At 59.7% G+C, this 52,646-nt stretch carries 51 protein-coding genes, 1 other RNA gene and 2 riboswitches; of the genes, 30 read left to right on the top strand and 22 right to left on the bottom strand.

Annotation, left to right across the window (positions count from 1 at the left end):
* Positions 1-258: 258 nt before the first annotated feature.
* The gene (gene rpsU / locus QZ268_RS12065; RefSeq protein WP_121023675.1) at positions 259-465 is read right to left on the bottom strand and encodes a 30S ribosomal protein S21; all 207 of its coding nucleotides are present in this window, start codon (positions 463-465) and stop codon (positions 259-261) included.
* 151 nt (positions 466-616) lie between these two features.
* Between rpsU and QZ268_RS12060 the strand changes: the two genes are divergently transcribed.
* The gene (locus QZ268_RS12060; protein ID WP_295452820.1) at positions 617-1,315 is read left to right on the top strand and encodes a COQ9 family protein; all 699 of its coding nucleotides are present in this window, start codon (positions 617-619) and stop codon (positions 1,313-1,315) included.
* Between the two features lie 165 nt (positions 1,316-1,480).
* Positions 1,481-2,476: an NAD(P)H-quinone oxidoreductase gene (locus QZ268_RS12055; RefSeq protein ID WP_295452818.1), complete on the top strand. Its 996-nt coding sequence runs from the start codon at positions 1,481-1,483 to the stop codon at positions 2,474-2,476.
* A 130-nt stretch (positions 2,477-2,606) separates the two neighbouring features.
* Here the strand turns inward: QZ268_RS12055 and QZ268_RS12050 are convergent, their stop codons facing one another.
* Complete coding sequence (locus QZ268_RS12050) at positions 2,607-3,254, bottom strand: ribonuclease T2 (RefSeq protein WP_295452815.1); 648 nt, start codon at positions 3,252-3,254, stop codon at positions 2,607-2,609.
* Positions 3,255-3,399: 145 nt separating this feature from the next.
* Between QZ268_RS12050 and QZ268_RS12045 the strand changes: the two genes are divergently transcribed.
* Together QZ268_RS12045 and ltaE are read left to right on the top strand one after the other, a co-directional pair.
* Positions 3,400-4,164, top strand: coding sequence for a DUF1013 domain-containing protein (locus QZ268_RS12045; RefSeq protein ID WP_295452813.1), 765 nt, complete (start codon positions 3,400-3,402; stop codon positions 4,162-4,164).
* Between the two features lie 183 nt (positions 4,165-4,347).
* Complete coding sequence (ltaE, locus tag QZ268_RS12040) at positions 4,348-5,400, top strand: low-specificity L-threonine aldolase (protein WP_295452810.1); 1,053 nt, start codon at positions 4,348-4,350, stop codon at positions 5,398-5,400.
* A gap of 43 nt (positions 5,401-5,443) precedes the next feature.
* On the opposite strand, the gene recR is transcribed toward ltaE, so the two are convergent.
* Positions 5,444-6,043 (bottom strand): recombination mediator RecR, encoded by a 600-nt coding sequence (gene recR, locus QZ268_RS12035; RefSeq protein ID WP_295452807.1) that lies wholly within the window; start codon positions 6,041-6,043, stop codon positions 5,444-5,446.
* Positions 6,044-6,636: 593 nt separating this feature from the next.
* On the opposite strand from recR, the gene QZ268_RS12030 reads away from it, so the two are divergent.
* Positions 6,637-6,843 carry a cold-shock protein gene (locus tag QZ268_RS12030; protein ID WP_009809887.1) on the top strand — a complete coding sequence of 69 codons (207 nt, stop codon included), beginning with the start codon at positions 6,637-6,639 and terminating at the stop codon, positions 6,841-6,843.
* Between the two features lie 154 nt (positions 6,844-6,997).
* On the opposite strand, the gene QZ268_RS12025 is transcribed toward QZ268_RS12030, so the two are convergent.
* Positions 6,998-7,342 (bottom strand): YbaB/EbfC family nucleoid-associated protein, encoded by a 345-nt coding sequence (locus tag QZ268_RS12025; RefSeq protein WP_295452804.1) that lies wholly within the window; start codon positions 7,340-7,342, stop codon positions 6,998-7,000.
* Positions 7,343-7,433: 91 nt separating this feature from the next.
* A complete protein-coding gene (locus QZ268_RS12020; protein ID WP_295452801.1) occupies positions 7,434-8,369 on the bottom strand; it encodes a helix-turn-helix domain-containing protein in 936 nt (311 codons plus the stop codon).
* Positions 8,370-8,449: 80 nt separating this feature from the next.
* On the opposite strand from QZ268_RS12020, the gene QZ268_RS12015 reads away from it, so the two are divergent.
* Positions 8,450-8,998, top strand: a complete 549-nt coding sequence (locus QZ268_RS12015; protein ID WP_295452798.1) for a cysteine hydrolase family protein — start codon at positions 8,450-8,452, stop codon at positions 8,996-8,998.
* A gap of 121 nt (positions 8,999-9,119) precedes the next feature.
* Here the strand turns inward: QZ268_RS12015 and QZ268_RS12010 are convergent, their stop codons facing one another.
* Complete coding sequence (locus tag QZ268_RS12010) at positions 9,120-10,970, bottom strand: DNA polymerase III subunit gamma/tau (RefSeq protein WP_295452796.1); 1,851 nt, start codon at positions 10,968-10,970, stop codon at positions 9,120-9,122.
* Between the two features lie 346 nt (positions 10,971-11,316).
* Here QZ268_RS12010 and QZ268_RS12005 point away from each other — a divergent pair, with 346 nt between their 5' ends.
* Positions 11,317-11,862, top strand: a complete 546-nt coding sequence (locus tag QZ268_RS12005; RefSeq protein WP_295452793.1) for a protein-tyrosine phosphatase family protein — start codon at positions 11,317-11,319, stop codon at positions 11,860-11,862.
* A gap of 42 nt (positions 11,863-11,904) precedes the next feature.
* Here the strand turns inward: QZ268_RS12005 and QZ268_RS12000 are convergent, their stop codons facing one another.
* From QZ268_RS12000 to nudC, 3 genes are all read right to left on the bottom strand, one after another.
* The gene (locus QZ268_RS12000) at positions 11,905-12,330 is read right to left on the bottom strand and encodes a hypothetical protein (RefSeq protein ID WP_295452791.1); all 426 of its coding nucleotides are present in this window, start codon (positions 12,328-12,330) and stop codon (positions 11,905-11,907) included.
* A gap of 105 nt (positions 12,331-12,435) precedes the next feature.
* Positions 12,436-12,667: riboswitch (cobalamin riboswitch) on the bottom strand.
* Positions 12,668-12,837: 170 nt separating this feature from the next.
* Complete coding sequence (locus QZ268_RS11995) at positions 12,838-13,305, bottom strand: SRPBCC family protein (protein ID WP_295452789.1); 468 nt, start codon at positions 13,303-13,305, stop codon at positions 12,838-12,840.
* 67 nt (positions 13,306-13,372) lie between these two features.
* The gene (gene nudC / locus QZ268_RS11990) at positions 13,373-14,359 is read right to left on the bottom strand and encodes an NAD(+) diphosphatase (protein ID WP_295452786.1); all 987 of its coding nucleotides are present in this window, start codon (positions 14,357-14,359) and stop codon (positions 13,373-13,375) included.
* Between the two features lie 327 nt (positions 14,360-14,686).
* Here nudC and QZ268_RS11985 point away from each other — a divergent pair, with 327 nt between their 5' ends.
* Both QZ268_RS11985 and ffs read left to right on the top strand, forming a co-directional pair.
* Positions 14,687-16,567, top strand: coding sequence for a 5'-nucleotidase C-terminal domain-containing protein (locus tag QZ268_RS11985; protein WP_295452783.1), 1,881 nt, complete (start codon positions 14,687-14,689; stop codon positions 16,565-16,567).
* A 156-nt stretch (positions 16,568-16,723) separates the two neighbouring features.
* An RNA gene (ffs, locus tag QZ268_RS11980) (signal recognition particle sRNA small type) lies at positions 16,724-16,822 on the top strand.
* Positions 16,823-16,947: 125 nt separating this feature from the next.
* Here the strand turns inward: ffs and QZ268_RS11975 are convergent.
* The 6 genes from QZ268_RS11975 to QZ268_RS11950 all read right to left on the bottom strand — a co-directional run bounded on the left by QZ268_RS11975 (position 16,948) and on the right by QZ268_RS11950 (position 22,185).
* Positions 16,948-17,961, bottom strand: a complete 1,014-nt coding sequence (locus QZ268_RS11975) for an iron ABC transporter permease (RefSeq protein ID WP_295452780.1) — start codon at positions 17,959-17,961, stop codon at positions 16,948-16,950.
* Between the two features lies 1 nt (position 17,962).
* Positions 17,963-18,910 (bottom strand): ABC transporter substrate-binding protein, encoded by a 948-nt coding sequence (locus QZ268_RS11970; RefSeq protein WP_295452776.1) that lies wholly within the window; start codon positions 18,908-18,910, stop codon positions 17,963-17,965.
* A complete protein-coding gene (locus tag QZ268_RS11965; protein WP_295452774.1) occupies positions 18,907-19,725 on the bottom strand; it encodes an ABC transporter ATP-binding protein in 819 nt (272 codons plus the stop codon). The genes QZ268_RS11970 and QZ268_RS11965 overlap by 4 nt, the downstream gene beginning before the upstream one ends.
* A complete protein-coding gene (locus tag QZ268_RS11960; protein WP_295452772.1) occupies positions 19,722-20,078 on the bottom strand; it encodes a DUF1636 domain-containing protein in 357 nt (118 codons plus the stop codon). Before QZ268_RS11960 ends, QZ268_RS11965 begins: the two co-directional genes overlap by 4 nt.
* Before the next feature lie 101 nt (positions 20,079-20,179).
* Positions 20,180-20,394, bottom strand: a riboswitch (cobalamin riboswitch).
* A gap of 146 nt (positions 20,395-20,540) precedes the next feature.
* Positions 20,541-21,191, bottom strand: a complete 651-nt coding sequence (locus QZ268_RS11955) for a hemolysin III family protein (protein ID WP_295452769.1) — start codon at positions 21,189-21,191, stop codon at positions 20,541-20,543.
* Positions 21,192-21,351: 160 nt separating this feature from the next.
* Positions 21,352-22,185 (bottom strand): prephenate dehydratase, encoded by an 834-nt coding sequence (locus QZ268_RS11950; protein WP_295452767.1) that lies wholly within the window; start codon positions 22,183-22,185, stop codon positions 21,352-21,354.
* A 120-nt stretch (positions 22,186-22,305) separates the two neighbouring features.
* Between QZ268_RS11950 and QZ268_RS11945 the strand changes: the two genes are divergently transcribed.
* The 5 genes from QZ268_RS11945 (at position 22,306) to QZ268_RS11925 (ending at position 28,819) form a co-directional block, all read left to right on the top strand.
* The gene (locus QZ268_RS11945) at positions 22,306-22,812 is read left to right on the top strand and encodes a cytochrome c family protein (protein ID WP_295452764.1); all 507 of its coding nucleotides are present in this window, start codon (positions 22,306-22,308) and stop codon (positions 22,810-22,812) included.
* Between the two features lie 239 nt (positions 22,813-23,051).
* The gene (locus tag QZ268_RS11940; protein ID WP_295452762.1) at positions 23,052-25,034 is read left to right on the top strand and encodes an extracellular solute-binding protein; all 1,983 of its coding nucleotides are present in this window, start codon (positions 23,052-23,054) and stop codon (positions 25,032-25,034) included.
* 9 nt (positions 25,035-25,043) lie between these two features.
* Entirely contained in the window at positions 25,044-26,132 is a 1,089-nt protein-coding gene (locus QZ268_RS11935) for a microcin C ABC transporter permease YejB (RefSeq protein WP_027241634.1), read from the top strand.
* Between the two features lie 3 nt (positions 26,133-26,135).
* Positions 26,136-27,242 carry an ABC transporter permease gene (locus QZ268_RS11930; RefSeq protein ID WP_295452758.1) on the top strand — a complete coding sequence of 369 codons (1,107 nt, stop codon included), beginning with the start codon at positions 26,136-26,138 and terminating at the stop codon, positions 27,240-27,242.
* Positions 27,239-28,819, top strand: a complete 1,581-nt coding sequence (locus QZ268_RS11925) for an ABC transporter ATP-binding protein (protein ID WP_295452755.1) — start codon at positions 27,239-27,241, stop codon at positions 28,817-28,819. Before QZ268_RS11930 ends, QZ268_RS11925 begins: the two co-directional genes overlap by 4 nt.
* 112 nt (positions 28,820-28,931) lie before the next feature.
* Here the strand turns inward: QZ268_RS11925 and QZ268_RS11920 are convergent, their stop codons facing one another.
* On the bottom strand, positions 28,932-30,326 hold the full coding sequence (locus tag QZ268_RS11920) for a radical SAM protein (protein ID WP_295452752.1): 1,395 nt from the start codon (positions 30,324-30,326) through the stop codon (positions 28,932-28,934).
* A 61-nt stretch (positions 30,327-30,387) separates the two neighbouring features.
* Between QZ268_RS11920 and fnrL the strand changes: the two genes are divergently transcribed.
* Positions 30,388-31,128, top strand: coding sequence for a transcriptional regulator FnrL (gene fnrL, locus QZ268_RS11915; protein WP_295452750.1), 741 nt, complete (start codon positions 30,388-30,390; stop codon positions 31,126-31,128).
* Positions 31,129-31,191: 63 nt separating this feature from the next.
* On the opposite strand, the gene QZ268_RS11910 is transcribed toward fnrL, so the two are convergent.
* A complete protein-coding gene (locus tag QZ268_RS11910) occupies positions 31,192-32,085 on the bottom strand; it encodes a LysR family transcriptional regulator (protein ID WP_295452747.1) in 894 nt (297 codons plus the stop codon).
* 129 nt (positions 32,086-32,214) lie between these two features.
* On the opposite strand from QZ268_RS11910, the gene QZ268_RS11905 reads away from it, so the two are divergent.
* Complete coding sequence (locus QZ268_RS11905; RefSeq protein ID WP_295452714.1) at positions 32,215-33,549, top strand: aminotransferase class I/II-fold pyridoxal phosphate-dependent enzyme; 1,335 nt, start codon at positions 32,215-32,217, stop codon at positions 33,547-33,549.
* A gap of 121 nt (positions 33,550-33,670) precedes the next feature.
* Here QZ268_RS11905 and QZ268_RS11900 read toward each other — a convergent pair whose 3' ends face one another.
* Positions 33,671-34,510 carry a universal stress protein gene (locus QZ268_RS11900; protein ID WP_295452711.1) on the bottom strand — a complete coding sequence of 280 codons (840 nt, stop codon included), beginning with the start codon at positions 34,508-34,510 and terminating at the stop codon, positions 33,671-33,673.
* A 208-nt stretch (positions 34,511-34,718) separates the two neighbouring features.
* Here QZ268_RS11900 and ccoN point away from each other — a divergent pair, with 208 nt between their 5' ends.
* Genes ccoN through ccoP form a run of 4 tightly spaced genes read left to right on the top strand, consistent with a single transcriptional unit; the run spans position 34,719 to position 38,163 of the window.
* Positions 34,719-36,329, top strand: coding sequence for a cytochrome-c oxidase, cbb3-type subunit I (gene ccoN, locus QZ268_RS11895; protein WP_295452707.1), 1,611 nt, complete (start codon positions 34,719-34,721; stop codon positions 36,327-36,329).
* A gap of 14 nt (positions 36,330-36,343) precedes the next feature.
* Positions 36,344-37,072 carry a cytochrome-c oxidase, cbb3-type subunit II gene (gene ccoO, locus QZ268_RS11890; RefSeq protein ID WP_295452704.1) on the top strand — a complete coding sequence of 243 codons (729 nt, stop codon included), beginning with the start codon at positions 36,344-36,346 and terminating at the stop codon, positions 37,070-37,072.
* Positions 37,073-37,084: 12 nt separating this feature from the next.
* Positions 37,085-37,297 carry a cbb3-type cytochrome c oxidase subunit 3 gene (locus QZ268_RS11885; RefSeq protein WP_295452701.1) on the top strand — a complete coding sequence of 71 codons (213 nt, stop codon included), beginning with the start codon at positions 37,085-37,087 and terminating at the stop codon, positions 37,295-37,297.
* Positions 37,294-38,163: a cytochrome-c oxidase, cbb3-type subunit III gene (gene ccoP, locus QZ268_RS11880; RefSeq protein ID WP_295452698.1), complete on the top strand. Its 870-nt coding sequence runs from the start codon at positions 37,294-37,296 to the stop codon at positions 38,161-38,163. The genes QZ268_RS11885 and ccoP overlap by 4 nt, the downstream gene beginning before the upstream one ends.
* Positions 38,164-38,605: 442 nt before the next feature.
* On the opposite strand, the gene QZ268_RS11875 is transcribed toward ccoP, so the two are convergent.
* Positions 38,606-38,824 (bottom strand): hypothetical protein, encoded by a 219-nt coding sequence (locus QZ268_RS11875; RefSeq protein WP_295452696.1) that lies wholly within the window; start codon positions 38,822-38,824, stop codon positions 38,606-38,608.
* Positions 38,825-38,924: 100 nt separating this feature from the next.
* Here QZ268_RS11875 and QZ268_RS11870 point away from each other — a divergent pair, with 100 nt between their 5' ends.
* The 7 genes from QZ268_RS11870 (at position 38,925) to QZ268_RS11840 (ending at position 47,349) form a co-directional block, all read left to right on the top strand.
* The gene (locus QZ268_RS11870) at positions 38,925-39,818 is read left to right on the top strand and encodes a LysR family transcriptional regulator (protein ID WP_295452693.1); all 894 of its coding nucleotides are present in this window, start codon (positions 38,925-38,927) and stop codon (positions 39,816-39,818) included.
* 100 nt (positions 39,819-39,918) lie between these two features.
* The gene (ccoG, locus tag QZ268_RS11865) at positions 39,919-41,364 is read left to right on the top strand and encodes a cytochrome c oxidase accessory protein CcoG (RefSeq protein WP_295452691.1); all 1,446 of its coding nucleotides are present in this window, start codon (positions 39,919-39,921) and stop codon (positions 41,362-41,364) included.
* A gap of 2 nt (positions 41,365-41,366) precedes the next feature.
* Positions 41,367-41,831, top strand: a complete 465-nt coding sequence (locus QZ268_RS11860) for a FixH family protein (RefSeq protein ID WP_295452689.1) — start codon at positions 41,367-41,369, stop codon at positions 41,829-41,831.
* Between the two features lie 7 nt (positions 41,832-41,838).
* Positions 41,839-44,022 (top strand): heavy metal translocating P-type ATPase, encoded by a 2,184-nt coding sequence (locus tag QZ268_RS11855; protein WP_295452686.1) that lies wholly within the window; start codon positions 41,839-41,841, stop codon positions 44,020-44,022.
* 32 nt (positions 44,023-44,054) lie between these two features.
* Positions 44,055-44,213 (top strand): cbb3-type cytochrome oxidase assembly protein CcoS, encoded by a 159-nt coding sequence (gene ccoS / locus QZ268_RS11850; protein ID WP_009809750.1) that lies wholly within the window; start codon positions 44,055-44,057, stop codon positions 44,211-44,213.
* A 524-nt stretch (positions 44,214-44,737) separates the two neighbouring features.
* Positions 44,738-45,886, top strand: a complete 1,149-nt coding sequence (locus tag QZ268_RS11845; RefSeq protein WP_295452682.1) for an SH3 domain-containing protein — start codon at positions 44,738-44,740, stop codon at positions 45,884-45,886.
* Positions 45,874-47,349, top strand: a complete 1,476-nt coding sequence (locus tag QZ268_RS11840; protein ID WP_295452680.1) for a hypothetical protein — start codon at positions 45,874-45,876, stop codon at positions 47,347-47,349. The genes QZ268_RS11845 and QZ268_RS11840 overlap by 13 nt, the downstream gene beginning before the upstream one ends.
* Positions 47,350-47,474: 125 nt before the next feature.
* Here the strand turns inward: QZ268_RS11840 and QZ268_RS11835 are convergent, their stop codons facing one another.
* From QZ268_RS11835 to QZ268_RS11825, 3 genes are all read right to left on the bottom strand, one after another.
* A complete protein-coding gene (locus tag QZ268_RS11835) occupies positions 47,475-49,163 on the bottom strand; it encodes a D-alanyl-D-alanine carboxypeptidase family protein (protein WP_295452677.1) in 1,689 nt (562 codons plus the stop codon).
* Between the two features lie 357 nt (positions 49,164-49,520).
* Entirely contained in the window at positions 49,521-49,847 is a 327-nt protein-coding gene (locus QZ268_RS11830; RefSeq protein ID WP_295452675.1) for a hypothetical protein, read from the bottom strand.
* 47 nt (positions 49,848-49,894) lie between these two features.
* Positions 49,895-50,620 (bottom strand): HAD family hydrolase, encoded by a 726-nt coding sequence (locus QZ268_RS11825; RefSeq protein ID WP_295452672.1) that lies wholly within the window; start codon positions 50,618-50,620, stop codon positions 49,895-49,897.
* A 114-nt stretch (positions 50,621-50,734) separates the two neighbouring features.
* Between QZ268_RS11825 and clpS the strand changes: the two genes are divergently transcribed.
* From clpS to QZ268_RS11810, 3 genes are all read left to right on the top strand, one after another.
* Complete coding sequence (clpS, locus tag QZ268_RS11820; protein ID WP_295452669.1) at positions 50,735-51,064, top strand: ATP-dependent Clp protease adapter ClpS; 330 nt, start codon at positions 50,735-50,737, stop codon at positions 51,062-51,064.
* 25 nt (positions 51,065-51,089) lie between these two features.
* Positions 51,090-52,172, top strand: a complete 1,083-nt coding sequence (locus QZ268_RS11815) for a methyltransferase (protein ID WP_295452667.1) — start codon at positions 51,090-51,092, stop codon at positions 52,170-52,172.
* Positions 52,169-52,646: SDR family oxidoreductase (locus tag QZ268_RS11810; protein WP_295452664.1), on the top strand; the 478-nt coding region annotated here is incomplete at its 3' end. The genes QZ268_RS11815 and QZ268_RS11810, both read left to right, overlap by 4 nt.

The raw sequence follows: 52,646 nt of genomic DNA, 5'->3' as shown, positions 1-52,646 counted from the left end.
GCGCGAAGTGGTTAACGGTCTGTCAGTATACGACTCACAGGCAGAGTAGCGAGTTCCTTGGGGGGATGTTTACTAAGTTCTTTAAACTGTGAGTTTTGTGAGTAGGTTATCTTTTTCACCTGCAGTTCAAGTGGCGTGTGTTTGCCACGAAGCCTGCGGCCTCCCCTCTGATTAAGTGGTTCCAGTCGGTGCCAAAAACAAAAAACCCCCGTAGCCTTGGCTGCGGGGGTAATTTATTTAGTGCTTGAAAACTCGGACTTAACCGCCGTTTTCGCGCTGGAGTTTCTTACGAGCCAGCTTGCGGGAACGGCGAATTGCTTCGGCTTTCTCGCGTGCTTTCTTCTCAGACGGCTTTTCGTAATGTTGCTTGAGCTTCATTTCCCGAAAAACGCCTTCACGTTGAAGTTTTTTCTTCAAGGCGCGAAGAGCCTGATCGACGTTGTTGTCGCGAACGCTGACCTGCATGTGGTTTTCACCACCTTTCTAGATAGAGTTGCAAGGATTTGCAGGAAGTGGCCATATAGCAAAGCTCCTGTATGTTGTCTAGTACTGTGATATCAGGGCGCGACTCCCCGGATACCGGGGGCTTCATCACTTTCATTTCGGGAGATCCCCCATGAGCAGCCAGGAAAATCAGACAGACCAGCCGAGCGATCTGATGAGCCAATTGCTGGATGCAGCGCTGCTGCATGTGGTGTTTGATGGCTGGTCCGAGGCAACATTTGAGGCGGCGATTGCCGACACCGGCACCAACCCGGTGTTGGCGCGGGCGATCTGCCCCCGTGGCGCGGTGGATCTGGCCCTGGCCTATCACCGGCGCGGTGATCAGATGATGTTGGCGCGTCTGGCGCAGAGCGACCTGTCGGCGCTGCGGTTCCGTGACCGAATCGCTGCCATGGTGCGCTATCGGCTAGAGGTGGCCGACGATAAAGAAGCGGTGCGCCGGGGGGTGACGCTGTTTGCTTTGCCGCAACATGCCGCAGCGGGGGCCAAGGCCGTTTGGGGCACTTGTGATGCGATCTGGACAGCGCTGGGCGACGCCTCGGATGATCTGAACTGGTACAGCAAGCGCACCATTCTGTCGGGGGTCTATTCCTCGACGCTGCTGTACTGGCTGGGGGACGATAGCCCTGACCATCAGGCGACCTGGGAGTTTCTGGACCGGCGCATCGACAACGTGATGCAGTTTGAAAAGGTAAAGGCAGGCCTGCGCAAAAATCCTTTGCTCAAGCCGCTGCTGGCGGGGCCTGAATGGCTGTCCTCCCAGATCAAACCACCTGCGGCGCAGGATGATCTGCCGGGGCGCCAGGACTAGGGCCAGGGGCCTGGAGGCGGGGTAGGTTTAGGCCTGAATTCAGCGCCATCGGTTTGTGACGCAGGATCCGGCTGGGCTTTGCCCGGCAAAGCGATCAGGTTAGCGTGCAAATCAAGATAGCGGCCGGAGCTGACCACCGGACCACAGCAATAAGGAAATCCAGATATGAGCGACACAATGCGTGCCATTGAAATCTCCACCCCCGGCGGGCCAGAGGTGTTGACCCTATGCCAACGGCCAATGCCGCAGCCCGCGCATGGTCAGGTGGTGCTGAAAGTGGCCTACGCAGGGGTCAACCGTCCGGATGCGCTGCAACGGGCCGGGGCCTATAATCCGCCTCCCGGTGCCAGCGATCTGCCAGGGCTGGAGGCTTCAGGCGAAGTTGTCGCCCTGGGTGCTGGGGTCACCGGATTGGAAATTGGCGACCGGGTCTGCGCCCTGTTGCCCGGCGGGGGCTACGCCGAATATGTGGCAACCCCGGCGGCGCATTGCCTGCCCATCCCGGGTGGTATGAGCCTGAAACAGGCGGCCTGCCTGCCAGAGACCTGTTTCACCGTCTGGTCCAATGTCTTCACCCGTGGCGGACTAAAAGCGGGCGAGCGGTTTTTGGTGCACGGTGGATCATCGGGCATTGGCACCACGGCGATCCAGCTGGCCACTGCGCTGGGCGCGCGGGTTTTCACCACCGCCGGGTCGGATGAAAAATGCCAGGCCTGTCTGGATCTTGGCGCCGAGCGGGCGATCAACTACAAAACCGAGGATTTTGTCGAGGTGCTGCGCGCGACGGGCGGTGCCGATCTGATCCTCGACATGGTGGGCGGCGACTACATTCCCCGCAATATCAAGACCCTCGCCGATGATGGCCGCATGGTGCATATCGCCTTTCTGTCCGGTCCCAAAGCCGAGCTGAACTTTGCCCAGATCATGGCCCGGCGCCTGACGGTGACAGGATCCACCCTGCGGCCACAAAGCGATCTGGCCAAGGCGCGCATTGCCCAGGATCTGTTCGAGGTGGTCTGGCCGCTGATTGAATCCGGCAAACTGGCACCGGTAATGGACAGCGAATTCCCCCTGGAGGAGGCCGCCGCCGCCCATGCCCGGATGGAAAGCTCAGGCCATATCGGCAAGATCGTGCTGAAGGTCGCTGGCGATCTCACCTGAACTAAAACACTGTAAGAGACTTTAAAGGCGCGCTCAAAACCCCTGAGCGCGCCTTTGGCGTTTGTATCTGACCCCGTGCTGATTGGCCCCGTGCTGATTGATCCTGTGATTCTATGCCCCCGTTTTGGTCTCAGCGCACAGGGGTAAAGACCGCGTCGTTCAGCGAGCAATCCTTGATCACGTCACGCCCGCAGGGCACCGGCTGCAGGTTGCGGGACAGGCACAGGCGGACCTCCTGGATGTGGTGATCACGGCAGGTCACGGTGACGCTGTCGGCATCAAACTGTGGGTTGGCTTGCAAAAACGCCTGTTCCACCAATGTGGCAGGCAGGGTCACAGGGCGCTCCAGCTTGCGAAAGATCGCGGGCCGGTTGACGCTGTCATAGGCGGCGCGTGACAGGTCCAGATAGGCCTGTGCGCTGAGGCCGGAACAGGTGCCGTGTTTTTTCCACTGGTGCCAGGCCAGACCGGGAGTTCCCATAATATCAGCCATTTGTGCAGTATCACTGCGCCGTGGTGGGGCCTCGCCAGTGTTACAATAGGAGGGCCAGCCGCGATGGAACTGTGGCCAGAGCCCGTGCAGGGTCCAGCCATGATCATGGCGCGGATCACATTGATCGGAGTTTTTGGCATCGCCTTCGATCTCGCACCAGTTGGGCGACCAGCTGAGCGCCAGTACGTAATAGTCAAACTCACCCGCCTTGTCGCCCTCTGCCCAGGCGGCGGGGGCAAATACCCCGGTGAGAGCCAAAATAGCTGCGAACAAGAACCTGTGCATCGCCTCTTTCCTTATGAAAACAGCGCGACTATATAGGATTGAAGTTCCCCGACAATGGAAACCGACCCCAAATCACCGGGGCAGCCTAATTCAGGCGGCGGGAAAGTTGTATGTTGGGACAGGGTGCAGTTTAGGAGATGAGCACATGGCAAAACCATTGATGGCCAAGGCAACCGCTGTGTGGCTGGTGGACAATACAACGATCAGCTTCAAACAGATCGCGGATTTTGTTGGCATGCACGAATTGGAAATTCAGGGCATTGCGGATGGCGATGTGGCCACTGGGGTCAAAGGGTTTGATCCGGTGACCAACAATCAGCTGACCCAGGACGAGATCGATAAGGCCGAGGCCAGCCCGCTGTACAAGCTGAAGCTTAAATTCAACGCTGCAGCTGCTGGCGAAGAAAAACGCCGTGGCCCGCGCTACACGCCCCTGTCCAAACGCCAGGACCGGCCCAACTCGATCCTCTGGCTGGTAAAGTTCCACCCGGAACTGTCGGATGCGCAGATTGCCAAACTGGTGGGCACCACCAAGCCGACGATCCAGTCGATCCGCGAGCGCACTCACTGGAACATCTCCAACATGCAGCCGATTGACCCGGTTGCTCTGGGTCTGTGCAAACAGTCCGAACTGGACTCGATTGTACAAAAGGCCGCCGCCAAGAAGGCCGCCGAAGGCGGCGTGATGAACGATGATGAGCGCCGTAAGCTGGTCTCCACCGAGCAGTCTTTGGGGGCGGAGGCCGAACCCAAGATCCCTGCCGGGATTGAAGGTCTCGAAACCTTTACTCTGGGTGGCGGCAATGAGCGCCCCTCAGCTGATCCTATGGTCGATGCGGATAGCTTCTTTAACCTTCCCGATGCGGATGACGAAGACGGCGAAGACAATTCGGATGACCCACGCGGTTAATCGTATCTGCTCTGATGCGCAGAGGTTCAAAGGCCATGCCCCCTGGGTGTGGCCTTTTTTGCTGCCCGGTTTGCGTGGCTGACGCCGGTGGGGAAAGGTCATTGTGACCGAAACAATAATCTCTTTGTTTTTGGGCCTGCCCGCCCCTAGTTTCGCACTGGATTAGCTACAGGAGAGCGCAAAGTGAACCAATATGCAGGCACGAGCCCCAGCCTGGGGCGCAATCAGCCGCTGTGTGATTTGCGCAGTGATACAGTGACCCGACCGGATGCAGGTATGATGGCTGCGATTGCTGCGGCGGATCTTGGCGATGACGTCTACGGTGAAGACCCGTCCGTCAACCGGTTGGAGGCCCTGCTTGCCGAACGTCTGGGCAAAGAGGCTGGGCTGCTGCTGCCCACCGGCACTCAAAGCAATCTGGTTGCGCTGCTGGCCCATTGTGGGCGCGGCGAAGAAATTCTGGTGGGCGTCGATTACCACGTCAACAAATATGAGGCCGCCGGGGCGTCGGTGCTGGGGGGCATCGCGCTATGCCCTTTGCCGATCCAAGAAGATGGCAGTTTGCACCCGGATGCAATTGCTGCTGCGGTCAAACCCGATGACAGCCATATGGCGATCAGCCGGTTGCTGTCGCTGGAAAACACCCATAACGGCCAGGCCGTTTCGTTGGCGCAGACCCAAGCCGCCGCCGACGCGGCGCGCCGGGCGGGGCTGGCGGTTCATCTGGACGGGGCCCGGTTCTTTAACGCGATCGCGGCGCTGGGATGTGCCGAGCAGGATCTGGCCCAGATCCCTGATACCATTTCGATTTGTCTCTCCAAAGGTCTCGGCACACCTGCAGGATCGGTTCTGGTGGGCCCCAGGGATCTGATCAGCAAGGCGCGCCGCTGGCGCAAGATGCTGGGCGGCGGCATGCGGCAGTCCGGGCTGCTGGCGGCGGCGGGGCTATATGCGCTGGACCACAATGTCGCCCGTCTGAGCGAAGACCACGCGCGGGCCGCAGCCCTGGCCGCAACGCTTGGGAACCTGCAATCTGGCGCGGTAACCCAGGCCAGCAACATGGTTTTCTTTACCCCCGGCGACGGGCGCAACATGGATCTTCAGGCGCATCTGGCCGAAAACGGCGTGGTGATTGGCACCGGGGAAACCGGGCCGATCCGTTTGGTGCTGCACCGTGATGTCAGTGATGCAGGGCTGGAACTGGTGACCCAGGCTGTGCAACAGTTTTACGGCTGACACCCCGACAGGTCTCACCGGTGGTCGACATCGTACTGTTATCTCAGAGCTGTTTACGGGCTTTGAGCGCGGCAATGATTGTACCGTCATCCAGATAATCCAGCTCGCCGCCAATTGGCACGCCCTGTGCCAGGGTGGTGAGCTGGACCCGATCCTCCAGCTGGTCGGCGATGTAATGGGCGGTGGTCTGGCCGTCGATGGTGGCGTTGAGCGCCAAAATGACCTCGCGCACGCCTTCGCTGGCAACCCGGTCCACCAGTCGCGGGATACGCAGGTCTTCGGGGCCAATGGCATCCAGCGCTGACAGGGTGCCGCCCAACACATGGTAGCGGCCCTTAAAGCTGGCGGCGCGCTCCATCGCCCAAAGATCCGAGACGGTTTCCACCACGCAGATCTCTCCGTTGGCCCGCCGCTCATCGGTGCAGATGCCGCAGATGTCACGGGTGCCGACATTGCCGCAGTTCAGGCATTCGCGCGCGCTGGCCGCCACCTGTCCCAGACTTTCGGCAAGCGGTGTAAGCAACAGCGCCCGTTTGCGGATCAGATGCAGCACCGCCCGACGGGCTGAACGCGGCCCCATACCCGGGAGTTTTGCCATCAGAGCAATCAAATGCTCGATCTCGCTGATGCTGTCGTCGTTCATGTCTTGGGTCCTTTGCGATTGCTGCATATAGGCGCAAAGCACCCCGGCGCTGCAAGACCCATGGTGCAACCGCGCGGGCTTTGTTTCCGGGTGTGGTCAAGATCAAGACAGATAAGGCGGGCAAGGCGGGAAACCTGCCTCAACAGGTTTCCGAATCAAGGGCAAATGGGCGCAACCAGACCCGGCGAAGCCCTGAAAAGCCCCAGCAACAGCGGTTTTAGCCAGGTAGTTTCTGCCATTTGCGTAAAAGGTCGAAAAAAACTTTGGCACCAGAGGAGGCGGGCAGGCTGGGCAAAGAACAGGTGAGGCGCCAGAAAACGACCGCAAGTTGGGCAAAAACGCAGATTTTGCCATATTTTTAGCAGGATAGGCGCTGCTCAGGGGCAAACACCATTTTTGATTGCAGAGGCGCTAAACAGCCTTGGACGTATATTCACCCTTGAAAAAAATTCGACCTCCGCGCATATAGGCACTGCTAACGTTTTTCTTTTTCGACCCACTGTCTCCCGTTTACGGCGTTCAGTCTTCGATCCAGACCTACAACGCCGGGCTGCCGCACCAACGCGGGCAGCATTTAATAGGAGATTACGGACATGGCTTCAGGCACCGTAAAATGGTTTAACTCGACCAAAGGCTTCGGCTTCATTGCACCCGATGGCGGCAGCAAAGACGTATTTGTTCACATTTCTGCTGTTGAGCGTTCCGGTCTGACCGGTCTGGCCGACAACCAGAAAGTGACTTTTGACATCGAACCCGGCCGTGACGGTCGTGAGTCCGCTGTGAACCTCGAACTGGCGTAAGCCTTTTCCGAGCCAGAATTCTGAAAACGCGGTCTCCTTTGGAGGCCGCGTTTTTCTTTTGCGCATGGCCCAGCGGGCTCAGGGTCAAAGCGGCAGACAGACAAAAGGCGACCCCTGAGGGCCGCCTTTTGAGCTTGGGTCATGTGCTGCGCAGTTAGAAGGGCAGCTTGATATCCTTGGGCAGGCCCATGCTTTCGGTCAGGTTGGTCATTTCTTCCTGCGCCTTCAGCGCCGCCTTGGACTGGGCATCCTTGATCGCGGCCAGGATCAGATCCTCGACAACTTCTTTGTCATCCCCGGAAAAGATCGACGGGTCAATATCGAGCTCTTTCAGCTCACCCTTGGCCGAGGCCGTGGCTTTGACCAGGCCAGCCCCTGCTTCGCCCACCACCATGACATTGTGCAGTTCTTCCTGCATCTCTGCCATTTTGGTCTGCAGTTCCTGTGCTGATTTCATCATCTTGGCCATATCGCCAAGACCGCCGAGGCCTTTGAGCATCTGTCTTCTCCTAAAAAGTTCTGTTGGGTCCTAAATACGAAGCCAGGGCCAGGCGCACAAGGGTAAGCGCGTGATTAAAGGGGAGGTGCTCCTAAGGCCTGCGAGACTGCGGCGCCGTGCGAAACCGGTCGCGATAGGCACCGGGGGTGAGGCCAGTGACGGCTTTGAAGGCGCGCGAAAAGGCTGGCAGATCCGCATAGCCGACGGACCAGGAAATCTCGGCAACCGTGGCGGTGCTTTGCTCCAGCCGATTGCGGGCTTTTTCAATGCGTAGGCTTTGCAGGTAGGCCGCAGGAGTATAGCCGGTGGCCCGGTCAAAGTGGCGGCTGAAGCTGCGCAGGCTCATGCCGGCAACCTGCGCCAGATCGGCGCTGGCCAGGGGCGCGGCAAGATGCTGGTCCATGTGGCGCTGGGCCTTCAGAATGCCGCTGTTGCCATGGGTGCGGTTGGGGCGAAAGCTGGAGTAATGCCGCTGCGCCCGCCCGGCCGGATCGACCAGTAGGTGCCGCGACAGCTTTGACACCATGCTTGGTCCATACCATAGCCCTGCAAGGTGCAGTCCCAGATCCAGCCAGGCCATTAGCCCGCCGGCGGTGATCACATCGTGGTCATCAATCAGGATCTCTTCTGCCTGCAGGTCTACTTGCGGAAACCGTGCCTGAAACTCCTGCTCCAATGCCCAATGAGTGGTGGCGGGACGTCCCTGCAACAGGCCAGCAGCGCCCAGCCAAAAGGCGCCGGCACAGACCGAACAGGCAATCGCCCCGCCGTGGTGCTGGGATCTGGCCCAATGGGCCAGCGGGTCCTGCGGGCTGCCACGCTGTTGTTCCAGCGAGGGTGGGAACACAAAGGCGGTGAAGCTTTGCTCGGGCAGGGTGGCGGTGCTCACCAGGGTGATCTCTGGCCCGGGCACATCCGGGGCCAGGCGTGGCACCAGCGAAAACAGATCCGCCAGTCCCCAAAGCGCGGATTTCTGCACGCCGGGGTAATCAACCAGCGCAAGAGAGATATTTGGCAGTTCCTGCATATATATTGTCGTACGCGCCAATGTGTTTTGCAGTCAAGCCCGGGCATTACAAAGGTCATGATATCAAAAGGAGGCTCAAGATGAGCAAGACTGCATTACTGTTGGTGGATATTCAGAACGATTACTTCCCAGCTGGCGACTGGGCGCTGCATGGGATGGAGCAGGCGGCGGAAAAGGCCGCCTCTCTGCTTGCCTCGGCCCGTGAGGCTGGTCAGATGGTGGTGCATATCCGCCATGAAAACCCGTCGCCCGAGGCGCCGTTCTTTCGTGCGGGCAGCCACGGGGCTGACATCCATAGCGCCGTTACCCCCACCACAGGTGAGCCGGTTTTGACCAAGGCGCGGCCCAATAGCTTTGTCGACACGGGCCTGTTGGATCTATTGCAAGAGGCCGGGATTGAGGCGTTGACCCTTTGTGGCGCCATGAGCCAGATGTGCATTGATGCGACAGCGCGGGCAGCGAGTGATCTTGGCTTTGACGTTACTGTGGCAGAAGATGCCTGCGCCGCGCGGGCCATGGTGTTTGGCGGTGTTGAGCTAAGCGCCCAGCAGGTCCATGCGGCCTTTATGGCGCCTCTCGCCATGAGCTATGCGCGGATTGTTTCAACCGCTGAGGTTCTGAAGGCCTGATAGCCTGACGCGCTGCGATCCACCCTTCGGAAGCTAGACTACGCAGGCAGGAGGTTGCCATCGGCAACCTCTTGGCCCTGCAGCAACGGGGCCGGCCAGAACAGAACAGTGCAGCACAGGGTTAGTCCTCTTCAAAGGGATCCCATTCGTCTTCCACCTCTGGCAGGGCCTCGGCTTCGACTTCGGCGGCCAGTTCTTGTGCGGTGCGGATGCGGGTGATCTTTGCCTTGGGAAAGCTCTCCAGCACGGCCTGTACCAGCGGGTGTTCGCTGGCCTTGGCGCGCAGGGCGTTTTCAGCGGCGTTCTCTAGTTCGGTGATGGTGTCGCCACCGCCGTCATTTTCCAGCGAGATGATCCAGCGGGCCTGGGTCCAGTTTTGCAGCTGTTGCCCCAGTCTGGCGGCAAGGTCCTTGGGGGCGTCCGCCGTTGGCTGGATGGCAATGCGCCCGGGCTGATAGGAAACCAGACGCAGATAGGTTTTTACATATTCCAGCAACAACCCGTCGCGGCGCTGGCGGATCAGATCGACCACATGCTCAAAACTTGGGTAGCGGGCGAGGGCCTGAAGGGTCTCTGGCGCCAGCGCTGTTGCGGTGCCGTTGCCACCCTGCGCAACCGGCGCGCCGTGAGGCGCGCCACCGGATGCCATGGGCGCTCCTTCAGGAGCGCCGCCGCCCGCCGCAGGCGCACCCATGCCCTGCATGGGGCCAGAGCTGCCTATGCCAGAGCCGCCTGTGCCATAGCCAGTCGTCGCCATTCCACCGCCGGGGCCGCCGCCGTTAGGGGGCGGCGGAGGCGTGTCCTGCAATTTGCGGATCAGCTCTTCCGGGCTGGGCAGGTCGGCCACATGTGTGAGGCGGATCACCGCCATTTCAGCCGCCATCATCGCATTTGGTGCAGCGGCGACTTCTTCCAGTGCTTTCAGCAGCATCTGCCACATCCGGGTCAGAACCCGCATCGCCAGGGCCTCAGCCATGTGCTGGCCACGGGCGCGTTCATCCGGGCTGACGGTGGGGTCTTCTGCCGCGTCAGGGGTGATTTTCACCACTGAGACCCAGTGGGTGATCTCGGCCAGATCGCGCAGGACCGCCAGGGGATCAGCGCCTTCGGCATATTGCGCGCCCAGCTCTGTCAGGGCACCGGCGGCATCGCCGCGCAGGATCATGTCCATCAGATCCAGCACCCGCCCCCGATCGGCCAGCCCCAGCATGGCGCGCACCTGATCGGCGGTGGTTTCGCCGGCGCCATGGGAAATGGCCTGATCCAGCAGCGAGGTGGCATCGCGTACCGAACCTTCGGCGGCGCGGGTGATCAGGGCCAGGGCATCCTCGTTGATCTCGGCGTTCTCAGCGGTGGCGATCTTGCGCATCAGGGCGATCATCACTTCCGGTTCAATCCGGCGCAGATCATAGCGCTGGCAGCGCGACAGCACGGTCACCGGCACCTTGCGGATCTCGGTGGTGGCAAAGATGAATTTGACGTGGGCGGGCGGCTCTTCCAGTGTTTTCAACAGCGCATTAAAGGCGCTGGTGGAGAGCATGTGCACCTCATCGATGATATAGATCTTATAGCGGGCCGATGCGGCGCGATATTGGACCGAATCGATGATCTCACGAATGTCGCCGACGCCAGTGCGGCTGGCGGCATCCATCTCCATCACATCAACATGACGGCCTTCCATGATGGCGGTGCAATGTTCGCAGACCCCGCAAGGCTCGGTGGTGGGCTGACCGTTGCCATCAGGGCCGATGCAGTTCATCCCCTTGGCGATGATCCGTGCCGTGGTTGTTTTCCCGGTGCCGCGAATGCCGGTCATGATAAAGGCTTGGGCGATACGATTGGTTTCAAACGCATTTTTCAGCGTCCTGACCATGGCGTCCTGACCCACCAGATCGGCAAATGTCTCGGGGCGGTATTTCCGCGCCAGGACTTGATACTGGGGCTGGCTGCTGTCGCTTGTGCTGTCGTTCATGGGTCTCTTGCCGGATTCGGAAGGCGGGATCGCGTCCGCGCAAGGTACGCGGGCTGGCGGGCTTCGTCCACCGCTGTTGACCAACTGGGGCTCCACGGGTCAGACTTTGGGGGCGGTGCCGGATTTGGCACTGGGTGCGCGCCCGTGTGGCGGCGATTTTGCGGATTTTGTGGCCCCTGTTTTCAACCAGTATTTTTGATCAGGGTTCTGGGCCCGTGCTTCCTGGGATGTTTCAGTATGAGTATGCCAATGTCTAAAAACACCGGGTTGTTTGAAAATACCGGGTTTCGCAGGCGCCGCTTGGGACCGCTTACCTGCGTTGCTTACCAGTGGGAAAGGGGGCTGCATGGATGATCATCGCACTGACCAATCCGTGCGATCCCTGACCCTGCATGCCTTGAGCGTGGCGGATGGCATTCTGGCGCTGTGCCCGCTGCCGGGCAGCGGCGGCGACTATAGGGGGGACATGGATCACCTGCATGATTGGCAGCCAGGGCTGGTGATCTCGATGACAACCGAAGTCGAACATGTGGGTGCGGGTGCCGCGCCTTTGGGGCAGGATTTTCAGGCCATGGGGTCGCGTTGGATCCACCTGCCCTTGCCGGATTTCTCTGCTCCGACCAAGGCTATGCTGGCGCAATGGCCCGAGGTCAGCGCGCTGGCGTTGCAGGCGCTGCGCGGCGGCGGCCGGGTGTTGGTGCATTGCAAGGGCGGCTGCGGGCGCTCTGGTATGGTGGTGTTACGCCTGATGATCGAGGCCGGGGAATACCCCGATAAGGCCCTGCGCCGACTGCGTGCTGTGCGCGCCTGCGCGGTCGAGACCGAGGAGCAGATGACCTGGGCGCTGGCCGCTGCAAAACGCGCCGGGACACGGAAAGCCAGAAACAAATAGGAGGGCGAGACGCCCTCCTTAAAGGCTTCGACGATGCCGGGGCTACAGGGCAGGGTAGACGGTTTGCGCTGCGGTCTGTTGAGGCAGGGGTTTTGGCAGGGCCTCACCCATGGCACAGGGGGGCTGATGCAGTTTGGTGGTGGAAAACGCCCGGCTGTCTGGTTGGAACAGGGTATCAGCAAACAGATCCAGGGTTGCTGTATCAGCTGCTTCGCTGACGTCACAAAACACCCGAATGCGGTCATGGCTGGCAATGAACCGGGCTGGGCAATGACGGGCGCAGCCATCCAGCAGACTGTCTCCGCAGAGCTCAAATTCGGCGGATGTCACCGGGCGGGCCTTATCCAGCGCCCCGGCAAGCGCTGTGAGCATGCGGCTTAGGGCCGGGCAGGGCTTGCCCAGGTGCATACAGATGCTTTGGGAAAAGTGATGTGTTTCTTTGGTCGTTGTCTGGTCCATCGGTGTCATGATGCGCCCTCCGCGCGCTGGCGGGGAAATTGACAGGCGCAGGCATGAGACCGGGGGCGTTACCCGCAACCACCTCATGCACCCGCCCGGACTCCCCGTCCAGTTTCGAGTTACATTGGTGATGGCAGGTCTCCTGACTTGCGGGTCGATACGGTTTCGGTCCTTCCCGGCCGGGATTGCATCCCTGTACCAGTGGTTCACCCGAAGCGCTCACCGCTTACAGTTGCGGGGGCAGTCGCGGAGTTGGCAGGGCTGCAAAAGCCTGGCCGCACCGCGTTCCCTTTTCATCCTGGACACAAGGTTATGCATCGCAGAAACCATCCCCCAATCGCTATCGCTGACAGATATGAGTCGTCAATCACGAATTGAGCGCCTGGTCAGGACGGCCGATATCGGCACACAGAAACTGACACACAGAAACCAGCCAGCAGAAGCAAGCACGCAGGTGCAGGCATAGGCTGGCCTGCTGCTGGTCAGGGGACACTGTCTGGCAGGCTGCGACCGGGATCAGGCGCTGCGGTTTGCCCGGTCTTCGGTCAGGCTGGCAAACTCTGCCACACGTTGCTTGAAACGGGTGTTGATCTTGGAGCGCGCCAGTTTGAGCGATTGCAACAACAGACGCCCGGACAGGGTTTTGGCCTGCAGATTGACCTTCACCGAAAGACGGGTCCGCCGCGGAGAGAGCGCCAGGAGCTCAATCTGGCCCTTGCCTGACAGGCTGGGGCTCTCGCCATCAAACCCAATCAAGGTTGTGGGCTCATAGCTGGAAAGCTTCAGGTGCAATTTACGCGGTTTGCCGCGAAACTCGGTCTGGATATCCCAAGCCATGCCAACCTGAGGGGTCGGGTCATCGCTCAGCCGCTGTACCTCGATGCCGCGCCGGATTGCCGACCGTTCAAAGCTGGCAAAATCGGAAATTGCTTCAAAGACTTCAGCCAGAGGCGTGTCGACGTCCTCTTTACTCGTTAATTCCATGATATGCCGCCTGACCTGTCGTCAGCCCTTAGAGAGTAGTGTAGGATTTGGTGATAGAATAATCTCCTTAATCCAAGGTGTCCGCAAGCCAGTTTTCCAGAAGAAAATGTGCAATTGCTCCTTTTCGCGCCGGTTTGATGACAGGGTGTTCTCCTGCAAAGACAGTCATCATATCCTGACGACTTACCCAGATTGCATCTTCGATTTCCTTGGGGTCGATGGTGATGTCGCGGCTGGTGGCCCGACCGCTGCAGCCAAACATCAGTGACATGGGAAAGGGCCAGGGCTGACTGGAGAGATAGCCAACCTCAGCCACAGAAACGCCTGTCTCTTCAAATACTTCCCGCCGCACGGCAGCCTCCAGTGTTTCTCCGGGTTCCACAAAGCCAGCCAGCAGCGAATACATGCCCTCTGGCCACCCAGGGGATCGCCCCATCAGGACGTCATCGCCATGGGTGATCAGCATGATGACAACCGGGTCGGTGCGGGGGAAATGCAGCGCTTTGCAGCTGGGGCATTGGCGCTGCCAGCCGGCCTGCGTGACCAGGCTTTGACTGCCGCAGCGGGCACAGAACTGGTGCGACTGATGCCAGGACAGCAGGGCCTTGGCGGTGGCAGCCAGCTCTGCCTCCAGCGGCGACAGGCGCGCCATGATGCGGCGCAGCTCGGCAAAGGCATAGCCTGCCGGCAGGTCCGGGTGCTGTTGTTCGCTGGTATCGGCAAAACTGGCCAGGGCCATTTCATCCAGGGCATCCGGCTGCCAGGCGCCAAGGTCGCAGGCAAATCGTTCTGCCCCGTCAGGGCTGGCGCCAAGATAGAGTGCCGCGCTGCGGTGTTCCATGGCCACGGGGTGGCTGGACGCAATCCAGGCCAGACTATCCGGCCCGCGATCCGGGTCAGAGCGCTGGCTGAGAACCTTGCCGCGCCAAGTCATCAGAACCTGCGTTTCCGGGGCGGCCCAGGCGGTCTCCAGTGCGGCGGGATCTTCTCGCAGCTGCGCTTTGCGATCCAAACCGCCACCACCGCCAAAGGTTACCTGTTCTGCTCGTTTCATCCACCGCTCCCCGCATTGACTGTGATGCCAGAGACACGGGGGCCTATCCCGCGATCTGGCGCATTTCTCCAAAGTGATGACGCCTTGGCGCACGAAATACCAGAGTATCTCTGATTTATTGCGCCTCAGGGGCTGTCGGAGTGTTGTCTTGACTTTGGTTGCGCTGGGGCTAGCTCCCCTGCAACTTGGTTAATTTTTCTTAAAGATGATGTGTTTGAAGGCTTTGCAAATTTGTGAAACGCTGTTTCAAATGGGTGGCGGTTCTCAGAAGGGGGGCTGGTGAAGCAAGAGATTGGACCAAGCAGTGACAGCTGTGATATCAGCACAATGACAGATTTGGCCTCTTCCAAATCAGAAGCCTCCGGCGTGTTGCGCATTCTTGCGACAACGGATCTGCACTGTAACCTTCTCAGCCGAGATTACTACGCGGACCGCGAGGACCCGGGCGTTGGCCTGTCGCGCCTGGCCAGTCTCATTTCGGACGCCCGCAACGAGGTCCAGGCTCAGGGGGGTGCGAGCCTCTTGCTGGACAACGGGGACGCCTTGCAGGGCTCGCCGATTGGGGAAACCGCCCTGAAGCTCGACCCAGAAAGCTCCGCCCCCTGCAGCGCTGCCGTGCATCCTTTGATGTCAGCCTTTGCGGCATTGAACTATGATGCCTTGGGGCTGGGCAACCATGATTTCAATTTTGGCCTGCCGGTGCTTGAGGATGTATTGAAAGATGCACCTTGTGCGGTGGTATGCTCCAACATGTCCGCGGTTTCGCCCGGTCGTGCGCTTCCCTTTGTAAAAACGAAGATTATCGAACGGCATCTGGCCTCGCTGCCCGAGGCGCCAGGTCTGCGGATCGGAATTCTGTCGGTGCTGCCTCCGCAGACGATGATTTGGGATGCGGATTTGCTGGAAGGCGAGGTTCAGGTCCAAGACATGGTTCGGGCTGCCGCAGCCAGCGCCGCAGAGCTGCGGGCGGCGGGATGTGATCTGGTCGTTGCCTTGGCGCACACCGGGGTTGGCGGGGAGCTTTCTGTTCCGAATATGGAAAACGCCCTGCGTCCGATTGTGGCCACGGCTGGCATTGATGCGGTGATTGGTGGCCATACGCACCTGGTTTTGCCTGACCCTGAACATGCCTTTGCAAAACCCGTGGTGATGCCCGGGGCACATGGCTCCCACCTGGGGCAGATCGACCTGCACCTGCGGTATGGGCCTGACGGCTGGCAGATGGAGACCTGGCAGGCCAGTGCCCTGCCGATTTCCCGCCGGGATGCCTGGGGCAGGCTGACGCCTCTGGTGGAGGAGGACCCCGCCCTGGTCGAGATCCTGGCAGAGGCGAACGCGCAGACCCAGGCCCGGATGAAAGAACCGGTTGGATATAGTTCCGACGCTCTGCATTCGTATTTTATTTTCTTTGGTCAGGACCATGGTCTGGCCCTGACGGCCTGCGCGCAGATGGCTGCGATGCGCCCTTTGCTGGCCGGATCCCGGGCGGGGGATCTGCCGCTTTTGTCGGCGGTGTCACCGGGCAAATTTGGCGGTCGCTCAGGGCCTGAAAACTACACGGATATTGCGGCGGGGGATCTCTGCATGCGCAATGTTGTGGATTTGCAGGTGTTCCCCAATGCCATCTGGGGCGTGACCGTCACCGGGGATCAGCTGCGGGATTGGCTGGAAATGTCTGCTGGCATGTTCAATCAGGTCACCCCGGAAAGCCGCGACACTGAGCTGATCAACCTAGAGCGCGCTGGGCATAATTTTGATGTGATATTTGGCGTGGAGTACGAAATTGATGTCTCGCAGCCACCGCGTTTTTCGTCTTCTGGTCTGGTGATCAACCCGGATTCGCACAGGATCCGAAATCTGCGCTGGAACGGGGCACCGGTTACCGGCACGCAGCAGTTTTCAGTTGCGACAAACAGCTACCGGGCCAGTGGCGGCGGCAACTTCAAAATGGTGCAGGAGGCAGAGAAACTGAACCTGCCCCGGATCAAAATCCGCGATGCGATCTGCGATTACGTATCAGGACGCCTGCCCAAAGATGCACTGGCTCAGGCCGACTACCCCTGGCGGCTCAGTCGGCTTCCAGAGACACGGGTGGACGTCTATACCGGGCCGGTCGCGCGCAATTACCTGGCTGAGTTGCCCGAGGGTCTGGTTGAAGACCGCGGGGTGACGCCAAATGGGTTTCTAAAGCTCCGGCTGAGCCTTTAACACTGCCCGCTCTGGCCAAGCCTGCTGATGGGGCTATTTGAAAGCAAGTGAGCTGAGGAGTTGAGCAGCTGCAAACCCGCCAAGGGGCTTATGTTTGCTGCAGGCCATGACCGCATCGCTCTTGTCATCGGGGCAAACTCTGCCTATATCGGGATTCGAGAGGTTGGCGCGGGCAGGCGCCTCGCCAACCTGGTCAGATCCGGAAGGAAGCAGCCACAACGAGCCCCGCTTGGGTCGATGTCCAACCTCTCACCTTATCCCCTAAAATACCGATGCTAAATTTCCAGCGAGATCTGCTGTCTATCTCAGCGGCCTTGCGGCAGGCTGCTTTTTCACGGGCTGCTTTGGCACAGGCGACGGGTTGGATCGACGCGTCTGTTTCAGGCCGCCCGCCGATGTGTGCCTAGGAGCAAAAGAAAGACAAAAGCCGCCCCAACCGATGTGGTGACGATCCCCACGGGCAATTCTTGCGGCGCCAGAAGCAAGCGCGACACGATATCGGAAGCGGTCAGCAGAACCGCGCCGATTATGGCGGCCATGGGCAACAGGCGCCCATGCATCGGCCCGGCAAGCCCACGGGCGATATGGGGCACCATAAGGCCGACAAAGCCGATAACGCCGGCGACGGAAACAAAAGCGGCGGTGGCCAGGGCGCAGATCAGAAACATGCGGGTGCGTAGCGCGCCAACCGGTACGCCAAGGCTGCTCGCGGTGGTGTCCCCCGTCAGGAGCGCGTCCAGCCAGCGGCTGCGCCAAACGGCATAGGTCGCGATGAGCGCCAATCCGGCAGCAACCAGAGGCAGGGTCTCCCAGCGGGCAAGGCCAAGCCCACCAAGCATCCAGAAAATCACCGAATGGGCCGCGCGGGTATCGCCAGAAAAGATCAAATAATTGGTGATTGCTGCAAACAGAAACGAGACGGCCAGCCCGGCCAGGATAAGCTTCTCCGGAGCGCTGCTTTGCAGAGTTCGCACCAGCAGCAGCACGATACCAGAGGCCACAAGCCCACCGCTAAAGGCGGCAAGGGGCAGGGTCCAAAGCCCCAGAAAATCGCCGGTGACGGTGATGACCAGAACCGCGCCGGCGGCGGCACCAGAGGACAGGCCGAACAAAAACGGATCCGCCAGGTCGTTGCGGGTTGTGGTTTGAAGTACCACGCCGACCAGACCTAATCCGGCACCGATCAGGGCGGCAAACAGCGCCCGCGGCAGGCGCAGGTCAAAAATGATCCGATGTATGGGCTCTGGCTCCAGGCTGCTGAACCCCAATCCCGAAGAGATGGCGGCAAAGACCTCGGCCACCGGCACATCGGTGGACCCATAGAGGACGGAGAGTAAAAGCAGGGCGACCAAAACGGCCGCCCCCAATATCAGCGAAAGGCCAAAACGGCCCATATCAGTTGAGACCCGGATGCATGGCCTTGGCCATTTTCTCGATGGCGGCAATATTTGCCGGTCCAGGGGTCAGCTCTTCGTAGCGCAGGCCCACCCAGCGTTGGTTTTTAACCGCATCCGTATGGGCCATAACCGGGTGTTCCTGCAGGAACTTGAAGGTGTCTTCGGCGCCATTGCCGTTTTGGTAATCCAGCAACACCAGAAATTCTGGATTGGCGGCCGCGACCGCTTCCCAAGAGGTGCGCCCCCAGCTGGTGTCCAGATCATGGGTGACGCTGGCGCCCCCTGCAGCCGCGATCATGGCGTCGGGGATGGCAAACCGGCCAGCAGTGAACGGCGCATCTGCCGGGCCGTCCAGCAGGAAAACACGCGGTTTGGGCTGTTCTGCGGTTTTGGCTTCAATCTCGGCCAGCTGCTGCTGCCAGCCTGCCACCAGCTCTGCTGCCTTGTCCTCCACCTGCATGACTTTCCCAAGGCGCAGCACATCATTGAACAACAGCTCCATGCTGGCTTCTGGGCGATCCTTGTCCAGATGCACGCAGCTTTCGGTCAGGATCATGGTTTTGATCCCAAAAGGCGCCAGCGTGTCCGGGGTCACATCTCCGCCGGGTTTCATGCCGTAGTACCACCCGGCAAAAAACAGATCCGCAGAGGCCGAAACCAGGTTTTCGACGCTTGGATATTTGGGGGCAAGTTCAGGGATGTCGCCGCGAGCCTTGTCGAATTCGGGGCTTGTCTTATACCATCCGCTGATGCCGGTGACGCCGACCATCTTGTCCTGCAGGCCAAGTGCAAACGCCATTTCGGACATGTTGATGTCATGCACAACCAGCCGTTCCGGCATGGTTTCAAAAACCAGCGGCGTGCCGCAGTTGTCGACGCTGACGTCATATGCGGCGGCACTACTTGCAGCACTCAGCAGGAGAGCAGCAGACCAGAGCGTTTTCATTGTGAATTTTCCTTCGGATTTTGAAAGTCTGTTTTACGAATGTCCAGAGCCGGGATCATCCGGCCCTCATGGGGAAAGCTCAGATAGCTGACCCCAAAGGTCGCCTGGACATTTTCAGGGGTGAGCACCTCGGCGGCGGGACCAAAGGCCACCAGTCGCGTTGATTTCATCAAGGCGGCATGGGTGGCAAACTCCGGGATCATCACCAGATCATGCACCACCATGACAACGGTGATCCCCAGCGAGGCAACCAGGGACAAAATGCGGCCTTTGGCATCCGGGTCCAGGTGGTTGGTTGGCTCATCGAGAAACAAAAGCTCGGGCTCCTGGGCGAGGGCGCGGGCGATGTGAGCCCGTTGGCGCTCCCCTCCTGACAGCTGTGCCATGGGCTTGCGCGCCATCCGCGAAAGCCCTGTAAGATCCAGAATGGCCTCAACGGCTTTGGTGTTTTGATCTGTTGACCGGCGCGCCGCGATTGGCAATTGGCCAAGGGCCACATAGTCCTGAAGGCGCAGCCGCCCATCCGGCGAGCTTTGCTGGCTGACAAGGGCAATGCGTCCCGCCCGGTCCTGTGCTTTCATCTGGCGTAGGCTGGCACCACCTATAAAAACTTCTCCGACCGCCAGCGGTTCACATCCTGAAAGCAGGTTCAGCAGGGTCGATTTGCCCGCCCCATTTGGCCCGGCGATGGCGAGGATTGATCCCTGCTGCAACTCAAAGGAAACCCCCGAGACCAGCGCATCCCCGTTCAGGGCAAAATACTCCAGATCGCGCACGCAGAGAAAAGGTTGGGATAAAGGAGGAGATCCGGTCATGTCTTGACCTCCGGCCTGTAGGCGGGAAGCCGTGCCAGGGTTTTGTCGTACAACCGCTCCGGCCGCTCCGAAGCTGTGCTCCAGCCGGTGTCGCTTGCCAAAAATTGCCGGGCAAAACAGGCGATCGCCTCGATATCTGCCTGCGCTTCGATCTCACCAAACAGATACTGCGTCTTGCCCGGCCCCTGCAGTCCGACCGCGATGGGGCGTTCGCAGCCCGCCATGCAGTCGACAGCCCGCAACGCGAACCGGTTTGACACACGTTCAGCCAATGCTGCCCGGAGTTCGCGCGCCGCTCCCGGCCCTTTGCAGGTGGCGCAAATCAATATGGAATGATCACTGGTGTTGGTCATGTCCCGCCTCGCTGGTAAACGCACGAAGAGAGCAGGTGCCGGTCCTGGGGCGCCAGTTATTCTGTGCCATCTAAGCCTCCTTCAGGACTCCCCGCCCTGGGTTGAGTGAACAAATGGATGGCAGGTCTCCTGACTTGCGGGTCGAGGCCTTGCCGCGCCTTCCCACCCCAGGGGGCAGTGGCGTGTTGCAGCAGTGCTCTCCGCTCACAGTTGCGGGGGCAGTCACGGATTTGGCGCCTATTGGCTACTCCACACCGTATTCCCTTTTCATTTTTCCGGAGTGACCCCGGTAAAAACCATCTAGGCCATGTATGAGTTCAATCTTGAGACTGTCAATCAAATTGAAAGGCCGCAGCCGAGCTCTGGCGGCACTGGTGCGCTCTGCGCCAATACTACCTGGCTGTTGGGCTGCTGGCGCGATGCGCTTGGTCAGGGCTGCACCAGGGTGCAGGGGCGCCGAGATCAGAAAAGGGCGATCCAGATACCCGTAAACATGAGAATGCCGCCAGTATTGACCCATGCGTGCCAGATTGAATAGCGAAACGGCAGGCTCTTGCGGGCGTAGAACCCGATCCCGATTACAAAACTGGTGACGCCAGACAGGATGCACCACAGGCTGGTGTCAGGCACCATGGTCAGATCCGGCAGCGCGCACAGTCCCAGCGCGCCCAGCCCAAGATAAGAGGCCGTCGACCAGCGGGACTTGACGTTTTTATTGGTAATCTTGTTCCAGATCGCCAGCGCTGTCAGTCCCCAGCACAGATACAAAAGTGTCCAGGTCCAGACGGTGCCTGCCTGCACAAAAAAGGGCGTGAAAGTGCCGGTGATGCTGGGATAGATCGCTGCATGGTCGATGCGGCGCAGCAAAACACGGCGGTCATGCCAGGGGCCAAAGTGGTACAGGCTTGACGCGATATTAGAGGCCAGCAGCGAGAGGACATAGACGCCAAGGGCGGCGATCAGTGAAACATCGAGACCGGCGCTGGCCTTGTTAATCAGGGCTGCAGCGGCGGCCAGAATCAGGGTCAGACCAATCGCATGCACCACGATATCGGCGCGGCGATGGGCGGGATTGGCGCTGGGGTAGGTTGTGGCTTGTGGTGTAGCTGTCATGGTGGACTCGCGCAGGGGTGCCCCAGCGATAAGAAGGATGCGGTGGAGAGTCTAGGGGCGGGACCCAGTGGTCCCTGGGTTCCTATACGTCAGCGCCTGCGCGCCGCTGTACGATCCGCCAGAGTAGCGCTGTCTGGTAGGTTCGAAGAGGCGGTGCCGCTTAAAAGCGGCCATTGTCGGCAGGGTAGACGCCGAGAATTTCCACATTGGTGGTGAAATAAGACAGTTCGTCCATTGCCAGTTGCACGTTTGCATCATCTGGATGGCCGTCGATATCTGCGTAGAACTGCGTCGCGGTGAAGGAGCCATCGACCATATAGCTTTCCAGTTTGGTCATGTTGATGCCATTGGTGGCAAAGCCGCCCATGGCCTTGTAGAGCGCCGCAGGAATGTTGCGGACCTGAAAGACAAAACTGGTGATCATCCCATGGGCGCCGCGACGGGTGGTGTCGGGCTCACGCGACATGATCAGGAAACGGGTGGTATTGTCACCGCGATCTTCGATCTTTTTCTCCAGCACGTCCAACCCGTAGATCTCGCCGGCCAATTCGCTGGCCAGGGCGGCGGTGTGGATATCGCCGGCCGCTGCCACATCGCGGGCGGCGCGGGCATTGTCCGGGCTGACCCGTCCCATAATATTGTTTTTGCGCAAAAATTCCCCGCATTGTGGCAGCAGGACCAGATGCGATTTCGCCTCGCGGATGTCTTCCAGTTTGGCGCCGGGCACGGCCAAGAGATTGATGTGCACCCGCACAAAAGCCTCGTCGATGATATGCAGACCGCTGTGGGGCAGCAGCCGGTGGCTATCGGCAACCCGCCCGTAGGTGGAATTCTCGACCGGCAGCATCGCCTGGTCCGCCGCGCCTGAGCGCACCGCCTCGATGACGTCTTCGAATGTGCTACAGGGAAGCACCTCCATATCGTGCCGGGCGTTGCGGCACGCCTCGTGACTATAAGAGCCGAGCTCCCCCTGAATGGCAATTTTTCCGGTCATCAGTGCGACTTTCCTGCAAAACTTCAGCAAACGGGCATTTCGTCGCGTTGTCTATACCTTGCCACTGACGAGTGGAAGCCTTAGACAACGACGCAGACAGCTAAAACGGACACGCGATTCATGTTTGACACGATGACCCTAACCAAAGCGACCGCAGGCGTTTGCGGATCGTTCCTGGTGCTTCTTCTGGGCCACTGGGCCGCGGATGTACTCTATGCGTCAGACGCGCATGGTGAGCAATCTTATGTAATTGAAGTGGCGGATGCGAGCGCCGCCGATGAAGATGTTGTTGAGGTCAGCTTTGAAGAGCTAATGGCCTCAGCGGACGCTGGCAAAGGCGCCAAGGTCTTCAAAAAATGTTCTGCATGCCACAAACTCGAAGAGGGTGTGAACGGCACCGGTCCTTCGCTTTATGGTGTTGTTGGCCGCGCCCAGGCCGGCATGGATGGCTTTGGCTATTCCGGCGCCCTGACCGCACTGGGCGGGACCTGGACAGCAGAAGAACTGAGCGCCTTCCTTGCAAAGCCTTCGGCCTATGCTTCCGGCACCTCAATGTCGTTCTCTGGTCTGAAGAAAGAAAAAGACCGGGTAAACCTCATTGCCTATCTGGACAGTCTCGACGACTGATCCGGGCCTGGTTTCCTGAACCAGCACACAGATTTCAAAGGGCCGTGGCGGATGCTGCGGCCTTTTGCTTATGCGGCGGGCGCGGAATGCCCTGTTCTCATGGCAGGATCACGCGCTTGCGATCTGATGAGTGCCGGGATCAGGTAATCTCAGCTTGAATGTTACCGCCTGCGGGTTTTAGCTTGAGAGACAGGAAAACACCGGACCAGTACAAGGCCGGGCAATGGAGGTTGTGACGGATGACATCCCGGATAGCAGGTAATCAGGTGACACGACGCGGCGGCGCCCAAAGCTTTGCACAGGCGCAGGTACAGGCGCAGGTACAGGTGGCGCCATCAGCCTCTGCAAAATCTGGCCCTGCAAACGCAGTTTACCTGTTGCTTCTGGGGTTGGCCCTGGCCTTGTGTCTTGCCCTGCCACAACGGGGCTCCGCGCAGGAGGTGATCACAAGCCATGGCTTTGCCGAGTTTGGCGCGTTGAAATACCCCGAAGGCTTTGCCCATTTTGACTATGTGAACCCAGAGGCGCCAAAGGGTGGCGAGCTGTCGATTTCGGCGGTGGGCACCTTTGACAGCATGAACCCCTTTACCCGCAAGGGACGTGCCGGCGCCTTGGCCTCATCACATTTTGAAAGTCTGCTGGTGGAGTCCTATGATGAACCGGGGTCCTATTATGGCTTGATTGCCGAAAGCCTAGAGTATCCCGAAAGCCAGGATTGGGTGATTTTTAACCTGCGCCCCGAGGCGCGGTTCTCGGATGGCACTGCGGTGACGGCGGAGGATGTGGTGTTTTCCCATAACCTTTTGCTGGATCAGGGCCTGCAATCCTACGCCGAAGCGGTGCGCAAACGCATCCCAAAGGCCGAAGCGCTGGACCCGCATCAGGTGAAATTCTATTTCTCCCCGGATTTTCCCCGCCGGGCCATGATCACCCAGGTCGGGGGCACCCCGGTTTTCTCGAAGGCCTGGTTTGAGGCCGATCCCGAAAATCGTCGCCTGGATGAACCCCGCTTGGATCCGGGTATTGGCTCTGGCCCCTATATTCTGGACAAGGCCGAGATCAACCAGCGCATCACCTACCGTCGCAACCCCGACTATTGGGGCAAGGATCTGAACGTCAACATCGGTCGCCATAACTATGATGCCATCCGGGTCGAGTATTTTGGCGATGCCATTGCCGCCATGGAGGGGTTCAAGGCCGGTGTCTATACGGTGCGGCCTGAAAACAACTCCAAAAGCTGGGCGACCTCATATGATTTTGACGCGGTTGCGCGTGGCGATGTGATCAAAGATGAGATCCCGGACGGCAATGTGCCTGTGGCCAATGGCTTTGTGATGAACCTGCTGCGGCCCAAGTTCCAGGACATTCGGATGCGCGAGGCCCTGCAGCTGGCCTTCAACTTTGAATGGACCAATGAGAGCCTGCAATACGGGCTGTTCCGCCATCGCAGTTCTTTCTGGCAGGATAGCGATCTGGAGGCCAAGGGCGTGCCGACGGGGCGCGAACTGGAGGTGCTGACCGCGCTGGGCGACCAGATTGATCCGGCGATTCTGACCTCTGAGCCGGTGATGGCCCATGCCTCGAAACCCAAACGCCCCAATGATCGCCGCAATCTGCGCCGCGCCATGAAGCTGCTGGATGAGGCAGGCTGGGAAGTGAACAGCGAGGGCATGCGCCAGAACGCGGCGGGCGAGGTTCTGAAGATCGAATTCCTGCTTGATAGCCCGACTTTGGAACGTATCGTCGGCCCCTATGTGTCAAACCTGCAGGCAATGGGCATCGACGCGGTGCTCAATCGGGTGGATTACGCGCAATACACCAGCCGCCGCCGGGAAAAGGATTTTGACATGGTTTCTTTTGCCTATCCAATGTCACTGGAGCCATCGACCGGCCTGTATCAGTTCTTTGGGGCCGAGGCGCATAAGTTCTCGGTCTTTAATCCGGCGGGTCTGGCGGATCCGGCAGTGGATGCTCTGATTGACAATGTTGTTGACGCCAAAACTCAGGAAGAACTCTATTCCAATGCCCGTGCGCTGGACCGGGTGCTGCGGGCAAAACGGTTCATGGTGCCAACCTGGTATCTGGACGTCAGCTGGATCGCCCATTGGAAACAATATGCCTACCCTGCAAACCTGCCCCCCTATGACACCGGGTTGCTGGACCTGTGGTGGGTGGATGCGGAACGCGAGGCTGAATTGAAAGCCTCGGGCGCCTTGCGGTAAGGGCGCGACATGGCAGCCTATATCCTTAGACGTTTACTGCTGGTGATCCCAACCCTGTTTGGCATCATGGTGGTGAACTTTACCCTGGTGCAATTTGTCCCCGGCGGTCCGGTGGAACAGGTGATCGCGCAGCTGCAGGGCGGCGGTGATGTGTTTGAGGGCTTTGCCGGTGGCGGCGGGGACTCTGGTGGATCATCGGTGATCGAAGCCAATGACAGCTACGCAGGCCGTCAGGGCCTGCCGCCGGAACTCATCGAGGAGCTGAAAGAGCAGTTTGGCCTGGACAAGCCACCGCTGGAGCGGTTTGGCCTGATGCTGGTCAACTACATGCGGTTTGACTTTGGTGAGAGCTATTTTCGCAAGATCGACGTGACTGAGCTGGTGTTGGAAAAGATGCCGGTGTCGATTTCTCTGGGGCTGTGGTCGACACTGATCGCCTATTTGATTTCGATCCCCCTAGGGATTCGCAAGGCGCTGCGCGATGGCTCGCGTTTTGATACCTGGACCAGCGGCATCATCATCGCTGCCTATGCCATCCCTGGATTTTTGTTTGCAATCATGCTGCTGGTTCTGTTCGCGGGTGGCTCCTACTGGCAGATCTTTCCCCTGCGCGGCCTGACCTCTGACAACTGGGAAAGCCTCAGCCTGTTTGGCAAGATCTACGATTACGCCTGGCACATCGCGCTGCCGGTGATTGCCTCAACCATTGCCTCCTTTGCCACCTTGACGCTTTTGACCAAGAACTCCTTTTTGGATGAGATCAAAAAACAATATGTCATCACCGCACGGGCCAAGGGGCTGTCTGAGAACCGGGTGCTCTATGGCCATGTGTTCCGCAATGCCATGCTGATTGTGATTGCCGGTTTCCCGGCGGTGTTCATCAGCATATTCTTTTCCGGCAGCCTGATCATTGAGACAATTTTCTCGCTGGATGGTCTGGGCCGCCTGGGGTTTGAGGCCGCGGTGGCGCGGGATTACCCGGTGATGTTTGGCACCATGTATATCTTTGGTCTGATGTCCCTGGTGGTCGGGATCATTTCCGATCTGATGTATGTGCTGGTTGATCCCCGTATCGACTTTGAAAAGCGGGAGGGCTGAACCATGGCACTCTCCCCGCTGAACCAACGTCGTTGGAATACCTTCCGCCGCAACAAACGCGCCTATTGGTCCCTGTGGATTTTTGCGGTGCTTTTTGGCCTGTCGCTCTTTGCTGAGTTCCTGGCCAATGACAAACCCATCCTGGTGAGCTATCGCGGCGAGATCTACACGCCGATCTTTAAGTTCTACCCCGAAACCAGTTTTGGCGGTGATTTCAAAACTGAGGCGAGCTATCGCGATTCTGAGGTGGAATGCCTGATCCAATCCGGCGGGGTTGAGGACTGCTTTGACGAGCCGGAGGCGGTCATCACGGAGATCGCGGCCGGCAGCTACGCGGCTGAAGGGTTCTACAAGGGCTGGACGATTTGGCCGCTTATTCCCTATTCCTACAAAACCAATGTGGACCGCCCAGGGGCTGCGCCACTGCCACCCAATGGGCAGAACCTTCTGGGCACAGATGACGCCAAACGTGATGTGCTGGCGCGGGTCATTCATGGCTTTCGGTTGTCGATTGTCTTTACCCTGATGGTGACGGGCGCGGCCACGGTGATTGGTATTCTTGCCGGTGCGGTGCAGGGCTATTTTGGTGGCTGGCTGGATCTGGTGTTTCAGCGGGTGATCGAGGTCTGGGGCTCGGTGAATTCGCTTTATGTCATCATCATCATGTTTGCCATCTTAGGCCGCAGTTTCTGGCTCTTGGTGGGGCTGATGATCCTGTTCAGCTGGACCTCGCTGGTGGGCGTGGTGCGGGCGGAATTCCTGCGGGCGCGCAATCTGGAATATGTCCGCGCGGCCAAGGCCCTGGGAGTGGGCAATATGACCATCATGCTGCGCCACATGCTGCCCAATGCCATGGTGGCGACCCTGACCATGCTGCCCTTTATCATCACCGGCACCATTGGCGGCTTGGCGAGCCTGGACTTTCTCGGCTTTGGCCTGCCGTCCTCGGCGCCCTCATTGGGGGAGCTGACATTGCAGGCAAAACAAAACCTTGAGGCGCCCTGGTTGGCCTTCACCGCCTTTGTCACCTTCGCCCTGATGCTGTCGCTGCTGATTTTTATCTTTGAAGGTATCCGCGACGCCTTTGATCCAAGAAAGACCTTTTCATGAGTGCCGTACTAGAGGTCCGCGATCTGCGTGTGTCGTTCCGTCAGGATGGCAAGATCACCGAAGCCGTTAAAGGTGTCTCGTTTTCGGTTGCACGTGGTGAGACCGTGGCCTTGGTGGGCGAGTCCGGTTCTGGCAAATCCGTCTCGGCACTGTCCACCGTGTCACTGCTGGGCGACAGCGCCATCGTGGAGGGCTCGGTTACCTATGACGGGGTTGAAATGGTCGGCGCTTCGGAAAAGCACCTGATGCAGGTGCGTGGCAATGACATCAGCTTTATCTTTCAGGAGCCGATGACCTCGCTCAACCCGCTGCACACCATCGAAAAGCAGCTGGCGGAATCGCTGGCGCTGCATCAGGGATTGCAGGGGCAGGCGGCGCGGGGGCGCATTTTGGAACTGATGCAGAAGGTTGGCATTCGCGACGCCGAAAGCCGCCTGAGCGCCTACCCCCATGAGCTGTCTGGTGGTCAGCGCCAGCGGGTGATGATCGCCATGGCCCTGGCCAATAAGCCAGAGGTGTTGATTGCGGATGAACCCACAACGGCGCTGGATGTGACCATCCAGGCGCAGATTCTCGAGCTGCTGGCAGAGCTGAAGAAATCTGAGGGTATGGGGCTGTTGTTCATCACCCATGATCTGAACGTGGTGCGCCGCATCGCTGATCGGGTCTGCGTGATGAAGGGCGGCGAGATTGTCGAGGAAGGCCCGGCAGCGGCGGTTTTTGATAATCCGCAACATGCCTATACGCAAAAACTGCTGGCGGCAGAGCCTTCTGGCATCCCGGAGCCAGTGGCGGCTGAGGCGCCGGAGATGATCCGAACCCGGGATTTGAAAGTCTGGTTTCCGATCCAGAAGGGGCTGTTGAAACGCACCGTAGGCCATGTAAAGGCGGTCAATCCGACCTCGATTTCCGTGCGGGCAGGCGAAACTCTGGGCATTGTCGGCGAAAGCGGCTCTGGCAAGACGACCATGGCGCTGGCGATCATGCGGTTGATTGCATCTGAGGGCGAAGTGCGGTTTTGCGGCGACGATCTGCGGCAATGGTCCACGGGGGAGCTGCGCAGCCTGCGCAAGGATATGCAGATCGTGTTTCAGGATCCCTTTGGCTCGCTCAGCCCGCGGATGACCTGCGCCCAGATCATTGCCGAAGGGCTGGCCATTCACCGGGTCGACCAGCACCGCGCCCCGCGCGATCTGGTGGCGGAGGTGATGGTCGAGGTCGGTCTGGACCCGGCGACGATGGATCGCTACCCGCATGAGTTCTCCGGTGGTCAGCGTCAGCGCATCGCCATTGCCCGGGCCATGGTGCTGCGGCCCAAACTGGTGGTGCTGGATGAGCCGACCTCGGCGCTGGATATGACGGTGCAGGTGCAGATCGTCGAGCTGCTGCGGGATCTGCAAAAGCGCTATGGGCTGGCCTATCTGTTCATCAGCCATGACCTGAATGTGGTGCGGGCGATGTCGCATCAGGTGGTGGTGATGAAACAGGGCGATATCGTAGAGGCCGGCGCCGCCGAGGCGCTGTTTGAACACCCAAAAGAGGCCTACACCCGCGAGCTGCTGGCCGCCGCCCGATAGGCCACAAAGGGGGGGGCTCCCGCCCGCTTAGCATTTGCCAAAGGCAAAGGCACACCCTTGGGGGTGGCGCCGCTGTCGCGGCGCTGCAGCTCTATCTGGACAGGGGAGGATCTCAGGCCGAGGAGGCCCGCGTGTCTGGCGCTGTGATAGGGAGGCTGTCGGCGCCTGCGGCCTCATAGGTGTCGAAATGGCGTGCAACAACCCGGGTTATGGCGCGGGCGCTTTCTGTCACGACAGCGCCATTTGAGGTTTGCACCAGAATACCGGGAAAGGCAGCACAGGCCTGGCTGACCAGGGTGTCAAACCGTGCTTTCTGATCCGGGAAATGGTGCAGGATTTGGTCGCTGGGAATCGAAAACCCGCAGAGCAGCGCCTTGATGATATGCTCGCGCAGCTGGTCTTCGCCCTCAAAGGCATGGCCGCGCGCGGCGGCAAAACACCCGCCTTTGCTCCCGCCCTGGACAGTAGCCATGTATCGCGCGGTACTGGGGGCGTTTTGCGCATACCCCTGGGGGAAGCGCGAAATGGCCGAGGCGCCGAGGCCGATCAGAACCTCTGCCGGATCGTCGCTATAGCCTTGGAATCCCCGTTTGAGGCTCTGATTCGCGCGGGCAGCACACAGGCTGTCGCCGGGCCGGGCAAAACTGTCGAGACCGATCTGCTGGTAGCCCTGTTGCAGGCAGATGGCCCTGGCGGCGCTGAACAGCTCCAGACGGTCCTCTGGTTTGGGCAGGGTTTCCGACGGGATCATCGTCTGGCGGCGGACCATCGCGGGCAGATGTTTGTAGCCATAAAGCGCCACCCGGTCCGGTGTCAGCGACAGCAATTGGCGGGTACTGTGACGGATCTGGGCAAGCGTCTGGTGCGGCAGGCCAAAAAGAAGATCTGTGCTCAGATCCTGCACACCGCCCTGGCGCAGCATAGCAACCACCTGAGCGACCCTGTCAAAGGTTAAACTGCGGCCAATGGCCTGCTGAGTTGTGTCGTCGAACCCCTGCACTCCAATCGAGGCGCGCGTGAGACCAGCGTCAATCAAGGCCTGGCAACGGGCTTGGTCGAATTCATTTGGATCGATCTCAACCGAGAACTCTGCGCCGGCAGCGAGCGGTGCCATATCCAGCAGTGCAGCAGCGAGATCGCGAATCATGTCTGGGGGTAAAATGGTCGGCGTGCCGCCGCCCCAATGGATCCGCGCCAGGGAGACATCTTTTGGCAAATGGGATTTGAGTAGCGAAATTTCCTGTTTCAGCGCCGCAACATAGGCAACGATAGGGGCATCAGATCTGGTCCCCTGGGTGCGACACATGCAAAACCAGCAGAGGCTGCGGCAAAAGGGGACGTGCACATAAAGGGAGATCTGGCTTGCTGCTGGAATCTGCGCCAACCAGGATTGGAAATGCGCCGCCCCAATGTGCGGCGCAAAATGCGGCACCGTCGGGTAACTGGTATAGCGCGGCACTTTGGCATCGAATAAACCGAGCTTCGCCAATTGTGATTTCTGACACATATCATTATCCTAGCCAGTATTCGCACGAACGAACTTTGACCTGGATCAAACGGGACTGCCCATGAACGCCCCAACCATTTCCCATATCAGCTGCGCTGATTGTCCCATCCGCCACCGTGCTGTTTGCGCGCGCTGCGAGTCTGACGAGCTGGAGGCGTTGGATGCCATTAAATACTATCGCAGCTATGAAGCGGGGCAGCCAATTATCTGGTCCGGCGATGTGATGAACTTTGTCGGGTCTGTGGTTTCGGGTATCGCGACGCTGACGCAGACGATGGAGGATGGCCGCACGCAGATGGTTGGCCTGTTGTTGCCAAGCGATTTTGTCGGTCGCCCGGGGCGCGATGGCGCGGCCTATAATGTGGTTGCGACCACCGATATGGTGATGTGCTGTTTCCGCAAAAAGCCCTTTGAAGAGCTGATGGCGCAAACGCCGCATATTGCCCACCGCCTGCTGGAGATGACCTTGGATGAACTGGATGCCGCCCGCGAGTGGATGTTGGTTCTGGGGCGCAAGACCGCGCGGGAAAAAATTGCCAGCCTGCTGACCATCATTGCCCGGCGCGATGCCTCGCTGACGCCGCGTGGGGCGGTCAATTCCATGACCTTTGATCTGCCACTCACCCGCGAAGCCATGGCGGATTATCTTGGCCTCACACTGGAGACCGTCAGCCGCCAGATGTCGGCGTTGAAACGGGACGGGGTGATTTCGCTGGAGGGTAAGCGCCGGGTATCCGTGCCTGATATGGGGCGGCTGTTCGAAGAAGCGGGCGACGACAGCGACGGCGGATTTATGAGCTAGGGCGCTGATAAGCCGTGGAACTATAGAAATTTTACCGCGGTTCATGTCAGTAGTTGAGAGGGTTTAGGCTGGGTGTGGCAGCGCTTTTCCTGCCTGTGTCAGCCATCTGAACACCTGATGACTGGCGGAGCCAGCGCTGCGCCCAGGCATGCTCCACAGCCTCAGCGCCCGTGCAAGGGTGGCCTTTTGTCCAAAGGGCGCCACCAGTTGCCCCCTGGCCAGATAGGGGGCCAAAAGCGTCTCATGGCCGATCAAGACCCCGGCTCCGTTGAGCGCCTCTTCCACCGCCAGGGCATAGAGCGAATAGACCGGGCCGCGCGGCGCGATATGGTGCGGCAGGGCGGCCTGGGACAGCCAATGCTCCCAGTCCTCTTCCCAACTGGTGTCATAGAGACAGGGGACAGTCAGCAGATCCAACGGGGATTCCAGCCGCTCTGCCAGGGCAGGGGCGCAGACGGGAAAGATGACATCCTCTGCCAGGACCGTGCCGTCGGTATCAGAAAAAAACAGGCAGAGATCATAGGAGGTCCGCTTGAGGTTTGGCGGCTGCTCCAGTGCGGTGATGGAGATTTCGGTGCCGGGCATTTCTGCGCGCAGGCGCGGCAGCCGCGGCGATAGCCAGAACTGGGCGATGGCTGGCAGGGTTGCGATATGGACCACCCGAGGCGCCGCCGCATCGCGCATCCGTTGCACGGCCTCCCCCAGCTGATCAAAGGCCTGACCAAAAGCTGGCAGCGATTGGGCACCAAGCGGTGTTAGCACCACGCCCTTTGCGGTGCGTTGAAACAGCGGCGCGCCAAGCTCTGCCTCCAGTGATTTGATCTGGGCGGAGATGGCACCAGGTGTCACGCCCAGCTCAGTGGCCGCTGCTGAAAACCCGCCCAAGCGGGCGGCGGCCTCAAACGCGCGCAGGGCGGTCATGGCAAAGGATTTTGGACGGGGGGGCGAAACGGCCATTGTTAGACTCACTTTTTCTAACCCTAGATTTTCAGAAAACTGATTTGCGCGCAAGCTTGGCCCGGGATCAACTGGACCAAAGTTGCGGTCGAAGATCGGCCCTAAGCCAAGCCCTATAGGAGTTCTACCATGCCCCATCTTGCCAGCCGCCCCTGGGTGCCTGCCTCTTGCGAAACCCGGGTTCAGACGATTGCTGCGGCGACAGCTGACATGGCTCCGGCAGCGGCAGCCGATCGGATTGAGGCGCTGATACAGCGCAACAGCGCGATCCACGACGAGGAGTGTTTCAACCTAAACCCGGCGACCAATGTGATGAACCCGGCCGCCGAGGCGGTGCTGGCACGCGGGCTGGGCAGTCGCCCGTCGCTGGGCTATCCGGGCGACAAATACGAAATGGGACTGGAGGCCATCGAGGAAATAGAGGTCATGGCCGCCGAGCTGGCGGCGCAGGTCTTTGGCGCCAAATATGCCGAGATCCGGGTGGCGTCTGGCGCGCTGGCCAATCTCTATGGGTTCATGGCGCTGACCAAACCCGGCGATAGCATCATCGCGCCGCCTGCTGCGATTGGGGGCCATGTGACCCATCATGCGGATGGCTGCGCCGGGCTCTATGGTTTGATTTCTCACCCGGCGCCGGTCAATGCCGATGGCTATACGGTGGATCTGGAGGCCCTGCGGGTCCTGGCGCTGCGGGAGCGTCCCAAACTGATCACCATCGGTGGCAGTCTCAACCTCTTTGCCCATCCGGTACGTGAGATTCGCGCCATTGCGGATGAGGTCGGGGCCAAGGTGCTGTTTGATGCGGCGCATCAATGCGGCATCATCGCCGGGCAGGCCTGGGCGAATCCGCTGAGCGAGGGGGCGCATGTGATGACCATGAGCACCTACAAGAGCCTTGGCGGTCCGGCGGGGGGATTGATTGTCAGCAATGACGCCGAGATCGCCGAACGCCTGGATGCCATTGCCTTTCCCGGTATGACGGCCAATTTTGACGCGGCAAAATCCGCCTCTTTGGCGCTGAGCCTGCTGGACTGGGTCGACCACGGTCCGGCCTATGCGCAGGCGATGATCACCCTGGCGCAGGCGCTGGCCGATGAACTGGAAGCGCTGGGGATGCCGGTGTTTAAGCCAAAGGGGGCCGCAGGCGGGCTGGCGACAAGCTCGCATCAATTTGCCATCGAGGCGGCGTGGTTTGGCGGTGGCCAAGCGGCATCCAAGAAACTGCGCCGGGCCGGGTTTCTGGCCTGCGGCATTGGCCTGCCGATTGATCCGGTGGAGGGCGATATGAACGGGCTGCGCATTGGCACACCTGAGCTGGTGCGCCGGGGCGTCACCCCTGCGGAGGCTGCTGAGCTGGCCAGATTGATCGCCGCCGGGCTGACCAGCAATGATCCCGAAAGGGTGGCGCAAGAAACCGCCCAGATGCGGGCGCGGTTCCAGGGCCTGCAGTACGTCCGCAACTGAGGCGGAAACAGATCTTTTTGGTCGGCTGTTTGCCAATCGGTCAAATAAGAAACCCCGCCCGGCTGGTTGCAGCTGGGCGGGGTAAACTTTCAGGATCAAGCTGGATCAGCCCAAGCTGCGATCAGTGGGCCAGGAAGATTGGCACGGTTGCATTTTCCAGCATGTTGCGGGTCGCTCCGCCCAGGATCGCCTCGCGGAAGCGGGAATGCCCATAGGCCCCCATCACGATCATGCCGGCATCTGTATCGGCGGCATGGCGGATCAGGATGTCAGAGACCCGCGGCATGGTTTTGCTGAGCACATCAATCTCACATTTGCCCCCTTGGCGGGCCAGCATCTGCGCCAGCATACCACCGGGGTCCGAGCGCTCTGGCCCGTGCTGCGGCGGGTCGATCACCACAATGCGCACCAGGTCGGCGCCAATGAGAAGCGGCATGGCCTTGCGAATGGAGGTCATCGCCTCGATGCTTTCGTTCCAGGCGACCAGGACGGTTTTGGGCTGGCCGACGGGCTTGGCATCATCTGGAACAACCAGAACCGGCGTGCGGCCCTCAAAAAGCGCGGCCTCGACCACTGGTTCGGCTTCGACACCTTTGCCCTTGCCATAGGGCTGGCCCAGAACCACCAGATCAGAAAACCGTGCCAGTCGCGCCACGTGACGTCCCATGTCGGCAATTTGCGCAATACCTGCATCGGTTGAAAACTGGACGCCGGCTTTTTTCAGGTACTCATCTGCATAAGACTGCAGCGCAGTGGCGTCTTCCTTGGCGCGGGTCATGGTTTCTTGCAGAACCATGGCGTTTGCGCCGGCATAATAATACCCGGTCTGGGTGCGATCAACGCCCAGGCACAGAACATCGGTATGGCCGTCAAAGGATCCGGCCATTGAGGCTGCCTGTGACAAAGGAGTTTCGGCCGTGTCCTGCGAGGTCAGGACCGTGAGAATGGTCTTGTAAGTCATGTTTCACCTCATGTGGTAAAAAGAATTCAGAGCTCTAACAAGAACGCCTGTTAGTGTAGCCGCACTCTGCTTGGTCTGTCACAGTTGTTTGGTATGTGTCTTGATGCAGATCAATGCGCTCGGAGCGCATGTTTTGCATCTAGTTCGAGGAATAAATGGGTTTTTCGCGACGCTAAGAATCGCGGGGGACATGGTGAAGGGACGCAATATGTCTAATTATATCAAGCTGATAGCGCTTGGTTTGGTCACGCTTTTTGCGATGATCGGGACCAATTATGCGCGGGATCTGGCTTACCAGGTGCATGCGATAATCGTCATGCTCGTTGCTGGTGGTCTTTTTCTATACACGCTGCGCCGTACAGGCGAGGCAAAGCCGGCTGCTGGCAGCCTGCAAAATGAATATTTTGACAGCGTTGTGCGCGCTGGCGTGGTTGCCACAGCCTTTTGGGGTGTTGTGGGGTTTCTCGTCGGGACGTTCATCGCTTTTCAGCTGGCCTTTCCAGCGCTGAACTTTGAGTGGGCCCAGGGTTTTGCCAATTTTGGCCGCCTGCGTCCGCTGCATACCTCGGCGGTGATTTTTGCCTTTGGCGGCAACGCTTTGATTGCGACCTCTTTCTATGTGGTACAGCGCACCAGCGCCGCCCGCCTCTGGGGCGGCAACCTCGCCTGGTTCGTGTTCTGGGGCTACCAGCTGTTTATCGTTCTGGCGGCAACCGGCTACCTGTTTGGCAGCACTCAGTCGAAAGAATACGCAGAGCCCGAATGGCATGTTGACCTGTGGTTGACCATTGTCTGGGTGGCCTATCTGGCGGTCTTCCTCGGCACCGTGATCAAACGCAAAGAGCCGCATATCTATGTCGCCAACTGGTTCTACCTGGCCTTTATCGTTACCGTTGCGATGCTGCACCTGGTCAACAACATGACCATTCCTGTGTCCATCTGGGGATCCAAATCGGTCATCGTCTGGTCCGGTGTGCAGGATGCCATGGTGCAGTGGTGGTATGGCCACAATGCCGTGGGCTTCTTCCTGACGGCGGGCTTCCTCGGCATGATGTACTACTTTGTGCCAAAGCAGGCCGAACGTCCGGTGTTCAGCTATAAACTGTCGATCATCCACTTCTGGGCGCTGATCTTCCTCTATATCTGGGCTGGCCCTCACCACCTGCATTACACCGCTCTGCCGGACTGGGCTTCGACCCTTGGCATGGTGTTCTCGATCGTGCTGTGGATGCCGTCCTGGGGTGGTATGATCAACGGTCTGATGACGCTGTCTGGCGCCTGGGACAAGCTGCGGACCGACCCGGTTATCCGGATGATGGTTATCTCGATCGGCTTTTACGGCATGTCGACCTTTGAAGGCCCGATGATGTCGATCCGCGCGGTGAACTCGCTGAGCCACTACACTGACTGGACCATTGGTCACGTGCACTCTGGTGCGCTGGGCTGGAACGGGATGATCACCTTTGGTGCGCTCTACTTCCTGGTTCCGGTTCTGTGGAAGCGCGAGCGTCTCTATAGCCTCAGCCTGGTGTCCTGGCACTTCTGGCTCGCCACTATCGGCATCATTCTTTATGCCGCGTCGATGTGGGTGACCGGGATCATGGAAGGCCTGATGTGGCGCGAAGTTGACGCCAATGGCTTCTTGGTGAACTCCTTTGCCGATACCGTGGCAGCGAAGTTCCCGATGTATGTGGTACGTGGTCTGGGTGGCGTTATGTTCCTCTCCGGTGCGCTTGTCATGTGCTACAACCTGTGGATGACCGTCCGTAAAGCTCCGGCCAAAGAGTCGAGCCTTACTGTCGCGGTTCCGGCTGAATAAGGAGGGAATGGCAAATGGCAATTCTCGACAAACATAAAATCCTCGAGACCAATGCGACCCTGTTGCTGATCTGCAGTTTCCTGGTTGTGTCTATTGGTGGCTTGGTTCAGATCGCTCCTCTGTTCTGGCTGGAAAACACCATCGAGAAGGTGGAGGGCATGCGCCCTTACACCCCTCTCGAACTGGCGGGCCGTGAAGTCTACATTCGTGAAGGCTGCTACGTCTGTCACAGCCAGATGATCCGCCCGATGCGCGATGAGGTCGAACGCTATGGCCACTACTCGCTGGCGGCAGAATCGATGTACGATCATCCGTTCCAGTGGGGGTCCAAGCGTACCGGGCCTGACCTGGCCCGTGTGGGTGGCCGCTATTCGAACGAATGGCACGTCGACCACCTGCGTGACCCGCAGTCTGTGGTGCCGGAATCAGTGATGCCGAAATATGGCTTCCTTGAGCGCAAGATGATCGATGGCAAATACATCGGTGACGTCATGGCGGTGAACGCTATGCTTGGCACGCCCTACTCAGAGGACATGCTGGCAAGTGCCCAGGCTGACTTTAAGGCCCAGGCAGACCCTGACAGCGACTATGACGGGCTGCTGGAACGCTATGGTGAAAGTGTCAGCGTCAGTAACTTTGACGGTCAACCCGGTGTTTCCGAGGCCGACGCGCTGATCTCTTATCTGCAAATGATGGGTACGCTGGTTGATTTCTCGACCTTCACACCCGACGCAAACCGCTAAGGAGAGGAACAGATGGAAATCTATACGCTCCTGCGCGAATTTGCAGACAGCTGGATGTTGTTGTTTCTGTTCGTGTTTTTCATGGCTATTGTTGCTTGGGCCTTTCGGCCCGGCAGCTCCAAGGTCTATGAAGACACAGCCAGCATTCCCTTTCGCCACGTAGACGCCCCTGCCCCGGTTGAGGGCGAGGCGACACCCGCCGCAGACAAGGAGGCGAGGACATGAGCAAACCCGTCAAAAAGTACGACGACGACCCAAACACCACTGGCCACTCTTGGGATGGGATCGAAGAATTCGATAACCCGATGCCCCGTTGGTGGCTCTGGACCCTCTATGCCACCATCGTCTGGGCGATTGGCTACACCATCATGTATCCGGCCTGGCCCATGGTGAACTCTGCCACTGCAGGGATCCTCGGGTGGTCAACACGGGGTGATGTGGCAAATGAGATCGCAGCGGTTGAAGAAGCCAACGCGCCAATGAATGCCAAACTGGAAGCCGCCGAGCTGACAGCAATTGCCGGCGATGCCGAGCTTGGATCTTACGCTGTGTCTTCGGGCTCTGCTGTATTCAAGACCTGGTGTGCACAGTGCCATGGCTCTGGTGCCGCTGGCGCGAAAGGCTATCCCAACCTGCTGGACGATGACTGGCTCTGGGGCGGTTCCGTCGAAGACATCCATATGACGATCTCCCACGGTATCCGTAACGAGGACAGCGACGATGCGCGCTACTCCGAGATGCCTGCCTTTGGTCGTGACGAACTGCTGGAAAAAGAAGAGATCGACCAGGTTGTAAACTATGTCATGTCTTTGTCCGGTGACGCAGAGGATGCCACCAAAGTGGAGGCCGGTGCTGTGGTCTATGAAGACAACTGTGCCGCCTGCCACATGGACGACGGCACTGGTGATCGCAGCCAGGGGGCGCCAAACCTTGCGGATGCAATCTGGCTGTATGGTGGAGACTACGCCGCCATCAGCGAGACCGTTAACAATGCCCGTTACGGTGTGATGCCGGCCTGGAACACCCGCCTCACCGAGGCGCAGATCCGTGCGGTTGCGTCTTATGTGCACCAATTGGGCGGCGGCGAATAAGCCACCTTTTGTTTCGCACCTCAAAACAAAGGGCTGCCCCATCGGGGTGGCCCTTTTTTTGTTCAGGTCATTGGCATTAGTATTGGCACGGGCGCAGGCACGGGAACCGGACCCAATCGGATGTCAGATCAGCCCCTATGTCAGCCCAATTTTCTTGACCTGCTGCGGTCATTTCTTTGCCAGTTTGATTAGGGTCAAGGTGTGCCGGGCCAAAGGCTGCTTCAATACCCAAAGACAGAGATAAGCTGGCAGATCCTTTTACGTTCTTTGGGGGAAGAGGATCTGGGCCAGCACAGAATTCCCGCTGCCTGACGTGCTAGGTCGTGGGGATTGGGCGTCGGATTTTCGATCTGTTCGCGCGTTTCCTGGAAAACCAACGCCCATAAGTCTCTGCTGGTTTGTCCCAGAAATTTACATCTAGCCGCTGCGCTTTGGCGTTTTGCTACAGGTTTTGCAGATCGACGCAGCGCAGGGGCTGTCGCGCCCGGCGGGCTTTTGTGGCCCGCAGTTGGAACAGGCGCAGCATCTTGGCAAACCAACCTGGGGTGGCGTTTTTATCGGGTCCAGCGGCGGTGACTGTGGCTGGCGGGATGTCACGAACCAGCACACAGGGCTGGCGGGCTGCGGTCATCATGGAGCGGGCGTAGATATTGATCAGCATGTTGAAATCTCCTGTGCTGGTGTTTCTGCCTTTGACTGTCGCTGCAAAGGGCGCAAGATGCGACTCAGGAAAAATTCAATTATGTAAGTCAGGATTACATATGGACTGGCTCTCCCTGCCCCCTCTTGCCGCCTTGCGGGCCTTTTCTGCCTATGCGGAACATGGAAATCTTGCCAAAGCAGGGGCGGCTTTGAATGTCAGCCATGCTGCCATCAGCCAGCAGCTGCGCAGCCTGGAGGACTACCTGGGCACGCCGTTGCTGGACCGCAGTGGCCGGGCGCTGGAGCTGACCGAGGACGGCAAGCATCTGGCGCAGGCGGTGCTGTTGGGGTTTGGGGCGATCCAGTCGGCGGTGCAGGATCTGAACGCCCAGGGTGCGGCGCGTCCCTTACATATCAGCTGCACACCGATGTTTGCCGCCAACTGGCTGATGCCGCGTCTGGCAGAGTTTCGCATGCAGCACCCGGAAATTGACCTGGTGATTGATCCGCGCGGCGAAGTTGTCGCGCTGCAGCCCGGCGGCGTCGATATTGCCTTGCGCTACGGAGACGGCAACTGGGCCGGGCTGGAGGTTGAGATCCTGTTGTGTTCACCCATGGTGGTGGTGGCAAATCCCAGTCTTTTGCAGGATCGTTCCGTACAGGCGCCCGAGGATCTTTTGGATCTGCCCTGGCTCGAAGAGCTGGGCACCACAGAGGCGGCGCATTGGCTGCGCTCACGTGGGGTGGCTGAGGTTATTCGCGGCGCCAGTCTGAAATTGCCCGGCAACCTTTTGATGCAGGCGGTCCGCGAGGGGCAGGGGGTCGCGGTGAGCGTGCGGGACTTTGTCAGCGAAGATCTGGAGGCCGGGCGTCTGGTCGAGCTGTTCACCGGCAGCGAGGGGCGTGGCTATCACATCGTCACCCGCCCCGGCGTGCAGCGTGTGCAGGCGCGGCGGTTTGTCTCCTGGCTGCGACGACACCGAAAAGCCAAAGATCTAGAACGTGATAGATAAAGATGCTTGTGCAATGCTCTTTTTGATCCACGTCAAAGAGCGAGACGTAGAGATTTGAAAGAACCAAGCTAGAGAGACACAAATTCAGTGGAGTGAGTCCGTGAGTGATTCCGATCCCGCCCCCAGCCTTTACGCCGCCAGGGAACCCGTTTTTCCACGGCGCGTATCGGGCGTATTCCGCAACCTGAAATGGTACATTTTGGCGATCACTTTGGGGATTTACTACATAACTCCCTGGATCCGCTGGGATCGCGGCCCATCGCTGCCGGATCAGGCGGTTCTGCTGGATCTGGCCAATCGGCGGTTCTACTTCTTCTGGATCGAAATCTGGCCCCATGAGTTCTACTTTGTTGCCGGTCTCTTGATCATGGCGGGCCTGGGGCTGTTCCTGTTCACCTCTGCTTTGGGGCGGGTCTGGTGCGGCTATGCCTGCCCGCAGACGGTCTGGACCGATCTGTTTATTCTGGTGGAGCGATGGATCGAGGGCGATCGCAACGCCCGTCTGCGCCTGCACCGGCAAAAGAAGATGGATTTCCGCAAAGCCCGCTTGCGGCTGACCAAATGGACCGTGTGGATGTTGATTGGTCTGGCCACCGGTGGTGCCTGGGTGTTCTATTTTGCCGATGCGCCAACGCTGTTGGTGGATCTGGTCACTGGTCAGGCTCACCCCATTGCCTATACCACGATGCTGGTGCTGACTGCGACGACCTTCTTCTTTGGCGGTATTGCCCGCGAACAGATCTGTATCTACGCCTGTCCCTGGCCCCGTATTCAGGCCGCGATGATGGACGAAGACACCCTGGTGGTGGGATACCGCGACTGGCGCGGTGAGCCGCGCGGCAAGCTGCATAAGAAAAAGGGCCAGGCTGAGGTCGCTGATCCGCCAGCAGGCGACTGCATCGACTGTATGGCCTGCGTCAATGTTTGCCCTGTGGGGATTGATATCCGCGATGGCCAGCAGCTGGAATGCATCACCTGCGCGCTCTGTATTGATGCCTGCGATGATGTGATGGACAAGATCGGCAAGCCACGTGGTCTGATCGACTATATGGCGCTGTCGGATGAGGCCCATGAACGCGCCGGCCAGCCGCCAAAAAACATCTGGAAACACATCCTGCGTCCGCGCACCATCATGTATACCTCGATGTGGGGATTTGTGGGCCTGGCGCTGGTTTTTGCCCTGTTCATCCGATCTGATATCGATCTGACCGTGGCGCCGGTGCGTAACCCCACTTTTGTCACCCTGTCGGATGGCTCTGTGCGCAACACCTATGATGTGCGTCTGCGCAACAAACATGGGGAGCCACGCCCGTTCAAACTGTCGCTCAAAGGCGATCCGGCGATGCGGGTGCAGCTTGAGGGCACGCCCTATGCCTCGGTTGAGGTTCCGGCCGATACCGCCTATCTTCAAAGGGTCTATATCGTGACACCCAAAGACGCTGCGGCTTCGGAGGCGGAATCGACGCCGGTTCGTATCTGGGTCGAAGATCTCACCAATGGTGAGCGGGCCTATAAAGACACCACCTTTAACGGAAAAGGAAACTGATCATGGCAAAGGGCACGCGGGAATTTACCGGTCGTCATATGCTGATGGTCCTGTGCGGCGCATTTGGGGTGATCATCAGCGTCAACCTGGCGCTGGCCTATAATGCGGTCAAAACCTTCCCCGGCCTGGAGGTAAAGAACTCCTATGTGGCCAGCCAGGAATTCGACCTGCGCCGTGATGCGCAGCAGTCGCTTGGCTGGTCGGTCTATGCCTCAGCCCAGGAAAACCAGGTCACGCTGGAGATTTCTGACGCCGAGGGAAACCCTGTTGAGGTGGCAAAGCTGCGCGCGATACTGGGCCGGGCGACCCATGTGAAGGATGATCAGAAGCCAGAGTTCAAATTCAACGGGACCGCCTATGTGGCCCCGGCTGATCTGGGGCCGGGCAACTGGAACATCCGCATGGTGGCACGAGCCAAAAATGGCGTTGAGTTCACCCAGCGGGTGATCCTGCACGTAAGAGGCTAGACCAGATATGACTGCCCAGATGCGCCCTGCCATGGCCGTATGCCCCGGCTGCGTTGCCGCCCAAAGCGAGGCGGTGGACACCGCCCCAACAGAGGCGCGTCTGGCGCTGTCGCTGCCGACAATCCACTGTCAGGCCTGTATTTCCAAGGTCGAGCGCGGGTTGAACGCCCATCCCGGCATTCATTCGGCGCGGGTCAATCTGACGCTGAAACGCGCCCTGATCGAAGCCGACCCTGAGGTGCGCGCAGATGATCTGATCCCGGTGCTCGAAGGTCTGGGATTTGAGGCGCATGAGCTGGATCTGGCGACGCTTGCCGCCACCCAAAGCGACCGGGCCGGGCGGGATCTGCTGATGCGGCTGGCGGTTGCCGGCTTTGCCTCGATGAATGTGATGCTCTTGTCGATCTCGGTCTGGTCCGGGGCATCGGATGCAACCCGCGATATGTTCCACTGGATCTCGGCGGCGATTGCCTTTCCGGCGGTGATCTTTGCTGGCAAGCCCTTCTTTATCAACGCCTGGAGCGCCCTGCGGGTGGGGCGGCTCAACATGGATGTGCCGATTGTTCTGGCACTGGCGCTGGCGCTGATTACCTCCCTGTGGGAGACCAGCCTGTCGGGGGAGCATGCCTATTTTGACGCGGCTCTGACGCTGACCTTCTTTTTGCTGGCCGGGCGCTATCTGGACTATCGCACCCGTGCCGTGGCGCGATCTGCCGCCGAAGAGCTCGCCGCGCTTGAAGTGCCCCGTGCCATCCGCATGGAGGAAGGCGACAGGGAGGTTGAGGTTGCGGTCTCGGAGCTTGCCATTGGCGATCTTATCCTGGTGCGCCCTGGGGGGCGGATGCCCGTTGATGGGGTCATCGCCACCGGCCAGTCCGAACTGGACCGCTCGCTGCTTACGGGTGAAACCCTGCCGGTCTTTGCCGAGCCGGGCACCCAGGTTTCTGCAGGGGAGGTCAATCTGACCGGCCCGCTGGTGGTCCGCGCCGAAGCGGTGGGCGAAGATACCTCGCTGCACCGGATGGCGGATCTGGTTGCCATCGCTGAATCTGGTCGCTCGCGCTATACCTCGCTGGCCGATAGTGCCGCCAAGCTCTATGCCCCTGGTGTGCATATCCTCTCGGCCTTGGCCTTTATTGGCTGGTATCTCTACACCTATGATCTGCGCATGGCGCTGAATATTGCCGCTGCGGTGCTGATCATCACCTGCCCCTGTGCGCTGGGTCTTGCGGTGCCCGCAGTGACCACCGCTGCCTCGGGGCGGTTGTTCAAGAAGGGCATGTTGATCAAACACTCCACCGCGCTGGAGCGTCTGGCCGGGGTGGATACCGTGGTGTTTGACAAGACCGGCACCCTGACGGCGGGCACGCCGCAGCTGGAAAACCTCGACGCCTTTAGCCGCGCCGAGCTGGCAATTGCCCTGGCCCTGGCCGAGGGGTCATCGCACCCCCTGTCACGGTCCCTGACCGCTGCGGCCCGTGCTGCGGGCATTGCTCCTGCTGAGGTCACAGAGCTGCAGGAACGCCCCGGATTTGGCACCGAAGGCGAGTATCAGGGCCGCACAGTGCGCCTGGGGCGCGCCGCCTGGCTGGGCGCCGATCAGGGCAGCCAAACGGCGGCCTGGCTGGACACCGGCGACGGCACGGCCCCGCGGGGTTTTTTGTTCCACGACGCCCTGCGCCCCGGTGCAGCAGAGGCCGTGGCGCAGCTGCATGCAGCGGGCAAAGAGGTGCTGCTGATCTCTGGCGATACCACCGCTGCGGTGGAGGATCTGGCCCATCGTCTGGGCATCCAGAAATGGCTGGCCGAGGCGCTGCCGCAGGACAAAGCCGCGCGGGTCCAGGCCCTGTCTGATCAGGGCCGCAAGGTGCTGATGGTGGGCGACGGGCTGAATGACACCGCAGCGCTGACGGCGGCGCATGTCTCTATCTCGCCGGCCTCTGCCTTGGATGCCGCCCGCGTGGCCTCTGACATTGTGCTGCTGGGGCAGGATCTGGAACCCATCGCCGAGGCCTGTGTGGTGGCCAGCAAGGCGACCAAACGCATCCGCGAAAACTTCCGCATAGCCACACTCTACAATGTGATCGCGGTGCCCCTGGCCATTGCTGGTTTTGCCACCCCCTTGATCGCGGCGCTGGCGATGTCTAGTTCTTCCATTACCGTATCCCTAAATGCGCTACGCCTGAAATAACCCGCGCCGCGCCCGACAAAAGTGTCCTTGCCATGAGCGTCCTTGCCTATCTCATCCCCATTTCGCTGCTGCTGGGTGGCGGCGCTTTGGCGGCGTTTGTCTACACGGTGCGCTCAAACCAATATGACGACCCCGAAGGCGACTCGCGCCGTATCCTCAGCGAAGAATGGGACGATCATCCCAAACCCTGAGCACTGTTCTGAGACAAAGACACCTGGCGGCAAAACCGCTGGGACGGCCCAAGGGTTCCTATGCTGGACAAACTGCGGTCTGTGAGACGGGTAACAACGACGGCTTCCAACCCTGGCACAAGTGTTGGGCCTGGGCAGCTAAACACTTGTGCCAGAGCGAAGGTCTTGCGGATCGCTCACTTTAAAGCCGACCCAAACTGCTGCGGCGATGTTGCTTCTCGCTCGAGGGGGGGCCAAGCGCAGAAAGCTCCGTTTGGCAAAGGTCGAGGCCGCGCGGCGCGATTTTCGGCAGATCCGTCCCATACTTGTCATTCACCTTCGGCGCACGGAGGTTTTCCTTTTTGACATCAAACTGTTGCAGCCCGCCCTTCATTGGGCGTGCGTTCTGAATCCCGCGCCCCTTAAGGACGCCGTGTGCATTTCGAATCCATTGCATCCAATGCTAAAAATCTTACGCTGATCGTTGCAGTACGTGGTCCCATAGTCTGGATTTAGCGCGTTCTGTGGATGAAATTGATTTTTGAGTGCGTTATTTGGAGGTAGAAAAATTGCTGCTCGACGACAATGAAACGCGTACCCGCCTGAGGGAATTGGTGTTTTTTAGCAAGGTTCCCGTTTTACTGGTTACGCTCATTCTTTCTTTAGGGTGCTTTTCAATGGTGCGCGCCCAAGAGCTGGGAGAAACTGCGCAAGTCGTGACTGAACAATTGAATCTCCGCAGCGGGCCGAGCACATCCAACCCCGTAATCCATAAGATGCATCAGGGGACACTGGTAAAAATCTTGGCGCGCCGGGAAGGTTGGGCCAGGCTTTCACTGGCTGACAACCCATCGATCACTGGTTGGGCAAGTGCCCGTTACCTCGAGGCGTCTTCCGCGACATTTTCCGCGGGCGCAAATGACTATTTCGCAGAGTTCATTACACGCTATGGCACCCCGAGGGAGCAGGGCTACCTCCCAGAGCTTGACACCCACTTTGCCTTTTTCTGCGCCAATGGGTTCGGCCTTGCGCTCTTTCGCGAGACGGACGAAGGGGGGGTCGGCTGGACGTCGGACGATTGGTGCGTTCGCGATGTGCTCGCGAAAGACATCGACGGTGACGGCCAGTACGAAATTGTCTATTTTTCCGGCGGAGGAGGCACCGGTTCCTTTGGCATAAAAGAGCGCCATCTCTATTGGCCACCCGGTGTCGCGGAGCCGGCGCGCGGTTACGACTACTTAACCTTGTCGCAAAGTCAGGGAATGGTCCCTGATGAGGACGTCGGTGCCCAATGGGAAGAGCATCGCGAAATGCGGTATGGGCAGAAATGCCGCGATAGCGTCTATACGCCGGATTGGCCTGCCGATGCTCTGTCGCGCCCCGTGGTGATCTGTGAACTCTCTGAGCAAAAAACGATTGAGCTGATAGCCTATGGTGGAGGCGGCAACCTCCACGGCAACGCAAACATCGAGGAGTTTGTCAAAGTAAATGCAGCGCGGGGGTTTGAGCTCGTGGGTGCAGGAACGCCCGATGTCCTAATAGCGCTGTCCCGAGAGCACCTTGAGCGCGCATCTACAGCTCAAGGCGAGGCGCTGGAGAACCTGTCCTTGCAGAGCCTTGACGCGGTGGACACCGGCGAGAGGCAGGAGCTGAGTAAAGAGCGCCAGGCGATGATCGCGGAGTGGCTGAAGTGATCAGGATTCTGGCCGCCGCTCTTTTCCTCATCCTTTCGAGCCCAGCTTTCTCCGCAGCTGTCGTGGAGGAAGCGATTGATGGCAACGCCCGCTTGGATGGCGATCGGGACACTACCGAGGGGGCTACGCTCAGTTTCGATTGGAAGGCGGAGATCCGACTTGGGCTGCTCATGGGAGAGCCTGTAGTTTCTGTGCGTTTTATTTGGGCGGATCCGATCGGAATAGTGACCCTACCGCAATTGACGCCAAGCGGGCGGTCCTATCGTCCCGTGCATTTGACGCAGCTCCCGGTGGATCTGCGCCAACATCCGCGGCTGCTCGATGTGAAACTTAGAATGACGTTCAGCGACGGGGTAAGCCTGCTTGATCACGTTGCCGATGTGGGAGTGACCGGGCCTCCCGGCCGATGGTCGTTTAACGTGCCGGGCAGTCCGGATTGGGAGCGGCTTTTTCGGGTTCACGGCCAGGATGCTTTTGTTTCAGAAAACACTGCAAAAACAGCGGTCAAAAATGGGCTGAGTCTGGTTTCTGTCGTGTTAGAGGACGCGACGATCAGCCTGTATCACTTGCACGAAGACTATGTCCGGCTCTACGGCGCACGCGAGGAGTATCGCGTGCTCGGGACTGCCTACAAGCGTGTACTTGATGGTTTGCAGCGGAGCTACGGCGTCGATGCGAGCGGAATCTCTGGTGGCTGGACGGACGCCTATTTTGTGGCCGAGAACTCCGGGTCGATCGATAGTTCCAAAGTATGGGAAGAGCGAGTACGCAAACTTGAACAGGTTTTGATAAAGCTATCCAGTTTGCCCGAAGAGCTTCGCGCTGGTGATAATCACGGCCCCTATGAACAGGCTGTCGCTGATGCCGATTTGATCCAGAGGGCGGCAGGGCCGGCAGTGCGTGGCTACCGAGCCGAGGGGACAAATCCGGACAGCCAGCCGCAGGGGCGCGAGCCCATGTTCGATGGCGCATACAGACTGGCCCTGCTGCGCGGCGAGCATTGGATTGTTGACAGTGACAGTGGCGATGCGATCCGAATGCTCTCGACGGATTCCGAAATCCTTGTTGCCGGTCTGATACTGTACCGGGAGTCCTTGTCGAACACACCTTGTCGCGGTGGCAACATCGCGTTTGCGCTGCATGATCCCGTTTCGGAAGCCGAAGTATCCCATCTGGACATTTCATGTTTTCTGGAAGGGCGCACCGCTTCGGTCAAAGAGGTGGCGACACCAGACGAGGTTTACCCGCGCATAGTGCTGACGCTTCCTACACGGGAACCACGTAAATTTACCAAGACGGTTACCTGTCGACATTGCGGTCGCAGTTCCACCAGGACCGGGAAACTGACCGAATACTATCACGCCGATGTCACGGTTGGGCCGGATCTCGGCGTTACCATGGGGAAAGAGATCTCGGATGTTCCTGGGCGCATTTGCCCAGCCCTCGTGTTGTGCCGAAACTAGTATCCTCAGGACCATTCGGGCTCTAACTGGGCACTGTTAAACACTCAAAAGGCCCCTCTTTGGAGGGGCCTTTTGTTTGCGACCTGATACGAGAGGTAAGCCCATGGTCGCTTGGATAGGGGGCCTTAGGACGAGGGGCCTAGCGTGTCGCAGGCAACATTGCGGGCGCTCAAGCGGCGGCAGGCGAGGTCGGCCTGTTCTTTGGTCATGCCGAGGAAATTGGCGTCATAGCCCAGACGTGATTTTGCCACCTTGCGCAGGGTGCCGTTCAGGGTCTCCATTTCGGAGAGGGCAGTACGCAGCAGGACTTTTTCCGCCTGATAGGCACTGGTGTAGCGCCCGACATTGATACCCCAATATCTGCCGCCCGAGGTCGAGAGCCGGGTCACCACCACGGGCTGTTCGGGGCTGGGCGCCGCCGCATTGGCCAGTTTGATCGGGCGCGCCATGGGCCGCAGCCCGGTAAAGGGTCGGGCTTGCACTCTGACGGGGGCGGAGGACTGCGCGACGGCGGCGGTTACAGTTGCAGCCCCTGCGGTCTGTTCTGATGTGCTGGGAACCGGTCCGGTAGAGGCTGGCAGTACCTTGGCCTCTGCAATGGCTGCGGTGATGCTGGCCTGCAGAATATCGGGATCAATCCCGGTGCCGGTCTCCGCAGGGGAAGTATCCGCCTGTGCTTCGGCGGCCTGTGCTGCGGCGGCCTGGGTCTCGGCGGTCTGCGCTTCGGTTGTCTCGGCTTGCGTGGCGGTGGCAATCTGCACCGCTTCGGCGATGACGTCCGGGTCGACAATTGGGCCGGGGCGGGCCAGGGGGCGAAGGCTGGTTTTTACCAGGCCAGTGACGCGGACCGTCTTACCGGCGCCGCCGTTGCCTGCAACCTGGGTTGTGGCGCCAATGCCGCGATTGCCAACATATGCGGGGCGTCCCGGCGCCTGAACGCGGGCCCGGGAGGGGGCGCGACGAAAACCGAGATCCAGCAGTTCGGCAACCTTGGCATTGCGCGAGGTGGAGGATTTACCGCCAAAAACGGTTGCGATGATGCGCTCATTGCCCCGTTTGGCCGAGGCGACCAGGTTGGAGCCCGCAGCACGGGTATAGCCGGTCTTGATGCCGTCGGCACCTTTGTAGGAGGCCAGCAGGCGTCGGTTTGTATTGGGAACGGTTTTGACGCCCGCATCAATCGATCTGCGCGCAAACAGGTGATAATACTCGGGGTAGTCATACAGGATATGGCGACCCAGGGTTGTCATGTCGCGGGCGGTGGACAAATGCCCCGCCTCGGTCAGCCCATGGGCGTTTTTGAATGTTGTGCGTGTCATGCCGAGCGCTTTGGCGGTGCGGGTCATGCGGCGGGCAAAGGCGGCTTCGGATCCGGAAATGGCCTCCCCAATGGCGGTGGCGGCATCATTGGCGGATTTTACAGCGGAAGCGCGAATCAGATAGCGAAAGGCAATACGCTGTCCGGTTTTTAACCCCAGTTTTGAGGGCGGTTCGGAAGAGGCGTTTCTGCTGATGAGCACCTTTTGATCCAGCGAGATCTCGCCGTTTCGGACCGCTTCAAAGGCAATATAGAGGGTCATCATCTTGGTCAGAGAGGCGGGATGCAGCCGGGCATCGGCATTGCGCGAATGCAGTACTTCGCCGGTGCGCGCGTCTACAACCACGGCGGCATAGGCCGCCGCCTGTACCTGGGTCGGGGGAATCAGCACCACCCCAAGAGAGAGAAGAACACCCATGATCCACGGCACAGTCCGGGCCAACGCCCGCTGCCCGCGAACCAGGTGGTTAAACCTGATCTGCACGATATCTGCCATTTTTGCCTCTTGCCGCCGGTTTTCCGGCTGACGATTTTGCCTGCTATGCAGAAAGCTTAGCATATTAGATGGCCGGAAGAAACCTTGGCGATTGGCGGGTGAGCAGAGCTGAGAAAGGACTTTCCCTAGATTTAGTTGCCCGGCGGCGGGTTTCGGCTAAATCGGGATTGTCTTAAAGAAGTGTAAACAGAAACGCAGGCTTAAATCCTGTCAGACCCCGGCATGGCAAAGTGCGATTCGCCTTCTGTGCGACCTCTGGGCAACAGGTGCTGAGTTTGTTTGCGCAGGTCAGCGGGATTTTTTCTGTGTTGGCGAGGCAGAGATCAGAGATACCCCAACCAGCGCCGCTGTGCTCCCCTAGGCTTTGAGACTGCGGGTGACGTAATGGGGCGTAGAGTAATGCAGCCCAAAGGAGAACTCGCAGGGGCGGGGCAGCATAGCGCTGACCGCCTGTTCCAGGGCGCTGAGCAGAGCGGCTGAAAATGCAGCATCGCGGTGTGGTTTCACCAGCAGTGAGACGCTGACGGTGACATGGCTGTGGTGGAATTCATCTGTGGGGTAGGCGCGCCCCTTGCAGGCACCGGCACCGCCGTCGTGACGCAGGATGATGGTCTCGATCTCAGCCAGAATCGCAGCGCTGTCGAGCTGCAGGTCACTTGAGTATTTGATCTCTGCATGTGGCATCGGCTGTCTGCTCCTGTTGGTCTTTTGCTGTGGCGTCTGCTGCGGGCTTACAATGCTGGGCGGTCTTTCTCAATCCGCGACACCAGCTGTGGCAGCTGGCTGAGATCCGCGATGGCGTTATAGCGGGGGCTGTGGTCCGGGGGCTCTGCATGTTCCAGCTCCCAGATCTCGCCGTGGGGTACATAGGTTCCCCAGCCACCTGCGGTGATCGGCGGCACCACATCCGAGCGCATGGAGTTGCCAACCATCATGGCGCGCGCGATGCCGTCGCCGTGGCGGTTGAAAATCTCCCGGTACACCTCAGGGGTCTTTTCCGACACGATTTCAACCGCGTCAAACAAATCGCCCAGACCGGACTGCGCCAGTTTGCGCTCCTGATCCAGCAAATCGCCCTTGGTGATCAGCACCACCCGGTGGTTTGCTGCCAGTTGCGTCACTGCCTCCTGGGCATGGGGCAGCAGGTCAATGGGATAGGAGAGCATCATCTGCCCCGCCACGATCAGCTCTTGGATGACGGCAGCAGGCACCTGTTGATCGGTCACCTCGATGGCGGTTTCGATCATCGACAGGGTAAAGCCTTTGACCCCGTAACCATAGCGCCCAAGGTTGCGTTTCTCCGCCGCTAGCAAGCGTCGCTCCAGCGCCGGGCGGTCCAGATCGGGCGGGGTGTGATCCTGCAGCAGTTCAGCAAAACGGTCCTGGGTGACCCGGAAAAACCGCTCGTTGTGCCAAAGCGTGTCGTCGGCATCCAGGCCAATCGTCGTGATGGTCATCTGTGTCCCTTTTGTCCGGCAGGGTTTTCTTGGGCGCGTCGCACGCTATATACTGTGCAGTGAACCGAATCTGCCAGTCAGGGCGCATCGAAGCATATGCACGTCTTTCCAACCATGACAGACAATGATGATGATGACCGCCCCGACAACGGGGATCCCGGCGTTGCCACCAAGACGCGGACCCGCACCCAGCGGCCACCGATGTACAAGGTTCTGCTGCTCAATGACGATTTCACACCGATGGAATTCGTTGTGCATGTTCTGGAGCGGTTCTTTGGCCTGAACCATGCCCAGGCGTTCGAGATCATGTTGACCGTGCACAAGAAGGGCCTGGCCGTGGTCGGCGTATTCAGCCATGAGATCGCGGAAACGAAGGTGGCGCAGGTGATGGATTTCGCGCGCCGCCATCAGCATCCTTTGCAATGCACCCTGGAAAAGGAGTAGGCGCGCCCGCGCCCGCTGTATGAGCATGTCGCATTCCGACCCGGCCCCGCGCGCCCTGCGGCTGGAGCTTTTGCTTGATGCCGGGCTGACCCTGCCCGACGCGGGTGCGATCGGCGTCTTTCACCCGCGCGCGGGTGAATCGCTTACCCCCCTGCCGCGCGACCGTGTGCAGGTCATCACACCGCACGCACCCGATCATGCCGCGTTTCAGGCCCAGGGGTTTTCCTGCACCGTCGCGCCGCAGGGCCGGTTTTCCGCCGCCATCGTCTGCCTGCCCCGCAGCCGCGCCGAGGGCCGGGATCTGATCGCCATGGCCGCCCGCCTGACGAATGGACCGGTCATCATCGACGGCCAGAAAACCGACGGCGCCGATGCCACGTTGCGCGAACTGAAGTCGCGGGTCAGGCTGAGCGCCACTCTGGCCAAGGGCCACGGCAAGGCCGCGTGGTTCCCGGCCGGCGAAGCCGCTGGCGCGAAGTTCGAGGATTGGCGCGTCAGCCCGGCGCAGATCATCGACGACAGGGGCCACGCGTTTCAAACCCTTCCGGGTGTCTTTTCGTCGGATGGGATCGATCAGGCCTCGGCCCTGCTGGCTCGCGCCCTGCCCGCCGGTTTGAAGGGCGTCGGCGCCGACCTGGGCGCGGGCTGGGGGTATCTTTCGTGGCACATGCTGAAGCGGGCCGCCGGGGTCTCCACCCTGCATCTGATCGACTCCGACAGCCGGGCGCTGGACAGCGCACGGGTCAACGTCACGGACCCGCGCGCGCGGTTTCATTGGGCGGATGCCACCACGCCCCTGCCCCGCCTGGCGCTTGATTTCGTGATCATGAACCCGCCCTTTCATCAGGGCCGCGATGCGCGTCCACAATTGGGGACGGCGTTCATTCGCGCGGCGGCGGCGATGCTCAGACCCTCGGGTCAGTTGTGGATGGTCGCCAACCGCCATCTGCCCTATGAGCCGACACTGGCGGCCTGCTTTCGCAGCCATGTCGAATTGCCGGGGCTGCCCGGTTTCAAACTGTTCCACGCCGAAGGCCCGTTGCGCACGCACACCGCTGCGCGAACGGCTCCGACCCACCCGGCCAAACGAACGAGGCGACGCGCATGAGTTTCTCGATCTCGGGCAAGACAGCGATCATCACCGGTGCCGCGGCCGGCATCGGCTATGCCATCGCGCAGCATTTTCTGGACAAGGGCGCCAATGTGGTGTTCGCCGACCTGTCCGAAAAGCGCCTGAAGTCGGAATGCGACCATCTGGCCGAGCATGAGAACGCACGGCTCTTTGTTGGCGACCTGCGCGAAAAACTGAACATTGCCAACCTGTTATCCGCGACCCTGGACGCGTTCGACCGGGTGGATATCCTGATCAACGCGGCCCGCATGTTCACCACGACGGATCCGCTGGACCCAAATGACACCAGCGTCGAAAATGCGCTCAGCCAGAACCTGAATGTTGCGCTCAGGCTCAGCCAGGCGGTTGCTCGGCGGATGATCGTTCAGGCCGAAAACGACCCGGAAAAATCAACCGATGCCGGCACCATTGTCAATCTCAGCTCGCTGGCCGCAAACCGCACACAGCCCG

The organism is uncultured Pseudophaeobacter sp., from assembly GCA_905479575.1.
In the GTDB taxonomy this organism is placed as follows: domain Bacteria; phylum Pseudomonadota; class Alphaproteobacteria; order Rhodobacterales; family Rhodobacteraceae; genus Pseudophaeobacter.
This window is presented reverse-complemented; position numbering and strand designations above follow the sequence as displayed.

Bases quoted from the DNA above. Each gene is read 5' to 3' on its own strand.
- ccoP (WP_295452698.1), top strand. From the start codon at position 37,294: ATGAGCAAACCCGTCAAAAAGTACGACGACGACCCAAACACCACTGGC.
- ccoS (WP_009809750.1), top strand. From the start codon at position 44,055: ATGAGCGTCCTTGCCTATCTCATCCCCATTTCGCTGCTGCTGGGTGGC.
- ccoN (WP_295452707.1), top strand. From the start codon at position 34,719: ATGTCTAATTATATCAAGCTGATAGCGCTTGGTTTGGTCACGCTTTTT.
- QZ268_RS11970 (WP_295452776.1), bottom strand. From the start codon at position 18,910: ATGAAAACGCTCTGGTCTGCTGCTCTCCTGCTGAGTGCTGCAAGTAGT.
- QZ268_RS11950 (WP_295452767.1), bottom strand. From the start codon at position 22,185: ATGACCGGAAAAATTGCCATTCAGGGGGAGCTCGGCTCTTATAGTCAC.
- QZ268_RS11975 (WP_295452780.1), bottom strand. From the start codon at position 17,961: ATGGGCCGTTTTGGCCTTTCGCTGATATTGGGGGCGGCCGTTTTGGTC.
- QZ268_RS11870 (WP_295452693.1), top strand. From the start codon at position 38,925: ATGGACTGGCTCTCCCTGCCCCCTCTTGCCGCCTTGCGGGCCTTTTCT.
- QZ268_RS11900 (WP_295452711.1), bottom strand. From the start codon at position 34,510: ATGACTTACAAGACCATTCTCACGGTCCTGACCTCGCAGGACACGGCC.
- nudC (WP_295452786.1), bottom strand. From the start codon at position 14,359: ATGAAACGAGCAGAACAGGTAACCTTTGGCGGTGGTGGCGGTTTGGAT.
- fnrL (WP_295452750.1), top strand. From the start codon at position 30,388: ATGAACGCCCCAACCATTTCCCATATCAGCTGCGCTGATTGTCCCATC.
- QZ268_RS11930 (WP_295452758.1), top strand. From the start codon at position 26,136: ATGGCACTCTCCCCGCTGAACCAACGTCGTTGGAATACCTTCCGCCGC.
- QZ268_RS11965 (WP_295452774.1), bottom strand. From the start codon at position 19,725: ATGACCGGATCTCCTCCTTTATCCCAACCTTTTCTCTGCGTGCGCGAT.
- rpsU (WP_121023675.1), bottom strand. From the start codon at position 465: ATGCAGGTCAGCGTTCGCGACAACAACGTCGATCAGGCTCTTCGCGCC.
- QZ268_RS11935 (WP_027241634.1), top strand. From the start codon at position 25,044: ATGGCAGCCTATATCCTTAGACGTTTACTGCTGGTGATCCCAACCCTG.
- QZ268_RS12010 (WP_295452796.1), bottom strand. From the start codon at position 10,970: ATGAACGACAGCACAAGCGACAGCAGCCAGCCCCAGTATCAAGTCCTG.
- QZ268_RS11995 (WP_295452789.1), bottom strand. From the start codon at position 13,305: ATGGAATTAACGAGTAAAGAGGACGTCGACACGCCTCTGGCTGAAGTC.
- QZ268_RS11960 (WP_295452772.1), bottom strand. From the start codon at position 20,078: ATGACCAACACCAGTGATCATTCCATATTGATTTGCGCCACCTGCAAA.
- QZ268_RS11875 (WP_295452696.1), bottom strand. From the start codon at position 38,824: ATGCTGATCAATATCTACGCCCGCTCCATGATGACCGCAGCCCGCCAG.
- QZ268_RS11830 (WP_295452675.1), bottom strand. From the start codon at position 49,847: ATGCCACATGCAGAGATCAAATACTCAAGTGACCTGCAGCTCGACAGC.
- QZ268_RS12050 (WP_295452815.1), bottom strand. From the start codon at position 3,254: ATGCACAGGTTCTTGTTCGCAGCTATTTTGGCTCTCACCGGGGTATTT.
- QZ268_RS11910 (WP_295452747.1), bottom strand. From the start codon at position 32,085: ATGGCCGTTTCGCCCCCCCGTCCAAAATCCTTTGCCATGACCGCCCTG.
- QZ268_RS12030 (WP_009809887.1), top strand. From the start codon at position 6,637: ATGGCTTCAGGCACCGTAAAATGGTTTAACTCGACCAAAGGCTTCGGC.
- ccoO (WP_295452704.1), top strand. From the start codon at position 36,344: ATGGCAATTCTCGACAAACATAAAATCCTCGAGACCAATGCGACCCTG.
- QZ268_RS11985 (WP_295452783.1), top strand. From the start codon at position 14,687: ATGACAGATTTGGCCTCTTCCAAATCAGAAGCCTCCGGCGTGTTGCGC.
- QZ268_RS11815 (WP_295452667.1), top strand. From the start codon at position 51,090: ATGTCGCATTCCGACCCGGCCCCGCGCGCCCTGCGGCTGGAGCTTTTG.
- QZ268_RS11940 (WP_295452762.1), top strand. From the start codon at position 23,052: ATGACATCCCGGATAGCAGGTAATCAGGTGACACGACGCGGCGGCGCC.
- QZ268_RS12055 (WP_295452818.1), top strand. From the start codon at position 1,481: ATGAGCGACACAATGCGTGCCATTGAAATCTCCACCCCCGGCGGGCCA.
- QZ268_RS11885 (WP_295452701.1), top strand. From the start codon at position 37,085: ATGGAAATCTATACGCTCCTGCGCGAATTTGCAGACAGCTGGATGTTG.
- QZ268_RS12005 (WP_295452793.1), top strand. From the start codon at position 11,317: ATGGATGATCATCGCACTGACCAATCCGTGCGATCCCTGACCCTGCAT.
- QZ268_RS11920 (WP_295452752.1), bottom strand. From the start codon at position 30,326: ATGTGTCAGAAATCACAATTGGCGAAGCTCGGTTTATTCGATGCCAAA.
- QZ268_RS12045 (WP_295452813.1), top strand. From the start codon at position 3,400: ATGGCAAAACCATTGATGGCCAAGGCAACCGCTGTGTGGCTGGTGGAC.
- QZ268_RS11825 (WP_295452672.1), bottom strand. From the start codon at position 50,620: ATGACCATCACGACGATTGGCCTGGATGCCGACGACACGCTTTGGCAC.
- QZ268_RS12020 (WP_295452801.1), bottom strand. From the start codon at position 8,369: ATGCAGGAACTGCCAAATATCTCTCTTGCGCTGGTTGATTACCCCGGC.
- QZ268_RS12015 (WP_295452798.1), top strand. From the start codon at position 8,450: ATGAGCAAGACTGCATTACTGTTGGTGGATATTCAGAACGATTACTTC.
- QZ268_RS11905 (WP_295452714.1), top strand. From the start codon at position 32,215: ATGCCCCATCTTGCCAGCCGCCCCTGGGTGCCTGCCTCTTGCGAAACC.
- clpS (WP_295452669.1), top strand. From the start codon at position 50,735: ATGACAGACAATGATGATGATGACCGCCCCGACAACGGGGATCCCGGC.
- QZ268_RS11860 (WP_295452689.1), top strand. From the start codon at position 41,367: ATGGCAAAGGGCACGCGGGAATTTACCGGTCGTCATATGCTGATGGTC.
- QZ268_RS12060 (WP_295452820.1), top strand. From the start codon at position 617: ATGAGCAGCCAGGAAAATCAGACAGACCAGCCGAGCGATCTGATGAGC.
- QZ268_RS11955 (WP_295452769.1), bottom strand. From the start codon at position 21,191: ATGACAGCTACACCACAAGCCACAACCTACCCCAGCGCCAATCCCGCC.
- QZ268_RS11925 (WP_295452755.1), top strand. From the start codon at position 27,239: ATGAGTGCCGTACTAGAGGTCCGCGATCTGCGTGTGTCGTTCCGTCAG.
- recR (WP_295452807.1), bottom strand. From the start codon at position 6,043: ATGAACGACGACAGCATCAGCGAGATCGAGCATTTGATTGCTCTGATG.
- QZ268_RS11835 (WP_295452677.1), bottom strand. From the start codon at position 49,163: ATGGCAGATATCGTGCAGATCAGGTTTAACCACCTGGTTCGCGGGCAG.
- QZ268_RS11855 (WP_295452686.1), top strand. From the start codon at position 41,839: ATGACTGCCCAGATGCGCCCTGCCATGGCCGTATGCCCCGGCTGCGTT.
- QZ268_RS11945 (WP_295452764.1), top strand. From the start codon at position 22,306: ATGTTTGACACGATGACCCTAACCAAAGCGACCGCAGGCGTTTGCGGA.
- QZ268_RS12000 (WP_295452791.1), bottom strand. From the start codon at position 12,330: ATGACACCGATGGACCAGACAACGACCAAAGAAACACATCACTTTTCC.
- QZ268_RS12025 (WP_295452804.1), bottom strand. From the start codon at position 7,342: ATGCTCAAAGGCCTCGGCGGTCTTGGCGATATGGCCAAGATGATGAAA.